At 64.6% G+C, this 54638-nt stretch carries 59 protein-coding genes, 2 tRNA genes and 1 pseudogene (2 of these 62 only partly in view); 30 read left to right on the top strand and 32 right to left on the bottom strand.

Going from position 1 to position 54638, the window contains the following annotated elements; translation table 11 throughout:
* The 3 genes from ACZ9H4_RS09565 to ACZ9H4_RS09575 all read right to left on the bottom strand — a co-directional run.
* Positions 1 to 206, bottom strand: the 5' portion of a protein-coding gene (locus ACZ9H4_RS09565) for an anti-sigma factor family protein (RefSeq protein WP_476118885.1). 799 nt of this gene lie to the left of the window's left edge; the window shows 206 of its 1005 coding nt (coding positions 1–206); its start codon is at positions 204 to 206; the stop codon falls past the left edge of the window.
* Positions 196 to 1098 (bottom strand): RNA polymerase sigma factor, encoded by a 903-nt coding sequence (locus ACZ9H4_RS09570; RefSeq protein WP_408143146.1) that lies wholly within the window; start codon positions 1096 to 1098, stop codon positions 196 to 198. Before ACZ9H4_RS09570 ends, ACZ9H4_RS09565 begins: the two co-directional genes overlap by 11 nt.
* A gap of 175 nt (positions 1099 to 1273) precedes the next feature.
* Positions 1274 to 2188, bottom strand: a complete 915-nt coding sequence (locus ACZ9H4_RS09575) for a LysR family transcriptional regulator (RefSeq protein WP_408143144.1) — start codon at positions 2186 to 2188, stop codon at positions 1274 to 1276.
* Positions 2189 to 2355: 167 nt separating this feature from the next.
* On the opposite strand from ACZ9H4_RS09575, the gene gcl reads away from it, so the two are divergent.
* The 4 genes and pseudogenes from gcl (at position 2356) to lysM (ending at position 7308) form a co-directional block, all read left to right on the top strand.
* On the top strand, positions 2356 to 4131 hold the full coding sequence (gene gcl / locus ACZ9H4_RS09580) for a glyoxylate carboligase (protein WP_408152542.1): 1776 nt from the start codon (positions 2356 to 2358) through the stop codon (positions 4129 to 4131).
* Positions 4132 to 4258: 127 nt separating this feature from the next.
* Positions 4259 to 5068: a hydroxypyruvate isomerase gene (hyi, locus tag ACZ9H4_RS09585; RefSeq protein WP_408143140.1), complete on the top strand. Its 810-nt coding sequence runs from the start codon at positions 4259 to 4261 to the stop codon at positions 5066 to 5068.
* A gap of 39 nt (positions 5069 to 5107) precedes the next feature.
* Positions 5108 to 6064, top strand: a pseudogene (locus tag ACZ9H4_RS09590) (2-hydroxy-3-oxopropionate reductase); the annotation flags it as partial.
* Between the two features lie 755 nt (positions 6065 to 6819).
* Entirely contained in the window at positions 6820 to 7308 is a 489-nt protein-coding gene (lysM, locus tag ACZ9H4_RS09595) for a peptidoglycan-binding protein LysM (protein WP_408143138.1), read from the top strand.
* A 163-nt stretch (positions 7309 to 7471) separates the two neighbouring features.
* Here lysM and ACZ9H4_RS09600 read toward each other — a convergent pair whose 3' ends face one another.
* From ACZ9H4_RS09600 to ACZ9H4_RS09625, 6 genes are all read right to left on the bottom strand, one after another.
* On the bottom strand, positions 7472 to 8485 hold the full coding sequence (locus ACZ9H4_RS09600; protein WP_408143136.1) for an asparaginase: 1014 nt from the start codon (positions 8483 to 8485) through the stop codon (positions 7472 to 7474).
* A gap of 161 nt (positions 8486 to 8646) precedes the next feature.
* Positions 8647 to 9573, bottom strand: a complete 927-nt coding sequence (locus tag ACZ9H4_RS09605; protein ID WP_042323869.1) for a CysB family HTH-type transcriptional regulator — start codon at positions 9571 to 9573, stop codon at positions 8647 to 8649.
* Between the two features lie 132 nt (positions 9574 to 9705).
* Positions 9706 to 10764: a sulfate/molybdate ABC transporter ATP-binding protein gene (locus ACZ9H4_RS09610; RefSeq protein ID WP_168663257.1), complete on the bottom strand. Its 1059-nt coding sequence runs from the start codon at positions 10762 to 10764 to the stop codon at positions 9706 to 9708.
* A complete protein-coding gene (gene cysW, locus ACZ9H4_RS09615) occupies positions 10764 to 11846 on the bottom strand; it encodes a sulfate ABC transporter permease subunit CysW (RefSeq protein ID WP_476118887.1) in 1083 nt (360 codons plus the stop codon). The genes ACZ9H4_RS09610 and cysW overlap by 1 nt, the downstream gene beginning before the upstream one ends.
* A complete protein-coding gene (gene cysT / locus ACZ9H4_RS09620; protein ID WP_476118888.1) occupies positions 11843 to 12742 on the bottom strand; it encodes a sulfate ABC transporter permease subunit CysT in 900 nt (299 codons plus the stop codon). The genes cysW and cysT overlap by 4 nt, the downstream gene beginning before the upstream one ends.
* A gap of 156 nt (positions 12743 to 12898) precedes the next feature.
* The gene (locus tag ACZ9H4_RS09625) at positions 12899 to 13939 is read right to left on the bottom strand and encodes a sulfate ABC transporter substrate-binding protein (RefSeq protein WP_408143129.1); all 1041 of its coding nucleotides are present in this window, start codon (positions 13937 to 13939) and stop codon (positions 12899 to 12901) included.
* A 309-nt stretch (positions 13940 to 14248) separates the two neighbouring features.
* Here ACZ9H4_RS09625 and lexA point away from each other — a divergent pair, with 309 nt between their 5' ends.
* From lexA to ACZ9H4_RS09640, 3 genes are all read left to right on the top strand, one after another.
* Positions 14249 to 14899: a transcriptional repressor LexA gene (gene lexA, locus ACZ9H4_RS09630; RefSeq protein ID WP_408143127.1), complete on the top strand. Its 651-nt coding sequence runs from the start codon at positions 14249 to 14251 to the stop codon at positions 14897 to 14899.
* A 72-nt stretch (positions 14900 to 14971) separates the two neighbouring features.
* Complete coding sequence (locus tag ACZ9H4_RS09635; RefSeq protein WP_476118889.1) at positions 14972 to 15316, top strand: hypothetical protein; 345 nt, start codon at positions 14972 to 14974, stop codon at positions 15314 to 15316.
* Positions 15317 to 15473: 157 nt separating this feature from the next.
* Positions 15474 to 16076: a DUF2939 domain-containing protein gene (locus ACZ9H4_RS09640; protein ID WP_408143123.1), complete on the top strand. Its 603-nt coding sequence runs from the start codon at positions 15474 to 15476 to the stop codon at positions 16074 to 16076.
* Between the two features lie 62 nt (positions 16077 to 16138).
* On the opposite strand, the gene ACZ9H4_RS09645 is transcribed toward ACZ9H4_RS09640, so the two are convergent.
* Positions 16139 to 16603, bottom strand: a complete 465-nt coding sequence (locus ACZ9H4_RS09645) for a universal stress protein (protein WP_408143121.1) — start codon at positions 16601 to 16603, stop codon at positions 16139 to 16141.
* A gap of 276 nt (positions 16604 to 16879) precedes the next feature.
* Between ACZ9H4_RS09645 and nodI the strand changes: the two genes are divergently transcribed.
* Entirely contained in the window at positions 16880 to 17794 is a 915-nt protein-coding gene (gene nodI / locus ACZ9H4_RS09650) for a nodulation factor ABC transporter ATP-binding protein NodI (RefSeq protein WP_476118891.1), read from the top strand.
* 48 nt (positions 17795 to 17842) lie between these two features.
* A complete protein-coding gene (locus ACZ9H4_RS09655; RefSeq protein WP_476118893.1) occupies positions 17843 to 18670 on the top strand; it encodes an ABC transporter permease in 828 nt (275 codons plus the stop codon).
* A gap of 127 nt (positions 18671 to 18797) precedes the next feature.
* Here the strand turns inward: ACZ9H4_RS09655 and ACZ9H4_RS09660 are convergent, their stop codons facing one another.
* Both ACZ9H4_RS09660 and ACZ9H4_RS09665 read right to left on the bottom strand, forming a co-directional pair.
* Entirely contained in the window at positions 18798 to 19220 is a 423-nt protein-coding gene (locus tag ACZ9H4_RS09660; RefSeq protein WP_408143115.1) for a hypothetical protein, read from the bottom strand.
* A 555-nt stretch (positions 19221 to 19775) separates the two neighbouring features.
* The gene (locus ACZ9H4_RS09665; RefSeq protein ID WP_408326033.1) at positions 19776 to 20828 is read right to left on the bottom strand and encodes an NADP(H)-dependent aldo-keto reductase; all 1053 of its coding nucleotides are present in this window, start codon (positions 20826 to 20828) and stop codon (positions 19776 to 19778) included.
* Between the two features lie 141 nt (positions 20829 to 20969).
* Between ACZ9H4_RS09665 and ACZ9H4_RS09670 the strand changes: the two genes are divergently transcribed.
* Together ACZ9H4_RS09670 and ACZ9H4_RS09675 are read left to right on the top strand one after the other, a co-directional pair.
* Positions 20970 to 21182, top strand: a complete 213-nt coding sequence (locus ACZ9H4_RS09670) for a DUF3820 family protein (protein WP_042323893.1) — start codon at positions 20970 to 20972, stop codon at positions 21180 to 21182.
* 217 nt (positions 21183 to 21399) lie between these two features.
* Positions 21400 to 21645 (top strand): hypothetical protein, encoded by a 246-nt coding sequence (locus tag ACZ9H4_RS09675; RefSeq protein WP_476119032.1) that lies wholly within the window; start codon positions 21400 to 21402, stop codon positions 21643 to 21645.
* A 103-nt stretch (positions 21646 to 21748) separates the two neighbouring features.
* Here ACZ9H4_RS09675 and ACZ9H4_RS09680 read toward each other — a convergent pair whose 3' ends face one another.
* A complete protein-coding gene (locus tag ACZ9H4_RS09680; protein ID WP_476118896.1) occupies positions 21749 to 23347 on the bottom strand; it encodes a sulfotransferase family protein in 1599 nt (532 codons plus the stop codon).
* 352 nt (positions 23348 to 23699) lie between these two features.
* Between ACZ9H4_RS09680 and ACZ9H4_RS09685 the strand changes: the two genes are divergently transcribed.
* Positions 23700 to 24053, top strand: a complete 354-nt coding sequence (locus ACZ9H4_RS09685) for a hypothetical protein (RefSeq protein ID WP_476118898.1) — start codon at positions 23700 to 23702, stop codon at positions 24051 to 24053.
* A 120-nt stretch (positions 24054 to 24173) separates the two neighbouring features.
* Here ACZ9H4_RS09685 and ACZ9H4_RS09690 read toward each other — a convergent pair.
* A tRNA-His gene (locus ACZ9H4_RS09690) sits at positions 24174 to 24249 on the bottom strand.
* An 89-nt stretch (positions 24250 to 24338) separates the two neighbouring features.
* Positions 24339 to 25340 (bottom strand): tRNA dihydrouridine(20/20a) synthase DusA, encoded by a 1002-nt coding sequence (gene dusA, locus ACZ9H4_RS09695; RefSeq protein WP_408157746.1) that lies wholly within the window; start codon positions 25338 to 25340, stop codon positions 24339 to 24341.
* 398 nt (positions 25341 to 25738) lie between these two features.
* On the opposite strand from dusA, the gene ACZ9H4_RS09700 reads away from it, so the two are divergent.
* Positions 25739 to 26005, top strand: coding sequence for a hypothetical protein (locus tag ACZ9H4_RS09700; protein WP_408143081.1), 267 nt, complete (start codon positions 25739 to 25741; stop codon positions 26003 to 26005).
* A 283-nt stretch (positions 26006 to 26288) separates the two neighbouring features.
* Here the strand turns inward: ACZ9H4_RS09700 and ACZ9H4_RS09705 are convergent, their stop codons facing one another.
* Complete coding sequence (locus ACZ9H4_RS09705; protein WP_408143079.1) at positions 26289 to 26531, bottom strand: DUF6566 family protein; 243 nt, start codon at positions 26529 to 26531, stop codon at positions 26289 to 26291.
* A gap of 134 nt (positions 26532 to 26665) precedes the next feature.
* Positions 26666 to 26863, bottom strand: a complete 198-nt coding sequence (locus tag ACZ9H4_RS09710) for a hypothetical protein (RefSeq protein WP_408143077.1) — start codon at positions 26861 to 26863, stop codon at positions 26666 to 26668.
* A gap of 409 nt (positions 26864 to 27272) precedes the next feature.
* On the opposite strand from ACZ9H4_RS09710, the gene ACZ9H4_RS09715 reads away from it, so the two are divergent.
* Complete coding sequence (locus tag ACZ9H4_RS09715; protein ID WP_408143075.1) at positions 27273 to 27536, top strand: hypothetical protein; 264 nt, start codon at positions 27273 to 27275, stop codon at positions 27534 to 27536.
* A gap of 26 nt (positions 27537 to 27562) precedes the next feature.
* Here ACZ9H4_RS09715 and ACZ9H4_RS09720 read toward each other — a convergent pair whose 3' ends face one another.
* From ACZ9H4_RS09720 to ssuD, 4 genes are read right to left on the bottom strand one after another with little or no spacing between them, the layout of a single operon-like run.
* Positions 27563 to 27778 (bottom strand): TOBE domain-containing protein, encoded by a 216-nt coding sequence (locus ACZ9H4_RS09720; protein ID WP_008922916.1) that lies wholly within the window; start codon positions 27776 to 27778, stop codon positions 27563 to 27565.
* Between the two features lie 47 nt (positions 27779 to 27825).
* Positions 27826 to 28848 carry an ATP-binding cassette domain-containing protein gene (locus ACZ9H4_RS09725; RefSeq protein ID WP_476118902.1) on the bottom strand — a complete coding sequence of 341 codons (1023 nt, stop codon included), beginning with the start codon at positions 28846 to 28848 and terminating at the stop codon, positions 27826 to 27828.
* Positions 28845 to 29702, bottom strand: a complete 858-nt coding sequence (gene ssuC, locus ACZ9H4_RS09730; protein WP_408157751.1) for an aliphatic sulfonate ABC transporter permease SsuC — start codon at positions 29700 to 29702, stop codon at positions 28845 to 28847. Before ssuC ends, ACZ9H4_RS09725 begins: the two co-directional genes overlap by 4 nt.
* A 55-nt stretch (positions 29703 to 29757) precedes the next feature.
* The gene (ssuD, locus tag ACZ9H4_RS09735) at positions 29758 to 30918 is read right to left on the bottom strand and encodes an FMNH2-dependent alkanesulfonate monooxygenase (protein ID WP_408326051.1); all 1161 of its coding nucleotides are present in this window, start codon (positions 30916 to 30918) and stop codon (positions 29758 to 29760) included.
* A gap of 496 nt (positions 30919 to 31414) precedes the next feature.
* Here ssuD and ACZ9H4_RS09740 point away from each other — a divergent pair, with 496 nt between their 5' ends.
* Positions 31415 to 31840, top strand: coding sequence for a hypothetical protein (locus ACZ9H4_RS09740; RefSeq protein WP_408157753.1), 426 nt, complete (start codon positions 31415 to 31417; stop codon positions 31838 to 31840).
* 207 nt (positions 31841 to 32047) lie between these two features.
* Here ACZ9H4_RS09740 and ACZ9H4_RS09745 read toward each other — a convergent pair whose 3' ends face one another.
* Positions 32048 to 33184 carry an enoyl-CoA hydratase/isomerase family protein gene (locus ACZ9H4_RS09745; protein WP_476118904.1) on the bottom strand — a complete coding sequence of 379 codons (1137 nt, stop codon included), beginning with the start codon at positions 33182 to 33184 and terminating at the stop codon, positions 32048 to 32050.
* A gap of 46 nt (positions 33185 to 33230) precedes the next feature.
* Positions 33231 to 34172 carry a TetR/AcrR family transcriptional regulator gene (locus tag ACZ9H4_RS09750; protein ID WP_476119034.1) on the bottom strand — a complete coding sequence of 314 codons (942 nt, stop codon included), beginning with the start codon at positions 34170 to 34172 and terminating at the stop codon, positions 33231 to 33233.
* Positions 34173 to 34305: 133 nt separating this feature from the next.
* Here ACZ9H4_RS09750 and ACZ9H4_RS09755 point away from each other — a divergent pair, with 133 nt between their 5' ends.
* On the top strand, positions 34306 to 35304 hold the full coding sequence (locus ACZ9H4_RS09755) for an NAD-dependent epimerase/dehydratase family protein (protein ID WP_408157757.1): 999 nt from the start codon (positions 34306 to 34308) through the stop codon (positions 35302 to 35304).
* Between the two features lie 119 nt (positions 35305 to 35423).
* Here the strand turns inward: ACZ9H4_RS09755 and ACZ9H4_RS09760 are convergent, their stop codons facing one another.
* Positions 35424 to 35708 carry a DUF1488 family protein gene (locus tag ACZ9H4_RS09760; protein WP_408143237.1) on the bottom strand — a complete coding sequence of 95 codons (285 nt, stop codon included), beginning with the start codon at positions 35706 to 35708 and terminating at the stop codon, positions 35424 to 35426.
* A gap of 200 nt (positions 35709 to 35908) precedes the next feature.
* Complete coding sequence (locus ACZ9H4_RS09765) at positions 35909 to 36172, bottom strand: hypothetical protein (protein ID WP_408143061.1); 264 nt, start codon at positions 36170 to 36172, stop codon at positions 35909 to 35911.
* Positions 36173 to 36437: 265 nt separating this feature from the next.
* On the opposite strand from ACZ9H4_RS09765, the gene ACZ9H4_RS09770 reads away from it, so the two are divergent.
* Positions 36438 to 36629: a hypothetical protein gene (locus ACZ9H4_RS09770; protein WP_408143059.1), complete on the top strand. Its 192-nt coding sequence runs from the start codon at positions 36438 to 36440 to the stop codon at positions 36627 to 36629.
* A gap of 72 nt (positions 36630 to 36701) precedes the next feature.
* Positions 36702 to 37094, top strand: coding sequence for a hypothetical protein (locus ACZ9H4_RS09775; protein WP_408143057.1), 393 nt, complete (start codon positions 36702 to 36704; stop codon positions 37092 to 37094).
* Between the two features lie 122 nt (positions 37095 to 37216).
* On the opposite strand, the gene ACZ9H4_RS09780 is transcribed toward ACZ9H4_RS09775, so the two are convergent.
* Together ACZ9H4_RS09780 and ACZ9H4_RS09785 are read right to left on the bottom strand one after the other, a co-directional pair.
* On the bottom strand, positions 37217 to 37549 hold the full coding sequence (locus ACZ9H4_RS09780; protein ID WP_476119036.1) for a DMT family transporter: 333 nt from the start codon (positions 37547 to 37549) through the stop codon (positions 37217 to 37219).
* A gap of 10 nt (positions 37550 to 37559) precedes the next feature.
* Complete coding sequence (locus ACZ9H4_RS09785) at positions 37560 to 38057, bottom strand: heme-degrading domain-containing protein (RefSeq protein WP_408143055.1); 498 nt, start codon at positions 38055 to 38057, stop codon at positions 37560 to 37562.
* Positions 38058 to 38330: 273 nt separating this feature from the next.
* On the opposite strand from ACZ9H4_RS09785, the gene ACZ9H4_RS09790 reads away from it, so the two are divergent.
* The 7 genes from ACZ9H4_RS09790 to ACZ9H4_RS09820 all read left to right on the top strand — a co-directional run bounded on the left by ACZ9H4_RS09790 (position 38331) and on the right by ACZ9H4_RS09820 (position 44130).
* Positions 38331 to 38407: transfer RNA gene (locus ACZ9H4_RS09790), tRNA-Met, on the top strand.
* Positions 38408 to 38759: 352 nt separating this feature from the next.
* Positions 38760 to 39305, top strand: a complete 546-nt coding sequence (locus ACZ9H4_RS09795) for an NUDIX hydrolase (protein ID WP_408143053.1) — start codon at positions 38760 to 38762, stop codon at positions 39303 to 39305.
* A 9-nt stretch (positions 39306 to 39314) separates the two neighbouring features.
* Entirely contained in the window at positions 39315 to 40052 is a 738-nt protein-coding gene (gene aat / locus ACZ9H4_RS09800) for a leucyl/phenylalanyl-tRNA--protein transferase (protein ID WP_476118906.1), read from the top strand.
* A 107-nt stretch (positions 40053 to 40159) separates the two neighbouring features.
* Positions 40160 to 40981, top strand: coding sequence for an arginyltransferase (locus ACZ9H4_RS09805; protein WP_408143049.1), 822 nt, complete (start codon positions 40160 to 40162; stop codon positions 40979 to 40981).
* 100 nt (positions 40982 to 41081) lie between these two features.
* Positions 41082 to 42143, top strand: a complete 1062-nt coding sequence (locus tag ACZ9H4_RS09810) for a quinone-dependent dihydroorotate dehydrogenase (protein WP_476118907.1) — start codon at positions 41082 to 41084, stop codon at positions 42141 to 42143.
* A gap of 171 nt (positions 42144 to 42314) precedes the next feature.
* Positions 42315 to 43109: a cystine ABC transporter substrate-binding protein gene (locus ACZ9H4_RS09815; RefSeq protein ID WP_408143045.1), complete on the top strand. Its 795-nt coding sequence runs from the start codon at positions 42315 to 42317 to the stop codon at positions 43107 to 43109.
* Between the two features lie 361 nt (positions 43110 to 43470).
* A complete protein-coding gene (locus ACZ9H4_RS09820) occupies positions 43471 to 44130 on the top strand; it encodes an amino acid ABC transporter permease (RefSeq protein WP_408143043.1) in 660 nt (219 codons plus the stop codon).
* Positions 44131 to 44159: 29 nt separating this feature from the next.
* Here ACZ9H4_RS09820 and lepB read toward each other — a convergent pair whose 3' ends face one another.
* The 5 genes from lepB to ACZ9H4_RS09845 all read right to left on the bottom strand — a co-directional run bounded on the left by lepB (position 44160) and on the right by ACZ9H4_RS09845 (position 49499).
* On the bottom strand, positions 44160 to 44858 hold the full coding sequence (gene lepB, locus ACZ9H4_RS09825; RefSeq protein WP_408326063.1) for a signal peptidase I: 699 nt from the start codon (positions 44856 to 44858) through the stop codon (positions 44160 to 44162).
* Positions 44859 to 44984: 126 nt separating this feature from the next.
* Positions 44985 to 45983, bottom strand: coding sequence for a Gfo/Idh/MocA family protein (locus ACZ9H4_RS09830; protein ID WP_408143040.1), 999 nt, complete (start codon positions 45981 to 45983; stop codon positions 44985 to 44987).
* A gap of 143 nt (positions 45984 to 46126) precedes the next feature.
* A complete protein-coding gene (locus ACZ9H4_RS09835; protein WP_408143038.1) occupies positions 46127 to 46846 on the bottom strand; it encodes a FadR/GntR family transcriptional regulator in 720 nt (239 codons plus the stop codon).
* Positions 46847 to 47319: 473 nt separating this feature from the next.
* Positions 47320 to 48909: a mannose-1-phosphate guanylyltransferase/mannose-6-phosphate isomerase gene (locus tag ACZ9H4_RS09840; protein WP_476118908.1), complete on the bottom strand. Its 1590-nt coding sequence runs from the start codon at positions 48907 to 48909 to the stop codon at positions 47320 to 47322.
* 56 nt (positions 48910 to 48965) lie between these two features.
* Complete coding sequence (locus tag ACZ9H4_RS09845) at positions 48966 to 49499, bottom strand: GNAT family N-acetyltransferase (RefSeq protein ID WP_476119037.1); 534 nt, start codon at positions 49497 to 49499, stop codon at positions 48966 to 48968.
* A 284-nt stretch (positions 49500 to 49783) separates the two neighbouring features.
* Between ACZ9H4_RS09845 and ACZ9H4_RS09850 the strand changes: the two genes are divergently transcribed.
* The 5 genes from ACZ9H4_RS09850 to ACZ9H4_RS09870 form a co-directional block, all read left to right on the top strand.
* Positions 49784 to 50035, top strand: a complete 252-nt coding sequence (locus ACZ9H4_RS09850) for an acyl carrier protein (protein ID WP_408143033.1) — start codon at positions 49784 to 49786, stop codon at positions 50033 to 50035.
* A complete protein-coding gene (locus ACZ9H4_RS09855; RefSeq protein ID WP_476118909.1) occupies positions 50032 to 51303 on the top strand; it encodes an acyl-CoA dehydrogenase family protein in 1272 nt (423 codons plus the stop codon). The genes ACZ9H4_RS09850 and ACZ9H4_RS09855 overlap by 4 nt, the downstream gene beginning before the upstream one ends.
* The gene (locus ACZ9H4_RS09860) at positions 51304 to 52359 is read left to right on the top strand and encodes an amino acid--[acyl-carrier-protein] ligase (RefSeq protein ID WP_476118910.1); all 1056 of its coding nucleotides are present in this window, start codon (positions 51304 to 51306) and stop codon (positions 52357 to 52359) included.
* Positions 52356 to 53423: a DUF1839 family protein gene (locus ACZ9H4_RS09865; protein WP_476118911.1), complete on the top strand. Its 1068-nt coding sequence runs from the start codon at positions 52356 to 52358 to the stop codon at positions 53421 to 53423. Before ACZ9H4_RS09860 ends, ACZ9H4_RS09865 begins: the two co-directional genes overlap by 4 nt.
* 183 nt (positions 53424 to 53606) lie before the next feature.
* On the top strand, positions 53607 to 54638 hold the beginning of the coding sequence (locus ACZ9H4_RS09870; RefSeq protein WP_476119038.1) for a glycosyl hydrolase 2 galactose-binding domain-containing protein. 1512 nt of this gene lie beyond the right edge of the window; only the first 1032 of its 2544 coding nucleotides appear in the window; its start codon is at positions 53607 to 53609; its stop codon lies beyond the right edge, outside the window.

Consider the following 54638-nt stretch of genomic DNA (forward strand, 5'->3'; position numbering starts at 1 on the left):
CCGGCGACGATCCGCGCGTGCAGCGACGGCGGCGCGCGATGATAAGGCGCCGCGCGCAGCGCGCCGCCCAGCGCCCGCAGGTGTTCGCTTTCACGCCGGCAGGCCTCGCAGCTCTCGATATGCTGCTGGACGCGCCGTGCATCCGGCGCGGGCAATTCGTGATCGGCATTCGCATCGAGGAGCGGCCGTGCTTCGTTACAGTCCATCCGGCGTCTCCCTGGCGGGGCCGGCGGCGTTGCCGCCGGGGAGGTTGAGGGGCCGGCCGTTCGCAGACGCCCGGAGTGGCGTAACCGTGGCGCCAGGCGGCTTGCCGGCGACGGGTATCGCGGCGCGAGGGTCGTTGTCGTCGCCCGGCTCGACGGCGCGTGTGCCTGCCGCGCGACCGGTCTCACGCGGATCGGCGCAACCCTCCCGCGAGAGCGCAGATGCGGTGGATCGCAAATGTCCGGAAGACGGCGCGCCGTTATGCGCGCCAGCCGTGCCCCCCGCCGACGCTCCGCCCATCGCCCCGCCACCGCCCGCCACGCCCTGCGTGCCCACCAGCAGCGCGGCCAGCTTGCGACGCCCGCGCGCGAGCCGCGACATGACCGTGCCGATCGGCACATCGGCCACCGCGGCAATCTCCCGATAACCCATCTCTTCGAGTTCCCGCAGAATCAGCACCTCCCGATACTCGACCGGCAGCAGCGCCAGTGCCTCATGCACCCGCCTCGCATCCTCGTCGCGGATCAGGAGCGCCTGCGGATCGGTGCCGCCCGCGCTCCAGCCGTCGAAAGTGGCCTCGTCCATGGTGTCGTCGAATTCGAGCATTTCATGCGGCGACGCGCGGCGGCGCCACTCGGTGTACCAGGTGCGGCGCACGATCGCCAGCAGCCACGGCCGCGCGGAATCGCCCCGGAACGTATCGAAAAAGCGGAACGCACGCATGAAGGCTTCCTGAACCACGTCCTCCGCGTCGCTGGCGTTGCCGCACAGCCAGCGCGCGAGGTTGTACGCGGCGTCGAGGTGCGGCAGCGCGAGCTGCTGGAAACGGCGGCTCCTCGCTGCTTCGGTTTCGCCGCGCCCGGGGGCGTCGGCATCGGTTTCGGTCTGGACCACCTCGGCCCTCCAGGGCATTGCGGCTAGGCTGTGCGGCTCGTCGTCACGTTCCTCTCATCGCATAACCGGCCACACGCCGAGTTTATTCCCGCCACCGCCGCGAATCCGCCAAAAGATCGGTGCGCACGCTCCGCGCCGCCTCCCGCTCATTGCCCGCGCCGCCTGCCATCACCCGCTAATAAGCCGGCCGGTTCCAGTAATCCTCGCTCGCGTACACCTCTTTCAGATAATCGATGAAATAGCGCACCCTGGCCGGCACATAGCGCTGCTGCGGGTAGACCGCGAGAATGTCGTAGTCGGGCAGCGCGAAGTCGTCGAGCACGGTTTCGAGTTCGCCGCGCGCGAGTTGCTGCTGGATTTCCCACGTGGAGCGCCAGCCGAGCCCAAGTCCTTCGGATACCCAACGATGCAGCAGTTCGCCGTCGTTGCAGTCGAGCGTGCCGCCCACGCGCACCGTCGCCAGCTTGCCGTTGCGGCGAAAATACCAGCCGCGGTTCTGCCCGCCTTGCAGGTTGAACGCGAGACAGTTGTGGTGCGGCAGATCTTCGAGCGATTTCGGCTTGCCGTGACGGCGGAAGTAGTCGGGCGTGCCGCACACCACACGCCGGTTCGACGCCAGCTTCACCGCGACGAAGTTCGGATCGACCGTGCCGCCGATGCGGATCGACAGGTCGTAGCCCTCGCGCACCAGATCCACGACCCGGTCGGTCAGATTGAACGACACCTGCAACTCCGGCTTGTCGGCGAGAAACGCCGGCGCGAGCGGCGCGACGTGCTTGCGCCCGAACGCGGCCGGCGCCGACACGATCAGATGGCCGTTCACTGCGCGGCGTCCGGCGCTCAGTTCGTTTTCCGCCTGGTCCCACTCGGTCAAGAGGCCGCGACAGCGTTCCAGAAACGCGGCGCCCTCCTCGCTGACCACCAGCCGCCGCGTCGAGCGGTACATCAGCTTCACGCCGAGGCGCCTTTCGAGCGCGTCGATGCGGCGCCCGAGAATCACCGGCGACACGCCCTCCTCCAGCGCGGCGGCCGCGAGGCTGCCCGCGTCCGCAACCCGCACGAACGTTTCGATCTGTTTGAAGCGGTCCATCGCTGTCTCCTCCTCTGCAGAACCGGTCACCGCCGGGTCCACGCCTATTCAATACTTTTTGTTTCGGAATAAGCGACCCGCACTGATCTTATCAAACCTTTAGGTCAGGCCTACAGTGGCTTTCAACGCTTGAGTTCGCCCCAATCCCAGACATTCAGGAGACATTCATGGCCAAGATGAGAGCCGTCGACGCAGCCGTGCTGGTGCTCGAAAAAGAAGGCATCGACACCGCGTTCGGCGTGCCGGGCGCCGCGATCAACCCGTTCTACTCGGCGATGCGCAAGGCCGGCAACATCAGCCACGTGCTGGCGCGCCACGTCGAAGGCGCGTCGCACATGGCCGAGGGCTATACGCGGGCGCAGCCGGGCAACATCGGCGTGTGTATCGGCACATCGGGCCCCGCCGGCACCGACATGATCACCGGTTTGTACTCCGCGCAGGCCGACTCGATCCCTATTCTCGCTATCACGGGTCAGGCGCCGCGCGCGCGTCTGTACAAGGAAGACTTCCAGGCCGTGGACATCGAATCGATCGCCAAGCCGGTCACCAAGTGGGCCGTGACGGTGCGCGAGCCGGCGCTGGTGCCGCGCGTGTTCCAGCAGGCGTTCCATCTGATGCGCTCGGGCCGTCCGGGTCCGGTGCTGGTCGACCTGCCGATCGACGTGCAGCTCGCGGAAATCGAATTCGATATCGACACGTACGAGCCGCTGCCGGTCTACAAGCCGAAGGCGACGCGCAAGCAGATCGAAGCCGCGCTGACCATGCTCAACGATGCCGAAAAACCGTTGATCGTCTCCGGTGGCGGTGTGCTGAACGCAGCCGCCGAGGATCTGCTGGTGACGTTCGCCGAAACTCTCGGCGTACCGGTGATCCCGACGCTGATGTCATGGGGCGCGATTCCCGACGACCATCCGCTGATGGCCGGCATGGTCGGCCTGCAAACCTCGCACCGCTACGGCAACGCAACGATGCTCGCATCCGACTTCGTGCTCGGCATCGGCAACCGCTGGGCGAACCGTCACACGGGCAGCATCGACGTCTACACGAAGGGCCGCAAATTCGTGCACGTGGACATCGAACCGACGCAGATCGGCCGCGTGTTCGGCCCGGATCTCGGCATCGTGTCGGACGCGAAAGCCGCGCTCGAACTGTTCGTCGAAGTGGCTCGGGAATGGAAGGCCGCGGGCAAGCTCAAAGACCGCAGCGCATGGGTCGCCGATTGCCAGCAGCGCAAGCGCACGATGTTGCGCAAGACGCACTTCGACAACGTGCCGATGAAGCCGCAGCGCGTCTATGAAGAGATGAACCAGGTGTTCGGCCGCGACACGTGCTACGTGAGCACGATCGGTTTGTCGCAGATTGCCGGCGCGCAGTTCCTGCACGTGTACAAGGCGCGCAACTGGATCAACTGCGGCCAGGCGGGCCCGCTCGGCTGGACGATTCCCGCGGCGCTCGGCGTGCGCGCAGCCGATCCGCAACGGCCGATCGTCGCGCTTTCGGGCGACTACGACTTCCAGTTCATGATCGAGGAACTCGCGGCCGGTGCGCAATTCAAGCTGCCGTACGTGCATGTGGTGGTGAACAACTCATACCTCGGCCTGATCCGCCAGGCACAGCGCGCGTTCGAGATGGACTTCTGCGTGCAGCTCGGCTTCGAGAACATCAATTCGCCGGAGACCAACGGTTATGGCGTGGATCACGTCGCGGTGGCCGAAGGCCTGGGCTGCAAGGCGATCCGCGTGTTCAAGCCGGAAGAGCTGAAGCCCGCGTTGCAAAGAGCGCAGTCGATGCTCGCGGAGTTCAACGTGCCGGTGATCGTCGAAGTGATACTCGAGCGCGTGACCAACATCTCGATGGGCACCGAGATCGACGCGATCAACGAGTTCGAGGAGCTCGCAGCGACGCGCGAAGATGCGCCGACCGCGATCAGCTTGCTCGACTGAGCGCCGCCGGTTGCGCATTATTGAGCGATGAAATGCGACGGGCAGCGTCGCCATGCCGAGCTGCCCGTCGCGTTCGCCAGAAGCCTCAAAACCTATTTCACCGACCGACCAGAGAGACCCACGCACCATGCCGAAATTCGCAGCGAATCTCACCATGCTGTTCAACGAAGTCCCGTTCCTCGACCGCTTCGCGGCGGCGGCGGACGCAGGCTTTCACGCCGTCGAATTCCTGTTTCCGTATCCGTATCAGATCGCCGAGTTGAGCGAGCGCTTGCAGCAGAACCGCCTGAAGCTGGTGCTGCATAATTTGCCGGCTGGCAACTGGGAAGCGGGCGAACGCGGCATCGCGTGTCTGCCGGATCGCGTGGCCGAGTTTCAGGAAGGCGTGGGACGCGCGATCGAATACGCGAGTGCGCTGAAGGTGCCGCAACTGAATTGTCTCGTCGGCATTCCGACGGCGGGTGTCGACGCGGACAAGGCGCGCACGACGATCGTCGACAACCTGCGCTTCGCCGCCGGCGAACTGAAGAAGGCCGGCATCAAACTGCTGGTCGAGCCGTGCAACGCATACGACATTCCCGGCTTCGCGCTGAACCGCTCGAGCGAAGGCCTCGAGGTGATTCGCGCGGTCGGCTCGGACAACCTGTTCCTGCAATACGACATCTATCACATGCAACGGATGGAAGGCGAACTCGCGGCGACCATCAGGAAGAACCTGGCGCAGATCGCACACATCCAGCTCGCCGACAACCCGGGCCGCAATGAACCGGGCACCGGCGAAATCAACTACCCCTATCTGTTCTCGCTGCTCGATTCGATTGGCTATGACGGCTACGTCGGCTGCGAGTACAAGCCGCGCACGACCACCGCCGCCGGCCTTTGCTGGGTGCAGAGCGTGGCCGGGCAAACGCGCGGCGCGGCGCACGTGGCGGCTTGAGCGGCAAATCGGGCGCGTCACGCGTCACGCGTCACGCACCGAAAGAAGTGCCGCCAGCACATCAAACAACCCTGGAGATTCAGACACATGGCAAAGATCGGTTTCATCGGCCTCGGCATCATGGGCGCGCACATGGCGCGCAACCTCATCAAGGGCGGTCACTCGCTGTTCGTGAACGGCGCCTATCCCGTGCCGGAGGACCTCGCGAGGACGACCAGCGTGGTCGCGAATTCGACCGCCGTCGCGCAGGCCGCCGACATCGTCATCATCATGGTGCCGGACACGCCTGACGTCGCCAACGTGCTGTTCGCCGACGACGGCGTCGCCGCCGGTCTCACGAAGGGCAAGCTCGTGATCGACATGAGTTCGATCTCCCCGCTCGACACGCAAGCCTTTGCGAAAAAGATCAACGCGCTGGGCGTCGACTATCTCGACGCGCCGGTGTCGGGCGGCGAAGTCGGCGCACGCGAAGCAACGCTGACGATCATGGTGGGCGGCCCGGAAAAAGCCTTCGCGCAGGCAAAGCCGCTGTTCGAACTGATGGGCAAGAACATCTCGCTGATTGGCGAAAACGGCGCGGGTCAGACCTGCAAGGTGGCGAACCAGATCATCGTCGCGCTGAACATCGAGGCGGTGGCCGAAGCGCTGCTGTTCGCGTCGCGTTCGGGCGCCGATCCGGAACGGGTGCGCAAGGCGCTGATGGGCGGCTTCGCGTCGTCGCGGATTCTGGAAGTGCATGGCGAGCGCATGACCAAACGCACGTTCGATCCGGGTTTCCGTATCGAGCTGCATCAGAAGGATCTGAACCTCGCACTCGACGGCGCACGCAAGCTCGGCATCGCGCTGCCGCACACCGCGAGCGCGCAGCAGTTGTTCAGCGTGTGCGCAGCGAACGGCGGCAAGGCCTGGGATCACTCGGCGATGGTGCGCGCGCTGGAAATCATGGCGAACTACGAAGTCGCACAGGCGCCGGGCAGCGAAGCCAAGGCGGCTTGAGGCGGTTCGCTGGGAGGCGCGTGACAGCGCCTTTTGCAGAGGGGCTATGTTGCATGTGCCGCTGCTGCATGAGAGCCGTACCGACGCACAGCAGCGCAGTGCAACCGGTCATGCAATGAAGCGGCAGGCCAATCGGGGAGGCACGCCGCCAGCGTCGTCAGCGTGACAGGCGGCGCATACGCAAAAAAAAACCATCAAACCGTCATACCGATTGCCATGATCCGCGCATCGTCGAGATCACGGCAATCACAGGTGGGGCGCCCGTTCGTCGCTCAGCATGCGCGGCGCGGCGGGCAAATCGTGCCGCTCTGGGCTGAGAGCGGCAAGTGGGGTCCGCAGCGGCGCCCGGCGATGCCGGGGAAGCCTTGGTCGGTCAGACGTCGTCGTCGGGTGTCCGGCTGTCGGATTCATCATCATGCTTTTTCCGCCACGCGCGAGTCGCTGCGCCAATCACGCGCGGCAATGGCAATCACGGCTCGCGCCCGCTTGCACGTCCGTTTGCATTTGCTTGCAACTCCCCGCCTTCCCCCGAACCTTTTTTGACACATCATCGCGCGCTTTTCTCCTACACTCGTTGAGTCCGGCTGCACGCGTGACGGACACCACGCGCCCTGAATTGTTTCTGGTGATGGCGCCTGGGCACGGCGCCCTGCCTGTCGCAGCGCGTGTCGTCCTTAGCGTTTGCCTGATTTCTCAACCAGTGCCTAACCCGTGCGTAAATTGTTTTTTGCGCCACCACGTCAGGAGAGTGATCAATGGGTATTCTCAGTTTCATCAAGGAAGCCGGCGAAAAGCTGTTCGGTGCCGCCTCCACGCCTGCGCAAGCCGCACCCGCCGCGCCCGATCTGGCCGCCCTGAATAAAACCGCGGGCGACGCGATCGCCACGTATATCCGCAGCCAGGGCCTCGACGCCACCAATCTTCAGGTCACGTACGACGGCACGAACCATACCGTCACAGTCGCCGGTGAAGCGGCGGATCAGCCGACCAAGGACAAGATCCTCGTCGCCGCGGGCAACGTGCAGAACGTCGACAAGGTCGACGATCAACTGACCGTCACCACGCCCGCCGCCGCGCCGACGCAGTTCCATACGGTCGTGTCCGGCGACAATCTGTGGAAGATCGCAGAGAAGTACTACGGCAGCGGCGCGAAGAACGATGTGATCTTCCAGGCGAACACACCGATGCTGAAGAGCCCGGACAAGATCTATCCGGGTCAGGTGCTGGTGATTCCGCCGCAGTGATAAGGCCGGCGTGACACGCCCTTCCGTATCGGCGTAAAAAACGCACGCGGAAAACGACAACGCGGCGCTTGGGTCATCGACCCGAGCGCCGCGTTTTTCATTGGGCGTTCACGATATGCAGGACCGGCGCGAGCCGCCGGTCAGCAGAGCTAGCTCCGCATCGTCAGTACGTGTCGAACACCTTCTGCAATGCGACCGGCCCCGTGCCGCCCGCGGCCAGTGCCAGCATCAGCAACACCCGCGCCTTGTACGGATTCAGCGAACCCGCGCTGATGAAACCGAGCGCATCGTCGGCGGCGGCGCCGTTGTGCATCACGTGTCCCGAACCCACGCGCGACGCACGCACGATCGCCACGCCTTGCGACACGGCATCGGCGAGCGCCTGCAGCATCGACTGGTGAATCGAGCCATTGCCCGTGCCCGCGACGACGATCCCGCGCACCCCGGCGGCCACCAGCGCATCGACGGCGATCCGCGACACGCCCGCGTAGCTCGTGACGATCTCCACATGCGGCCACTTCGAACCGATCACGAACCCGGTGGCGAGCGTATGCGCGCGCACCACGGCGCGCTGGAATTCCACGCGGCCGTCCTGCACCCAGCCGAGCGCGCCGATCTCCGGCGACTGGAATGCGTCGACCGCGTACGTGCTCGTCTTGACCACGTCGCGTGCGCTGTGAATGCGGTTGTTGAACGCGACCAGCACGCCCTGCCCGCGCGAGTCTGCATGCGCGGCGACGGTCACTGCGTTCAGCAGATTCAGCGGACCATCGGCGGACAGCGCGGAGGCCGGGCGCATCGCCGCGGTGAGCACCACCGGCTTGTCGGATTTGATGGTCAGATGCAGCAGATACGCAGTTTCTTCGAGCGTGTCGGTGCCGTGCGTGACCACTACACCATCGACGTCGTCGGTGGCGAGCAGCGTATTGATGCGTTGCGCGAGCGTGGTCCAGAGCGACATCGCCATGTCTTTGCTGTCGACGCTGGCAATCTGTTCGGGCGCGATCCGCGCCACCGTCGACAGGGCGGGTACGACGGCCAGCAATTGATCGACGCCGACGACGCCCGCCTGGTAGCCGGACGTATTGGTCGCGTCCGCGGCCGCGCCGGCGATCGTGCCGCCGGTCGCCAGCACGGCGATGCGCGGCAGCGCGCAAGAGGATGTCAAAGTATTCATGGCGGCGATTGTAAGCGATGCGTCGCGCGCCGCCACGCGGGATTAAGCGGATGCCCGTTCGTTTCGGGCCGGGCCCGCAGTTCGCGCCGCGCTACGAGTGACAGGCGCGCATCGCGTCACGCGCCATACCCACGCCGGAGCTCGACGGCCCGGCGCCTTCCTCAAACCGCCTCGCGCAACTGCGCGGCGATGTCCGCTTCGTTCAGCTGCGGCGCGAACATCTCGATCAACCGGTAAGCGTAGGCGCGCAGGAACGCGCCCTTGCGCAGACCGACGCGCGTCGTGCTCGCTTCGAACAGATGCTGCGTATCGAGCGCGACCAGTTCGGTGTCGCGCTTCGGATCGTAGGCCATGGCCGCGACCACGCCGATGCCCATGCCGAGTTCGACGTAGGTCTTGATCACGTCGGCGTCGATCGCGGTCAGCACGACGTCGGGCAACGCCCCCGCTTTCGCGAACGCCTGGTCGATGTGCGAGCGGCCCGTGAAGTCCTGGTCGTACGTGACGATCGGGAATTCGGCGATCTCGTCGAGCGTCAGATTCGGCCGCCCCACCAACGGGTGATCCTTCGGCACCACCACGACGTGATGCCACGAATAGCACGGGAACGTGACGATATCCGGGAAGCGATCGAGCGCTTCGGTCGAAATGCCGATATCCGCTTCGCCGTTGATGATCATCTGCGCGATCTGCTGCGGACTGCCCTGGCGCAGCGCCAGATGCACCTTCGGAAATACTTCGGTGAACTGGCGAATCACCTTGGGCAGAGCGTAACGCGCCTGCGTGTGCGTGGTCGCCACGACGAGATGGCCGCTGTCCTGATCGGCGAACTGGCGCGCGACGCGGCGCAGATTCTCCGCATCGAGCAGCATCCGCTCGATCAGCTGATGCACCGCCTTGCCCGGCTCGGTCAGGCCCGTCAGGCGCTTGCCGCGCCGGATGAAAATATCGACGCCGAGTTCGTCCTCCAGATCCTTGATCTGTTTCGATACGCCCGACTGCGACGTGTAAAGCACGTTCGCCACTTCCGTCAGATTCATGTTCTGACGCACGGCCTCGCGCACGAAGCGCAATTGCTGGAAATTCATCTGTATGTCTCCGGTTCAGCCAGAGTGGAGTTATTCGAGTTCTATCGAAACACCGGTCGACGCAGCGCTATCCGCTTTCGTCTCCCGGTGTGTTGCCGTGTGATGCGCGCGGTCTGTCGCTGCGCGCCTGCCTCACTGCGCCGGAAAAACGCGCAGTGCGCGCGGCACCGCCGTCACCCCGTCGCCGACCGCCAGTTGCAGATCACGCCACGATTCGCGATCGAGTTCGGCTTCGAGCAGATTGCCTTCACGGCCCGCGAGTTCGACGCGCACCGAGCCGCCCAGCGTCACCACGCGCCGCACGTCGACGACGATGCCTTCACGATGACCCGCTGCCTGCGGATACAACTGCAGATCGTGCGGCCGCACGTAGGCGAAAGCCGGACCGCTGAAACCAGCGGTGATCGCGACCGGCAGCGCGGCGCCGTCGACCACGAAGCCGCTCGCGTCGACCTTGCCGTGCAGACGGTTCGCCGCGCCGAGAAACTCGTAGACGAACGAGGTCTGCGGATGGTCGTACACGTCCTGCGGACTGCCGACCTGCTCCACATGACCGCGGTTGAGCACGACGATGCGGTCGGCCACTTCGAGTGCTTCTTCCTGATCGTGCGTCACGAAGATCGTCGAGATATGCAGATCGTCGTGCAGGCGCCGCAGCCAGCTACGCAGCTCCTTGCGCACCTTCGCGTCGAGCGCGCCGAACGGCTCGTCGAGCAGCAGCACTTTCGGTTCGACCGCCAGCGCGCGCGCCAATGCGATCCGTTGCCGCTGACCGCCCGACAGTTCCGACGGATAGCGTTGCGCAAGCCAGTCGAGCTGCACGAGCTTCAGCAGTTCATGCACTTTCTCGCGGATCACCGCTTCCGACGGCCGCTCCTTGCGCGGCTTCACGCGCAGGCCGAACGCCACGTTCTCGAATACCGTCATATGGCGAAACAGCGCGTAATGCTGGAACACGAAACCCACTTCACGCTCGCGCGCGCCGACCGTCGCGACGTCCTGCCCTTGCAGCACGACCTGGCCGCCGTCCGCGTATTCGAGTCCGGCGATCACGCGCAGCAACGTGGTCTTGCCACAACCCGACGGCCCGAGCAGCGCAACCAGTTCGCCCGGCGGAAAATCGAGCGAGACGTTGTCGAGCGCGACGAAATCGCCGAAGCGCTTTTGCAGGTTACGAACAGTGATACCCATTACAGCTCTCCTTGCTTGAGCGGGTGTTGCTGCGATGCATGCGTCGTATTGACGGACTGCTGGAAAGAAGACGAAACGGAACGCGGCGCGGCATGCGATCCCGATGCCGCGGCGGTGGACTGCGTGGGCGGCCCCGCATAGGCGGGCACATCGCGCGCGGCCGACAGTTCCGCCGACATATGGCGCTCGGCGAGCAGCTTGAGCCCCAGCGTCACGAGTGCGAGCAGGGCCAGCACCGACGCCACGGCGAACGCCGCCGAGAAGTTGTATTCGTTGTAGAGAATCTCGACGTGCAGCGGCATTGTGTCGGTCTGGCCGCGAATGTGGCCCGACACCACCGAGACCGCGCCGAACTCGCCCATCGCCCGCGCATTGCACAGAATCACGCCATACAGCAGACCCCACTTGATGTTCGGCAGCGTGACGCGGCGGAAGATCTGCCAGCCCGAGGCGCCCAGCACGTGCGCGGCTTCCTCTTCGTCATTGCCTTGCGCCTGCATCAGCGGGATCAGCTCGCGCGCGACGAACGGGAACGTGACGAAGATCGTCGCCATCACGATGCCGGGCACCGCGAAGATGATCTGCACGTCATGCGCCTGTAGCCACGGACCGAACCAGCCCTGCGCGCCGAACATCAGCACGTAGATCAAACCCGAAATCACCGGCGACACCGAGAACGGCAGATCGATCAGCGTGGTCAGCAGCGCCTTGCCGCGGAACTCGAACTTCGCGATACACCACGAGGCCACCAGACCGAACACGAGATTCAACGGCACCGCGATCGCGGCGGTAATCACGGTCAGCTTGATGGCCGCGAGCGCATCCGGATCGGCGAGGGCTTCGAAATAGAACGCGAGGCCCTTGTTCAACGCCTGATAGAACACGGCCACCAGCGGCACGACCAGGAACAGCGCAAGAAACAGCAGCGCGATGCCGGTCAGCAGCCAGCGCACCACCGGCCGCTCGGTCACCGGATCGGGCCGGCGCGCGACGTTCAGCGGCGCACGCGGGGCCACGGCCGCGGCGGCCGCCGTCGCGGTCTGCTCCGCGCGGTTCACGTCATGCCCGGGACGGCGGCTCATTGCACACCCCCACCGATCGCCGCCACACTCGTTGCTGTGCCAGGCGCCGGGCCCGCGCTGCCGCGGCTCGTGCGGCGCTGCAAGTACCACTGCACGGTATTGATGAACAACAGCATGAGGAACGACACCACCAGCATCACCACCGCCAGCGCGGTCGCGCCGGCGTAGTCGTATTGCTCGAGCTTGGTGATGATCAGGAGCGAGGTGATTTCCGATTTCATCGGCACGTTGCCGGCGATGAAGATCACCGAGCCGTACTCGCCGAGCGCACGTGCGAACGCGAGCGCGAAGCCCGTCAGCAGCGCCGGGAACACCGCCGGCAGCACGACCCGGCGAAACGTCAGCCAGCGCGTCGCGCCGAGGCACGCGGCAGCCTCTTCCTGTTCGCGCTCGAACTCTTCGAGCACCGGCTGCACCGTGCGCACGACGAACGGCAAGCCGATGAAGGTCAGCGCGACCAGCACGCCCGCCGGCGTGAACGCGATCTTGATGCCGAGCGGTTCGAGAAACTGCCCGATCCAGCCGTTGCCCGAGTACACCGCCGCGAGCGAAATGCCCGCGACCGACGTGGGCAGCGCGAACGGCAGATCGACCACCGCATCGACGATGCGCTTGAACGGGAACGTGTAGCGCACCAGCACCCACGCGACCAGGAAGCCGAACACCGCGTTGATCAGCGCGCCGCCGAGCGCCGAGAAGAACGTCAGCCGGTACGACGCGAGCACCCGCGGCGACGTGACGGCGCGCACGAACTGCTCCCAGTCGAGCGTCGCGGTCTTGAGAAAGGTCGCCGCAAGCGGAATCAGCACCACGAGGCTCAGATAAGCCACCGTGATGCCGAGTGTCAGGCCAAAGCCGGGCAATGCGCTCGGCTTTCGGAAGGTCAACGTCGTCATGCTGGATACTCGTTCAGGTTGATGCTGGCGGTTTGATCACCGATCTTCGGCCGCCGGATCCGGATTCCGGTTGGCCAAAAGCGCGCCCACTGGGCGCGCTCGGAAGTGGCGCGTTGCCGCGCCGGTGTGTCGATGCCGGTTAGGGCATCGACAGCGTTATTGAGGCTGGTAGATCGAATCGAACACGCCGCCGTCGGCAAAGTGCGTCTTCTGCGCGTTCGCCCAACCGCCGAACGAATCGTCCACCGTGTACAGCTTCAGCTTCGGAAACTTCGCGGTCAGGTCGGCCGGCACCTTGTTCGAACGCGGACGGTAGAAGTTGCGCGCGGCGATCTCCTGGCCTTCCTCGCTGTACAGGAAGTTCAGATACGCCTCGGCCAGCTTGCGCGTGCCGCGCTTGTCGACGACCTTGTCCACCACCGCGACCGGCGGCTCGGCCAGAATGCTCACCGACGGCACGACGATTTCAAACTTGTCCGGACCGAACTCCTTGAGCGACAGGAACGCTTCGTTTTCCCACGCGATCAGCACGTCGCCAATGCCGCGCTGCACGAAGCTGGTGGTCGCGCCACGCGCGCCCGAGTCCAGCACGCCGGCGTTCTTATACAGCTTGCCGACGAATTCCTTCGCTTTCTGCGCATTGCCGCCCGGCTGATGTTCCGCGTACGCCCACGCCGCGAGGTAGTTCCAGCGCGCGCCGCCCGAGGTCTTCGGATTCGGCGTGACGATCGACACACCCGGCTTGATCAGATCGTCCCAGTCCTTGATGTGCTTCGGGTTGCCCTTGCGCACGAGAAACACGATCGTCGACGTGTACGGCGACGCGTTGTCCGGCAGGCGCTTTTGCCAGCCCTTGTCGAGCAGACCCTTGCCGGCGAGCGCGTCGATGTCGTAGGCGAGCGCGAGCGTGACGACGTCCGCCTGCAGGCCGTCGAGCACCGAGCGCGCCTGTGCGCCGGAGCCGCCGTGCGACTGCTTGAAGGTGATCGTCTCGCCGGTCTTCGCTTTCCATTCCTTGCCGAACGCCTGGTTGACGTCCTGATACAGCTCGCGCGTCGGGTCGTAGGAGACGTTCAGCAGCGTGGTGTCGGCCGCGTGCGCCGAGGCAATCGCGCCGAGCGCGCCGGCCGCGCCGAACGCGAGCGCCGCGATGAGTTGCTTCGTTTTGCGAGCCAGCCCCGTGTGTCGATGATTCATGTCAACTTTCTCCGCGTGTAGTGCGCTGAAACCAGCGTGATTTGTTCTGTGTCGCGGTCACGTGCACATGAGCGCCAACTGGAAGGCAGTCTATCGAAGCGCTTTCATCATTAAAAATAATGTTTCTTCATTCTTTAATACGCAAAAGTGGTAATGACAGCTGGATAAGGCGTTGCGGCACGAAAACGGATGTTTTGACGCCGATGAGCGACGCCGTAACGGCCCCCAGGGTCACGAACTTAAAGTAAAGCTTGAATTGCGCCGAATACTGTATAAAAATACAGTCACCTGTTCATACATACAGTGGCCATGACAAAACTCACCGCACGACAGCAGCAGGTTTTCGATCTGATTCGCCGGGCGATCGAACGCACCGGTTTTCCGCCCACCCGCGCGGAAATTGCCGCCGAGCTGGGCTTCAGCTCGGCCAATTCGGCAGAAGAACATCTGCGCGCGCTCGCTCGCAAGGGTGTGATCGAACTCGCCGCCGGCGCGTCACGCGGTATTCGCCTGCTGGCGGGTCCGGAAGATTCACCGCATCAGTTCACGCTGCCGCACGCGAGCATCATGCAGCTGTCGCTGCCGCTGATCGGCCGGGTGGCCGCGGGCAGTCCGATCCTCGCGCAGGAACATATCTCGCAGCACTTCGCGTGCGACCCGGCGCTGTTCTCGAGCAAGCCCGACTACTTGTTGAAGGTGCGCGGGTTGTCCATGCGCGACGCGGGCATCTTCGACGGCGACCTGCTCGCGGTGCAAAAGAAGAGCGAGGCGAAAGACGGTCAGATCATCATCGCCCGGCTTGGCGACGACGTCACGGTCAAGCGTCTGAAGCGCCGGCCTAACGGCCTCGAGCTGATCGCGGAGAACCCCGATTACGAGAACATTTTCGTTGAAACCGGCAGTGCGGAATTCGCGCTGGAGGGTATCGCCGTGGGGCTGATCCGCCCTGGCGAGTTCTAAACCACCGCGCCTGTTCGCTTAATCCCACGCTGCCTCAACGCTGCCTCAACGCTGCATCGCCTGGAGAGACTCATGGAACGCCTTGCCCGCCTGTTGCCCTTTCGCCAGTTCGGTCGTTTGCGCCATTTGCGCAATCTGGTGCCTTGCTCATTGATCGAAGCACCGGCTCAGGACTGCGCCTCGCTGTTCGACGCGCCCGCTGATGGAGCGAGCCTGCCGTCGTCATTGCCGGCGTTTGCCCGTGTGTCGTTGAACTCGGGGTTGAATACGGCGGAACCCGCACGGCGCGCGCCGGTGCGCGTCTATCACGGGCCGTCGCGGCTGATCATGGTGGGCACGGTCGAGGCGGTGTGCGGCATGATCGACCGTTGCATTGCCGATGAAGCCAATGTGCACGGTGCAGTCTTCGAGTCGTGAGCGTGTCCTGTGCAGGCAAGAGGCTGCACCATGCCTCGCGCATCGCTGTTGTCGTGCTCGCTTTTCAGACCTGCTGTTCGGATATTTGCATAGAATGGGATTGTTTTTGCGGGGCCGTAGTCCACGTTAAATCCAATCTGATCGGGAGTTCCATTCGATGACAGGTCCGACACGAACCAAGGGCGCCGCCACCCGGCCGCTGCTCATCACGCTGGTTGTAGTCGTAGTGATTGCGGCACTCGGGTTTGCTTACGCGTCACCCTATATCGCGCTGAATAATCTCAAACGCGCGGCAGATGCACGCGACGCGCAAACCGTGAATCAATACGTCGATTTTCCCGCGTTGCGCGAGAGCCTGAAGGAGCAGATCGCAGGCATGCTGACGCGCCGACTGGACGCGGATAACGACAGCAAAATGGCCACCATCGGCGCGATGATCGGCGTGACGCTGATCGGTCCGCTGGTGGATTCCTATGCGACACCGGACGGCGTCGCGGCCTTGTTGAACGGCATGCCGCCGCACGGCGATCCTGGTGAACATCCGCCTGCCGCAGCCACAGAAACGCCTGCCTCACCCGCCGCCGACACCCCCACCACTGCAACGACCCCACCATCGCGGCAAACCACGGCAGGCTATCGCGGCCTCAACGAGTTCGTCGTCACCTACCGGCGCGGCGAAGCCAACGCGCACTACTCGGCGGTCTTTCGGCGCGAAGGTCTGTTCACGTGGAAGCTCGCCGCGATCAATCTGAACGAATGACCGGCCGGCCGTCACGGCCAGCCACTCGCCCCATGCGCGGCGTCCCTACGCAGCAAGCCGCATCAAGCCGCAGCTTGCTGCTGCTCCTGCGCGGAAGAACACGCCACCAGAATGCTGCACGACACGCGATCGAGCAGCGGCGTGTTGCCCGCCCCCATCCACCATCGCGACAAGCCGGTGCGGCAGCGATGCCCGACCACCACGAGATCGACATGCAGGTCGTTGGCGAGGTTCGCAATCTCGTCGATCGGATGACCGAACGCGAAGTGCCCTTGTGCGCTCACACCACGCTCGGTGAGCCAGTCCACCCCTTCCTGCAGGATGTCGCGCGCGGTTTTTTCGAAGCTGCCGCACGCCACATCGGTCAGCAGGCCCGCGCTTTGCGCAATGCTTGAGCGCATGTCCACCACGGACAGCAGATGCGTTTCGGCCTTCAGGTCCAACGCGAGGTCAGCGCCGCAACGCAGCGCCTTGCGCCCTTCGCGCGAGCCGTCATAACACAGCAGAATTTTTTGGTAGCTCGCCATGGTTTTCTCCCTTCGCGCGGGAAGCGCGGTCTGAATGAATCATGGTGCGCCGCAATTCAGGTTGCAAGGGATGGAAAACGCTAAGTGTGCGGACCATGCGCCCTAAACCGGTGCGCGCGGGCTTGCGCCGGCTTCACAGCGGTTTGGCAAATGGATGCGGCAGTGCAAAACCCGGTCTTCGAATCGCCATCTGCCTGCCAACGTCTACCTGCCGATGCCCTAGAATAGGCGGCCTTCCCGGCCATTCGCGTCGTTTCCCGGAGCCTCGATCGAGTTATGCCTGAAGCCGCCATTGAATTCCACCAGGTCAAAAAAAGCTACGGCGAAAAAATCGTCGTCGATGGACTGTCGTTTCATGTCAACGCCGGCGAATGCTTCGGCCTGCTCGGCCCGAACGGCGCGGGCAAGACGACCACCTTGCGCATGCTGCTCGGCATCGCGGCACCCGACGCCGGCGCGATCCGTCTGTGCGGCGAGCCGATCCCGGGCCGCGCGCGCGTCGCACGGGCGCGCGTCGGCGTCGTGCCGCAATTCGACAATCTCGACCCGGACTTCACCGTGCGCGAGAACCTGCTGGTGTTCGGCCACTACTTCGGCCTGAGCGCCGCGCAATGCCGCGCGATGGTGCCGTCGCTGCTCGAATTCGCGCGGCTCGAAAGCAAGGCCGATGCGCGCGTGAGCGAGCTGTCGGGCGGCATGAAACGGCGTCTGACGCTAGCACGCGCGCTCGTCAACGATCCCGACGTGCTGATCATGGACGAGCCGACCACCGGCCTCGATCCGCAGGCGCGCCATCTGATCTGGGAACGGCTGCGCTCGCTGCTCACGCGCGGCAAAACGATCCTGCTGACCACCCACTTCATGGAAGAAGCCGAGCGGCTCTGTCACCGGCTATGTGTGATCGAAGAAGGCCGCAAGATCGCCGAAGGCGCGCCGAGCGAGCTGATCGCATCCGAGATCGGCTGCGACGTGATCGAGATCTTCGGTCCCGATCCGATTGCATTGCGCGATGAACTGGCGCCGCTCGTCGAACGAACCGAGATCAGCGGCGAGACGCTGTTCTGCTACGTGAACGACGCGCAACCGGTGCATGCGCGGCTCAAGCAGCGCGCCGATCTGCGCTATCTGCATCGGCCGGCGAATCTGGAGGACGTGTTTTTGCGGCTCACGGGCCGCGAGATGCAGGATTGAAGAGACCGCCGCACGCCGAAGCCATCACGACACCGCACGAGACACGCAATGGACGCACGCACTTACGAACCCCCTGGCGACACACCGTCGAAGCAGGAGCCCTTCGCCGCCTTCCCTGCCAACGCCGTCAACTGGATTTCGGTATGGCGCCGCAACTATCTGGTCTGGAAGAAGCTCGCGCTCGCGTCGATGTTCGGCAATCTCGCCGATCCGATGATCTACCTGTTCGGCCTCGGCTTCGGGCTGGGGCTGATGGTCGGACACGTCGACGGCGTGTCGTACATCGCGTTTCTGGCAGCGGGCACCGTGGCGTCGAGCGTGATGATGTCGGCGAGTTTCGAGTCGATGTATTCGGGCTTCTCGCGCATGCACGTGCAGCGCACGTGGGAGGCGATCATGCATACGCCGCTGACGCTCGGTGACATCGTGCTCGGCGAGGTGATCTGGGCGGCCAGCAAGTCGGTGCTGTCGGGTGCGGCGATCATGCTGGTGGCGGGCGCGCTCGGCTACGCGAATTTCCCGTCGATGCTGCTGGCGTTGCCGGTGATCGTGCTGACCGGCCTCGCGTTCGCGAGCATCGCAATGGTGGTGACAGCGCTCGCGCCGTCGTACGACTTCTTCATGTTTTACCAGACGCTGGTATTGACGCCGATGCTGCTGCTCTCCGGCGTGTTCTTTCCCGCGTCGCAACTGCCCGCGGCCGCGCGAGCGGTGACCAGCGTGCTGCCGCTCGCGCATGCGGTCGATCTGATGCGCCCGGCGATGCTCGGACGGCCCCTCGACAACGCGCTCCTGCATCTGGCCGTGCTGGCGGCTTATGCGGTGGGCGGATTTATTGTGTCGGCGATTCTGTTTCGACGGCGGATGATGAAATAGCCCACGCTTGTCGAATACGTTGAATACGCCGAACGTCGTGGATAGCCGCAGGTGACCGGCGCGCGGCAGTCCTGCGGCAACTTGAGCTGCGTCGGTGCGGGCCTGTGCGTCCGAAGCGCGATTCGCCTCAGTCCTCTTCGTCCGTCCACGGAATGTCGACGTCGGAGATGAACGCCACCGTCGCGAACGGGCCGCCATCCTGGCGTCCGATCTTGCCATCGGCGCGCTGCCATTCGACCCGGAACACCGTGGCCGGATCGTCGGCAATCAGGCGCACGGTCCGAACCTCATCGGGATCGGCTTCCTCGACGGGACCATCGAGCGAAACCTGCAGTTCCTGCGGCCACAGTCCATCGGCGGGATCGTAAATCTTGTCGCCGTCGGGAATCAGCGTGAACGCTTCCACTCCGATGGTCGCCGAAGCGTCGACGATCATCTTGCCCAGCGCGCGCAGCAAGGCAGTCGCCCGTGCCGAATTGGCCTGACGGATTGCCAGATCCCCGCGCGTGAGCGCCTGCTCGAGTTTTGGGTTTGTTTTTTGTTGCGCCATTCGATGTCCTGAGTCCTATCGCTCTGTTGTACGCGGCGCGCACGTCGATAGCGTGCCGCGCTCGATTTTTCGGGCTGAATCCTACCACTGGTGCCCCTCAAGGGGACTGCCTTCGGGCGTGCGCTGCAGTATTGCAGCGCCACAGCCGGTTCTTCCCGGTCGCCTCCGTCCCCCTCAGTTTAGGTCGTGAATCGGTTTCCGGGAGGGACATTTGCCTGCCAGCTGACGAACGCGGTCTTTTCAGATGTGAGCGCGCGCGACCGCTCCGCCGGTCAGCGACCTCTACCGGCGTGGCGATGATTAGCGCAGGAGTTGGCGTCGTTCGTGACGAGCCGGCTGATCGATGCAAACGCGCATCGCGTTCGCGACCGGCTTGTGCGGGATGTTTTATGCGGTGGAAAGTTGGCACGCGCCTTAAGCAGCGGTGTGGGCGAAGCCAACCAAACGAGATCGCGGCCGCTCCGGCGACCACGCCGGAGCGATCCGCAACGCGGGTTCATGCCTGGCTCGAAACCACTTCGAACCAGGCTTGTCGACCCACGCCCGGCGACCCCATCAAGGCGCCGGGTTCGGCTGCAACTCATGCAGCGCGTCGATCTCCGCGAGCACTTCCGGCGAAAGCTTCACCTCGGCGCTGGCGATGTTTTCCTTCAACTGATCGAGCGAGGTCGCGCCGATCAGATTGCTGGTCACGAACGGCCGGCTATTGACGAACGCGAGCGCGAACTGCGCGGGCGACAGGCCATGACGTTTCGCGAGTTCCACGTAACGCGTGGTCGCCTGAACCGCTTGCGGCTTGCTGTAACGCGCGAAGCGCTCGAACAGCGAGATGCGCGCGCCGGCCGGACGCGCGCCGCCTTCATACTTGCCCGACAGCCAGCCGAACGCGAGCGGCGAATAGGCGAGCAAGCCGATGCTGTCGCGATGCGCGTACTCGGACAGACCCGCTTCATACGTGCGGTTCAGCAGGCTATACGGATTCTGGATGCTGACGATGCGCGGCAAGCCGAGCTTTTCGGCCGCGCGCAGGAACTGCGCGACACCCCACGGCGTTTCGTTCGACACGCCGATGTGGCGTACCTTGCCCGCCTTGACGAACTCGGCGAGCACCGACAGCGTTTCTTCGATCGGCACCGTGTACGCGTCGTCGACCCACGGATAAGCGGGACGACCGAACGTCATCGTGCTGCGATCCGGCCAGTGCAGTTGATACAGATCGACGTAGTCGGTTTGCAGACGCTTCAGGCTGCCGTCGAGCGCTTCGGTCAGGTTCTTGCGATCGAACTGATTGCCCTCGCCGCGAATATGGCGCGGATTGTGCGGCTGACGCGCCGGTCCGGCGATCTTGGTGGCGAGCACGATTTTCTCGCGCGCGCTGCGATGCCCGGCGAGCCACGTGCCGATGTAGCGTTCCGTCGAGCCCTGCGTTTCGGCGCGCGGCGGCACCGGGTACATTTCGGCGGTGTCGATCAGGTTGACGCCATGATCGAGCGCGTAATCGATCTGCGCATGCGCTTCCTGCTCGGTGTTCTGCTCGCCCCACGTCATGGTGCCGAGACCGATCAGGCTAACCTGCACATCGGAGTCGCCGAGTCTGCGGTGTTCCATCTATCTTGTCCTGTTGAATAGGTGAACGGAAAGCGCTGACGTTACCACGCCGGCGCAATGCCTGCATCGAGGCTAGAATGCCAACCGGGCGGGCATCGCCTGCTTTTTCGTACTCAACAGCCAGGCGTCGATCCTTCTGCGATGAATCCCGAACACCTCGAACTGCTGGTCACGCGCGTGATGCCCTACGGAAAATATAAAGGCCGCGTGATTGCGGACCTGCCGGGCCATTATCTAAACTGGTTCGCGAGCCAGGGCTTTCCGCCGGGTGAAATCGGCCGCCTGCTCGCCTTGATGCAGGAGATCGATCACAACGGTTTGAAGCCGCTGCTGGAGCCCTTGCGTAAGCGCTGATACCCGCGCGATGCAAGCCGGTTCGATTAACGCGAAGCCGAATGAAAGTATCGGCGCAGGCAACGTGCAAGCCATATAGGCCGGTACAAATTTATACAGTCTTTTTCTTGCGCCGCGCACTCGCGTGGACTTAAATCGGCATAAGTCATCGCGTCGTCGCGGATGGTCCGATGGCGCGCTCGACGCTTCGCATCCGATGCTGTTTACCCGTCTGTCCATGCCCGAATTCAGTCTGCCCGCCCTGCTGGAATTTATCGGTCACGACCTGTCGCCCGTGCGTGCCGTCGTCGTCTTTTATCTGATCGGCTATCTGGTCGTCGGACTGCCCTTGCATTTTCGCCGGGGCGCTGCGTCGCGCGACATATGGGGCACGGCCGCCGGCGTGACGATGGCCGCGATCTACGCGGCGTTCATCATCGGCGTGTACCCTGCGCTGCATCATTCGGGGCTCGCGCTGCGGTAGTGCGCCTGACGTTGCGGGCTTCGCACTTTCAATAGCGTACGCACCAGCACGTCGGCACGACTGTCACGACAAATGTCGTGCGCCGAAACTCCGATACTCATACTCAGGCCAACTCATCCGAAGCATCAGCCGCCGTCAATGCCGGCCCCAGCCCCTCGAACAGCGGTTCGAGTAACGCCCGCCGCGGCTGCCAGCGACGCAGCGAAGTCCGGTAAAGCGGACGCCGCACCTGGGCCGAGCTCGCCGTGGTGACCTGACGCGTCGTCTGATGAAACGCGAGACAGCGGTCGTCCCAGTCGAGCCCGCAATGCACGAGCATCCGTCGCACGGTCGCTTCGAAATCGTCGACCAGCCGCTCATACTGGACCTCGATCATCACGCCTTCGGGCAGCGCGCTTCGCCAATGCGCCATCAACGCATCGTAGGCACGATAGTAGCGGCCGAGTTCGGCGAGATCGTAACCGAATGGCACGTCGTGAAAAAGCCGGGAAAAAATCGACAGACAGGTTTGCAACGGCGAACGGCTGCTATGGATGAAGCGCGCGTTCGGCAACGCCAGATGGATCAGCCCGACGTTGATGAAATTGAACGGATATTTGTCAGTGAAACGGAGGGGATGCGGCGCTGTACGTTGCGCGTCGTTGTCCACCGAATCATGCATGCGATCTCGCGCCGCATTCTGCCTATCGCTCTGGCATTCAGGCAGCGCTCGGCGCATGAGTTCCAGATAGTCGGCGCCGAGCGTGCGCAACTGCCGTGCGCCCACGCCATGCAGTGCTGCAATGTCGATTCTCAGCGGATCGTCGGCGTTTCTGCGTAGGCACTGCATCAGCGCTGCGCCGAATTCCGTGCGCTCGCCCGCGCCGACCACCTGTGGATGGCTCGCCAGGATCTGCTCAATCAAGGTCGAGCCGGAGCGTGGCATGCCGACGATAAAAATCGGCGCGGCGGACGGATCGCCGAGACCTCGCGCCGCCGCGAACACGTCCGCGCTTTGCATCTGCGGCAACTGAGCGAACAGCCCAAGCGTTTCGGCTTCGTTGAAACGCACGCTGGCGCGATGCAACGCGTTGGCCTTCAGGATGTGATCGAACGACGCGTCGTGACGGCCCACGCCGGACAATGCCTCGCCGTACGCGAAGTGAAGCTCCGCCTGATCGGGCGGGCTCAGCGAAGCGGCGTCGCCGGCGAGCTGTTCGAGCGATGCGAACACGGGATCGTCTGCGGCGAGACGGCTCGTCTGCACGAAGTTGCGGTAGTAGAGCGGCACGCGCGGCGCGCCGTCGATCGCGCGACGGTACGCATCATGCGCTTCGTCGAACCTGCCGAGCGCCTGCAGACAGTTGCCCATGTTGTTGTTCGAGCCGTCAGCGCCCGGGTTCAGCCGCACCGCTTCGCGGTACGCGTCCACCGCCTGTTCGAGCCGATGCATCTGCTCGAGCGTCCAGCCGAGTCCGTGATGTAAATCCGCGTTGGACGGATTGCGCGTGAGCGCGTCGCGATAACGGTCGACGGCTTCGGGAAAGCGCTGCAACGCGGCCAGCGTTGCAGCAAGGCGTTCGTAGTTGACGGCGTCGGATGGATCGAGCGCGCACGCGGCTTCGAAACAGGCCAGCGCGGCGTCGAGTTCGCCACGCGCGATGCACGCCGCGCCTTCGGCGCGTTTTGCCGACGCGGTAGTCGGCGATGGATCGTGATTCATCGGCGGCCGGGTGTTTGCCGGTCTCGCGTCGGGCGATCCTGGCGATGGGCGTGTCGTTCTTTTTTGTTCGGCTTCAACGCGAGCATGGGATGCGGATTCGAAGGCAATTGTCTGAGCGGAAAGTTAGCAGGCGTCCCCTACAGTTACTTTGCGAATAGTTAACCAACTGTTACCGAAGCGCGTATTGGTAAGGTGATGGAAGATTGTCGCGATAGCTGATCGTCATGGATTCGATCGCCGTATGTCCGTCGCGAACGCGAGCTCGCTCGCGACGCGTCGTAATGTGCGGACACAAATGCCGCTGAACTCCATCGCAGGCGATTTTTCTCATGCTTATACAAAGGAGAAAATCGTGAGCAGGCTCGTTGCATCGATCGCGCTGTTAGCGCTGGCGACAGGTCTCACCGGATGCGCGGTTGCGCCCGGATATGACTATGGTTACGCGCAGCCCTATTACCCCGGCTATGGATATGCGTACGGGCCGCCGTATGTACCGGCTTATGGCACGGTAGGTATTTGGGGAGGCTGGGGGGGCGGCTCGTGCTGTTATCACGGTGACCATTGGCATGGGGGCGGTGGTTGGCACGGCGGTGGGGGCTGGCATGGCGGGGGCGGGGGCTGGCACGGCGGCGGGTATGGCGGACCGCATGGTGGTGGCACATGGAGCCGCGGCGGCGGCGGCGGGCATGGGGGACACGGCCATTGACGCGCGACGCAACGGTTGACCGCGCGACTAAAGCCAAATCGCCGAACGACCGCCAAAAACAAAAACGGCGTTGTGATTTCTCACAACGCCGTTTGCAAAAACTTTACCGCTTGAATTCTTTGGGGTGGCTGATGGGGCTCGAACCCACGACAACAGGAATCACAATCCTGGACTCTACCAACTGAGCTACAGCCACCACTGACATCTGCTTGACTTGCCGGAAAAATCTGGCTCGTCGATGAAGAAACGAGATTATACGAACAAGATTTCCGTTTGCCTAGTCCTTTATTCAAAAATTTCGTTCGGCTCACGCAGATGCTGTCTTGCCTCGTCGAAGATGCTCAGATCGCGCGCGGCCAGCCGTTTGCTATCGGACAGAACGCGACGCCAGCCACGCGCGCCCGCCTCACCGCGATAAAGACCGAGCGCATGGCGCGTGATCGCGCCGAGATAGGTGCCGCGCGCCATTTCGGCGGCGCAATAGTCGATCAGCTTCGCTTCGACCTGCTCGCGCGTCAGCGGCGTTTGCGTCGAACCATAGAAGCGTGCGTCGACCTCGGCGAGCAGATACGGGTTGTGATAGGCCTCGCGCCCGAGCATCACGCCATCGACGTGTTGAAGATGCAGTTCGACTTCATCAAGCGTCTTGATGCCGCCGTTGATGATGATCTCCAACTCCGGGAAGTCGCGCTTCAACTGATACGCGTAGTCGTACTTGAGCGGCGGAATCTCACGATTTTCCTTCGGGCTCAGGCCCTTCAGGATCGCATTGCGCGCATGCACGACGAAGACGTTGCAACCGGCATCCGCAATCGTGCCGACGAAATCGCGCACGAAGCCGTATTCCTCGACCGCGTCGACGCCGATACGGTGCTTGACCGTCACCGGCACCGAGACCACGTCGCGCATCGCCTTCACGCAGTCGGCCACGAGTTGCGGCTCGTTCATCAGGCACGCGCCGAACGCGCCGCGTTGCACGCGCTCCGACGGGCATCCGCAGTTCAGATTGATTTCGTCGTAACCCCATTGCTCGCCGAGTTTGGCCGAACGGGCGAGGTCGTCGGGTTCGCTGCCGCCGAGTTGCAGCGCAACCGGCGCTTCGTTGGGGGTGAACGCGAGATGACGCGGTACATCGCCGTGCAGCAGCGCACCGGTCGTCACCATCTCCGTGTAAAGCCATGTATGGCGCGAGATGACGCGATGCAGCGAGCGACAGTGGCGATCGGTCCAGTCCATCATCGGCGCCACTGACACGCGGCGCGGGCTGGGAGTTTGAGGTGAAGACATGGGGCAGCCGAACGGCGTGAATCAAAACGCTAATTTTACCGCAACGCGGGAGAGCGCCTGGTCGAGGCTGATATCCGGCCGTCGCGACGCCAATGTTCCCTGCATTCCCCGAGCTCACCTGGCGCGCTAAGGCGGCCGTCTCGTTTATTCCCAATAACCTGACCGCCACCAGGCCTTTGACTGTCAAAACCTCCCTGTCATCAGGGCCGGATCACCGCCAAGGCTTATGCCGCGTGCCTCAACCGAATTATTCCGAAATCAGGAATAGTAATTTCGGTTTATCGGCACAAATTTTCAATAGTAGGGGTATACACTGCTTTCCATCGACGTTGCAGCTACACCTCACCGGCCTGCGACGCCTTCCTGAAATGAAGTCGAAACGTTATCGGAGTCACACCATGAAGACCAAGTTCATCGCCGCCCTGCTGGTTGCCGCTTCTGCCTCGATCGCTGCTCCCGCCTTTGCCAGCGGCTACGGCCCGGCACCGTTCTATCGTCCGTCGGTCGGCGCACCGGCTTCGCAGCAAGGTCAGAACGCGCAAACCGTTGCGGCTGAACACGCTAACACCGAAGCGAATGCATACGGCGGCGTGAAGAACGTGTCGTCGCAATCGGGCACGCGTGAGCCGGTTTCGGGCCCGCAATCGGTGTTCTTCGGCCACTAAGCAGTCGCCGTCGAATTCGCTGCCCGCGAGGGCAGCAGCCTGGCTGGGCGCCGAGCATGCAGGACTGATGCCGGCGCCCAGTGGCGTTTACGCAGCGCGCGAGGCGCGACACCTGTGGGCGTGAACCATGCGCCCGCAATCCCGAGCCGATGATTCGTCGAATCGATGGTCCTCTGGCGACAGGAATGACCTGAGCGTCCACCAGGTCCACTGCGCTCCGTGCGCTTCACGAAGCGTGGCTCGGCAGCAAGCCGAACATCCGAGCTTGCGGTATCTCCCTGCGCTACTTTGCCAGGCCCGCATCGATCAATTCACGCGCCGCGTGAAAGCCGGCCTCCGCGGCGGCACGTTCGGTCGACCACAAGCTGTCGATATGCACGAGCCGCCAATCGACCACGACGGCGGCATCCCGCAGCACCCGAAAATGCGCCTTGACGCCCGTCAGCACCTGCTCGACCGCGACCTCGATGTCGTAGTCCTGATAACGCTCCTCGTAGTCCCCCATGTCGAGGCCCTTCGGCTCCATATCCGCCTCCGTCAGTGCTGTATGAGTGCTGCGTGCCGCTGGTGAAAGGTCGACGGCGGACCGGTGTCCGCCGACGAGCGCGCACACCACTCCGCGGCACCCTGCGGTGCCGCCCGGACTGCCTTGTCCGGCGATCAATCGCAATCGCCGGACAGATACTGCCGTCCGCTACAGGTGATCTGGACTTCCCCGCTGCCTGCTTCGGCAGCGAGGCCGCCCGCCAGCAATTCCGCGGTGACAGACTGCGCCAGCTGCGGCGCCGGTTGACCGACGCCGACGTCGTTCAGACGCCGCAACGCTTCAACCGCTTCGGGACTCAATGACTTCGACATGGCCGTCTCCGTCGGGATGTTCAATTCATCCTAGCAACTTTCGGGGGCCAATGCAGGTGCTCGTCGGCGCATAGACGTTGCGCGGCAGGCGTTGGGCAGAGGTATGGAGCTTGCTCGCGTGCTGCATGCCTACTCACCTTCATGACCGAAGCCCGGCAAGCGGTCTCGGCGATACAGGTACCGGCAAGCCCTCATTACGCGAGCCGCCGACGCCTGGCGAACTTGTCGGGGAAACGCTTCCCCCGCAAGCATTGCTGGCCGCGCGGGCGCAAACGTCGGCATATCAGAGGGATGGCCGCCGAAGGGCGAAACGGAAGGCATGCGCCGCCACCGTCCCCCGCCCAGTCCACGGCCACAATCGGCGCCAGGGTACAACCGGCGGCCAACCCGCATCGCAACGGAGGATCGAATGAAACGAAACAGATGGATAACGCTGGCCGCCGGCCTCACGCTCGTAGCGGGCACCGCAAGCAGCATCGCCACCGTAGCACTCGCACAAGCCGCGAAAACAGCGCCACCGGACAGTAGCGCGTCGATGGCAAAACCGCCCGAAGCCGCTTCCGGCTCGGGCGGTTCGAGCAATCCGGACAACATGCCGATCAAACGTCCGCGCCAGCCGACCAACGACCGTATGATGCACGAGCCGCCCGCCAGCGGCGCGAACGCGAAATAGCGGCGGCTTTACAGGCTCAGGCCAGGCTACAGGCGCGCGATCGACACCTCCGTCGACTTCACCAGCGCGACCACTTCCGAACCGACCTTCAGTTCGAGTTCGTCGACCGAGCGCGTCGTGATCACCGAGGTGACGATACCGAACGGCGTCTCCACATCGACCTCGGACACCACCGAACCGCGGATGATTTCCTTGACCTTGCCTTTGAACTGATTGCGTACGTTGATTGCGGAAATGCTCATAACGAGTGACTCCAGAGATGCGGTTAAAAAGCAGTGGCCAGCCAAACTCAGACGGCCCAACGGACGTCTGTCGGCCGCGTGAGGCGGCCTGCGTCACGCGCCTCGTAAGGGCGATCGGAGAGCGCGTCGTCGTTCGGCGCGTTCTTTAATACGCGTTGCAACACGTGGTCTTCGAGCGCGGCGAAGCCGGCCGACGCGCGTGCCCGCGGACGATCGAGCGCGACCGGCTGATCGAGCGCGATGCGCCCTTCTTCGATCAGCAGAATCCGGTCGCCGAGCGCCACGGCTTCATGCACGTCGTGCGTGACGAGCAGCGCAGTGAACCGATGCTCGCGCCACAGACGTTCGATCAACGCGTGCATTTCGATCCGCGTCAGCGCATCGAGCGCGCCGAGCGGCTCATCGAGCAACAGCAATTGCGGACGATGCACGAGTGCCCGCGCCAGCGCCACGCGCTGCCGCTGGCCGCCGGAGAGCTGCGCCGGCCAATCGTTGGCGCGTTCGAGCAGGCCGACTTCGGCGAGCACGGCGCGCGCATCTTCACGCGCGCTGCGGCCGAGACCGAGCATCACGTTTTGCAACACGCTCTTCCACGGCAGCAGGCGCGCGTCCTGAAACATGATGCGGGTGTCGAGCGGCCCGCCGTCTTCGGCGCGCTTTTCGAGCACGCCCGCGCTGGTCTTTTCGAGGCCCGCGACGAGCCGCAGCAAGGTTGACTTACCGCAACCGCTGCGGCCGACAATGGCGACGAAACTGCCGCGCTCGATCGACAGATCGAAATCGGACAGCACCTTGCGTGCGCCGTACTGCTTGCCCACGCCGCGCAACTGCACCGAGTAATCTGACGACGAACGGGACACACCGGGTGCGCCGTGGCGCGCGAGCGCGCCGTCGACTTTGAGCGTGTCGCCCCGTGTCGTCACTCGCGGCTTGCCGTGGGTCGAGTCGGCATGCTCGAAGCCCGCGGCTTGATCCGCGTCGTGGTCGGCGATCCGCGGCTGCGCGACTTCGGCTTCGAGATCGCTGCCCGCTATTGCGCCGAACGACGCCGACAATGTCGTTGCGTTCATGCTTTCGCTCCTCGTTGATAGGCCGGATGCCAGCGCAGCGACACGCGCTCCAGGCTCTTCGCGAGCACGTCGGCGAGTTTGCCGAGCGCCGCGTACAGCAGAATGCCGACCACCACCACGTCCGTTTGCAGGAATTCGCGCGCATTCATCGTCATGTAGCCGATGCCCGATTGCGCGGAAATGGTCTCGGCGACGATCAGCGTGACCCACATCAGCCCCAACGCGAAACGCACGCCGACGAGAATCGACGGCAACGCGCCCGGCAAAATCACATGACGGTATAGCGCGAAGCCCTTCACGCCGTAACTGCGCGCCATTTCGATCAGGTTGGCGTCGACCGAACGGATGCCGTGAAACGTGTTCACGTAGACCGGGAAAAACACGCCGAGCGCGACAAGAAACACCTTCGCCTGCTCCTCGATGCCGAACCACAGAATCACGAGCGGGATCATCGCGAGCGATGGGATGTTACGGATCATCTGTACGGTCGAATCGAGCGCGACTTCGGCGGGCTTGAACAGGCCCGTCGCGAGTCCGAGCACGAGACCGATGCCCCCGCCGATCGCGAATCCCGACACCGCGCGCCACGTGCTGACCTTCACGTCCGCCCACATTTCGCCGGACTGGATCAGCGACCACGCCGCCTTCACGACCGCGAGCGGTTCGGGCAGCACGCGCGTCGACAGCACGCCGCTGCGCGCGGCGAATTCCCACGCGAGCAGAATCACGAGCGGCGCGATCCATGGCGCCAGATGTGCGCCGATGCGGCGCAGCGCGCCCGTGTGTCTGTTGGCGTCCGCCCCCGCGTCCGCGTTTGTATCGCCGCGGGGCGCACCCAGAGTGGCTTGAGTCATGATTGCTTTCCTCATTGCTTGTCGAAGCTCGTCCGTGCCGGAGGCACCCGTGCGCTCAGCTCGCGCTCGCCGCCTTCGGCAGATAGTTGTTGCCGACGATTTCGCCGAACGGCCCCGACAACGGGCCATTCGAAACCTTGTTGCGCCGGTTCGGCAGCAGCGGGAATACCAGCTCGGCGAAGCGATACGACTCTTCGAGATGCGGGTAGCCGGACAGGATGAAAGTGTCGATGCCGAGCTCGGCGTACTCCTTCATGCGCGCGGCCACCTGCTCCGGATTGCCGACCAGCGCTGTGCCCGCGCCGCCCCGCACGAGGCCCACGCCCGCCCACAGATTCGGATAAACCTCGAGTTCGGCGCGCCCGCCGCGCTTGCCGCCATGCAGCGCGGCCATGCGGCGCTGCCCCTCGGAGTCCATCTTCGAGAACGAGGCCTGCGCGCGTGCGATGGTGTCGTCGTCGAGCTTGCTGATCAGCTTGTCGGCAGCGGCCCAGGCTTCTTCTTCGGTCTCGCGCACGATCACGTGCAGGCGAATGCCGAACTTGATCTCACGACCATGCGCCGCGGCGCGCGCGCGAATGTCGGCGATCTTCTTCGCCACCGCCTCGGGCGGCTCGCCCCACGTCAGATAGGTGTCGATGTGCTGGGCCGCCATGTCGTGCGCAGCCGGCGACGAACCGCCGAACCACAGCGGCGGATGCGGGTTCTGCACCGGCGGATATAACACCTTGCCGCGTTTCGAACTCAGATGCTTGCCCTCGAAGTCGATCGCGTCTTTGGTGTGCGACGCGCTGAGCAGCTTGCGCCAGATGTGCAGGAACTCATCGGTGATCTCATAGCGCGTGTCGTGATCGACGAACACGCCGTCGCCTTCCAGTTCGGCAGCATCGCCACCGGTCACGACGTTGATCAGCAGACGCCCGTTCGACAGACGGTCGAAGGTCGCCGCCATCCGCGCGGCCAGACCTGGCGACGAGAGGCCCGGACGGATCGCCACCAGGAACTTCAAGCGTTTGGTCGCGGCGATCAGACTCGACGCGACGACCCAGGCGTCTTCGCACGAACGGCCCGTGGGCAGCAGCACGCCTTCGTAGCCGAGCGTATCGGCGGCGACGGCGACCTGCTGGAAGTAGTCGTAGTCCGCTGCGCGTGCGCCTTGGGACGTACCGAGATAGCGGCTGTCGCCGTGAGTCGGAATGAACCAGAACACATTCATTTTGCTGCTCCTGCTTGTTCCAAATCAGGTTGAACGGGGCGGTGCGGGAAGTGTCCGCGCACACGCCGGCCGCGCGCATCCGTGCGGCACGCGGCCGGGCGATGCGACGAAAAAGAGTGAGAAATGGGCGTGGTGATGCGGGCTACGGGCGACAGCGCCGACGCGCTTGCACCATGCAGCGGGTGAAGATCGGCATCAGGCAGGACATCGCGACGGCTTCCCTCGACCAGACGTGCGCATGACGCGCTCGATTAACGGACGACGGCGCTAAACGCCGTCTGCATGAAGAAGCAGTCTATGGATCGAGGGGCGGCTTTTGAACGATTTTTTTTAGCTTAGGTTTTCCACTTTCGTGATTAGCCCGACGTTAAAGCATACGGGTGTTGCGCTATATGCACGCGGAAAACAGGGTGCCCCTATATATAATGGCGCACGTTTCCAATAATCCGGTACCGGCCGCGCGAATGACGCCACCCGTACCCTGGCGGTGCAATGCATGCAAAAACTCATCCTGCCGTTCGTCGCCGGTTTTCTGGCATCCCTGTTCTTTCACGAATCGACGCTGGCGCTGATGCACGCAGCGGGCATGATCGACCCGACCGGTTTTTCGACAGCGCCGTTCTTACCGCTCGGGCTGCCTGAGTTCATCGCGAATGCAATCTGGAGCGCGTTCTGGGCCGTACTGATGGCGTGGCTGCTGCGCGTCGCGCCGCACCGGCGTGCGCCGTGGGTGCCGGCCTTCGTGTTCGGCGGTGTCGTGTTGACCGCGGCGAGCGTGTTCGTGATCGATCCGCTGCGCGGCATCTGGCCGAGCGGCAACATGCTGCCGCGCCTCGCGGTGGGGTTCGCGGCGAACGCGATGTGGGGCTGGGGCGCGCTGGTGTTCATGCGCGCGTTTATGGCGAGTGAAGACGAAGATTGAGGGGTCTGGCGGTGAGTCGGCTGCGGTGCACGCGCTGACACGCTGAAGGCTCGCCTTGTTGCTTTACAGGCTTTACAGGCTTTACAGGCTTTACAGGCTTTACAGGCTTTACAGGCTTTACAGGCTTTACAGGCTTTACACCAGCGTAGCTGCAGGTCTATGCCGGCGACCATGCCCACATCAACCCGTTCACTTCACGCCCCCTGCTCAACCGCGCAAATCACGCAACGGATGTTCGTCCGCCGGCCACGGGCTCTCGAACATTTTCTCCACGTCGGCGGCACTCACGTCTTCAATGCGCGCAAAGCGCCAGCGCGGCGCGTTGTCCTTATCGATGATGCGCGCCCGAATCCCTTCGAGCGCGTCGCCCGCGAGAAAGCTCGAACGCGTCAGATCGAGATCGCGGCGCAGCACATCGGCCATCGAACCCTCCGCACGCGTCACCACTTCCAGCGACACGGCCATCGACAGCGGCGAGCGCTCGCGCAACACGCCGATCGTCTGTTCGGCCCACTCCGCTGCATCGCCCTCATGTGCGCGCTCCTGTTCGAGCGACGCGAGAATCCGCGCGACATCGGGCAACGCGAAATGCCGGTCGATCAACGCACGCACGCGCGCCAGCGACGAAGCCTCCGGCGCCGGCTCGACCTGCAGGGCGAGCGCCGCTCGCTCGATGCATGCAACCACGTCCGCGCCGCGCTCGAACAGTTCGCTGCGCAGCGTGTCGAGCAGCGCAGGCAAAGCCGCATCGTCGAAATAGACATCGGCGAGGCCTGCGTAGAGCGCATCGGCCGCGCCGATCGTTTCGCCGGTCACCGCCAGATAGCGGCCGATCGCGCCCGGTGTGCGCGTCAGAAACCAGCTCGCGCCGACATCGGGAAAGAGCCCGATGCGCGTTTCGGGCATGGCCATCTTCGTCGAGCCGGTGACCACGCGCAGACCGCCGGTGCGGTGCGCGCCTTGCGAGATGCCCATGCCGCCGCCCATCACGACGCCATTCATCAACGCGATGTACGGCTTCGGATAAGTGAAGATCGCGTGATTGAGACGGTATTCCTCGGTGAAGAACACGTCGCGCGCGTCATGCTCGCCGCGTTGCGCCGACTCATACAGAAACCGGACATCGCCGCCCGCGCAGAACGCGCGGGGGTGCTGGCTGCGCACGACGACGGCGAGCACGTCGGGATTGTCGCCCCACTGATCGAGCGCCGCGTGGATCGCGCGAATCATGCCGGTGGACAGTGCGTTGAGCGCCTTCGGCCTTTCCAGTTCGATGAAGCCGATGCGGTTGGCTACGTAAGTCGCGACTTCGTCGCTGACGGCGGGCGAGGCGGAGATGGACATGGAGAACGAGGCGCAACGGCGTTGAGTGAAGTGGAACTGAACGTTATCACGTGCCCGTGGTTTTGCGTTTCGTGCCCGGACTGCGGGTCTTGCCCGGCGGCGCTTTGGCCGGCTTGCCGCCCGAGGCCGGCGACGACGGCGCACTGCCGCGATCGGCGGACGATGTGGTCTGCATGCCCGCGCCGGCGGTACTCGCGACGCGGCGCGCTGGCGCGGCGCGTCGTGTGGCGGGTGGCGCGGTGTGTGGTGCCGCTTGTGATGCGCCGAGCCAGGCGTCGAGTGCGACGTCCACCACCGTATCGAGCGGTGCGGTTGGAAACACCGGGCACGTGAGGTTCAGCGCGACGATTCCGTGCAGGGTCGCCCAGAACGCCTCGGCCCACACGGCGGTATCCGTCGAAGCCGGCAGGCGCCCCGCCGCTTTGAGTGCCTCGAGCGCCGCCATCGTCAGGTGCAATGCGGCCGCGCCGGGGTCGTCGCCGGCTGCGGCGGCGGCTGCGTCGTTCACCTCGGTAGCCGGTGTCGTCGCCGTTGCCGATGCCATCGGGTCGGTCGCGGTGAGCGCGGCTTTGTCGTCAGCGAGCGCCTTGGCCTTTCCTGCAACCGAAGTCCCGGCGCCGGCCAGCGCCGCTCCCATATAACTCTGATCCTCCATGAAGATCAGCCGATACGTCTCCCGATGGGTGACGCCGAACGCAACGTAAGCGCGCCCGAGCGCCTTCAACCGCTCAGCCGGATCGACGATCCCCGCGAGCGGCACGAAGGTCTCCAGCAATTGCGCATAGCCCTCCGCGCACAACGCATGCGCGATCTCGTCGCGGCTCGCGAAATGCAGATACAGCGTGGCGGGTGAATATTCGATGGCGTCGGCGATCTTGCGCATCGAGAGCGCAGCGAAACCTTCACGCATGACGATGCGCCGCGCGGCATCGAGGATGCGTTCGCGCAGCGCCTGTTTCTGGCGGTTTTTCCGTTCGGCGATTCCCATGACGACCATTTTCAGATTGACAAACTGAAAAGTCAATTTAAACTGAACACCGTTTACTGAACAGTGTTCAGTAAATTTTCAATCGTCATCTGAATGTGCGAGCGCAATACGGCGCCGCCTGCGAGGAGTCGTCATGGAAGAGGCTGGAAAAGTGGGTTTGTTCGGCGCCGCGGGTGCGGCCGGTCGGATCATCGCGGCGGCGCTGAGCGCGGCGGGTCGTGACTACCGCGTGGTCGGCCGCTCGCGCGAGCCGCTCGAGGCGGCGTTCGGCCACGACCCGCACGCCGAAATCGTCACGTGGAATCCCGACGACGTCGCGTCGATTCGCGCGGCGGCCGCCGGTTTGCAGGCCGTGATCTACCTGGTCGGCGTGCCGTACGACCAGTTCGCCGCCCATCCGCCGTTGATGGAGAAAACGCTTGCCGGCGTCGTGGCGGCGGGCGTCGAGCGCTTCATTCTGATCGGCACGGTGTATCCGTACGGGCGCGCGCGCGGCAATCCGATCAGCGAGGATCATCCGCGCGAGCCTCACACGTTCAAAGGCCGGATGCGGCTCGCGCAGGAAAATCTCGTGCTGGCGGCGCACGGGCAGCACGGCCTCTCGACGCTGGTGCTGCGCCTGCCCGACTTCTACGGTCCCTGCATCGAGCGCAGCCTGCTGAACGGTGTGTTCGAGGGCGCCGCCGCCGGCAAGCGCGCGCAGATGATCGGCCCGCTGGACGTGCCGCACGAATTCATCTACCTGCCGGACATCGGGCCCGTGGTCGAGACGCTCACCCGCACGCCCGAAGCCTATGGACGCTGGTGGCACCTCGCGGGCACCGGCACGCTCACGCAGCGCGAAGTGGCGCGGCAGGCTTACGCGCTGGCGGGCCGCGCACCGAAGCTGATGGTGGCCGGCAAGACCCTGCTGCGCGTGCTGGGCCTCGTCAATCCGCTGATGCGCGAGTTGGTGGAGATGAACTACCTGATGACCGAGCCGGTCGTGCTCGACGATTCCGCGCTGAGGAGGCTGGTCGGCCCGATCGTCAAAACCCCGTACGAGGAAGGGATCCGGCGCTGCGTCGAAGCCGCCCGCGACGCCGCATCGGCTCAGGGCCCGACGCAGCGAAGCGCCGCGAAAACGCCCTGAATGACGAAGCCCTCGCTGGTGCGGCGGATGCCGCACAACTGGCGCGGAGTCGATGGGATCTTATCGTTGCCGCACGCTCGCACGAATGTGTCGAACGTATGCGGCAAGCAGGAGCCGGACTAGCCCGCCACCTTACCGGGCGGGAAATGGCCGCTCTTGAGCAGAACGGGCGTGCCGTTGCTGATCTGCAAGTGCTCGCGCGCCACGGCCTCGATGCGCGGGCGGCCGGCATCGAACGCGCGCAGCCAGCCTTCGCGGTCCTCGGTGTAGGCGCCGAAGTGGTCTTCGAGCGCTTCGACCGAAATCGCGCACGGCACCGGCTCGCCGTCCACCAGTGCGGGAAAGACTACGGTCAGATTGGAGCCGCGGTAGGCAGGCGCGTCCGCGGGAAACCGAATTTCCATGGTCGCCTCATCAGAAGGTTCCGGCAGGAAGGCGGCGCCGGCCAGAACTAGCCGCACGCCGCCAACCCCGCTATGGTACTCGCGCGGCCGCAGCGCGGTCCAGCGGGCCGCGGGGCTTTGTTCTGAGTTTTCGGGCGCGTTTTCAAGTGCACTTTTGGGCGCGCCCGAGGTGGCGAGTTTTCCCGTATCCCGTGCCGCCATCAGTGCCCACCCAACAGACGGTCGACATAATCGCGCGCCGCCTGCTCGACGAAAACCAGCGCGTCCGCCTCGCTGCCGAAGCGTTGCTCGCCGCCGAGATCCAGCAGCGTTTCCATCCGGTGCGGATCGTCCGGACCGTGTTCGGCGAGACTCACCGAGCCGACATAGGTGCCGCCCGCCTCCGGCGTATCGGTGGCCGGCACGAAGCGCGCGGCGGCGCTGATGTAATAGCCGCGATAAGGTCCGCTGACCCGTTCAGCCATAGTCTTCCTCCTCGTTGCGATTGATGGAGAACGCCGCGCGCGGCGCGTCGGCCTGCGTTTCGCCGCAGGTCCGCGCAGATCCCGTCGCACGCATGCGCTTCTGGCAAACAGCCAGTAAGTAAGGCGCCTCGCGCACCGATAAGTTCTACCGGATGCGTATCGGCCCGGCTGCGCATTGCACTTGTTCGACCCGGGCGGGTCGAACTTCGACATCGGCACGATCCGTGCTGTTGCAGGACGCGATTTCGAGGGCGACGAGCGCAATATGGGAAAATATTTTCTAAAGAACCAGGAACTGCCCGAACCGGATGCGGCGAACAAGTGGTTTGCGTATGCCGAAAGCCATGACATCGACATTCCGAAAGCCATCAGCATCTGGGAAGACGCGGCCACCGAAAGCGGCACTGAAAGCCGCCGGCTGGTCGGCGCGGCGGGCATCACGATCGAGACGCCCTAGCCGTCGGCGCGCACGTCGCGTGGCGACAGCAAGCCCACGAACCACCCGAACACCAGAAAGGAAATCATCACGATGCATTTTTTGACGCAACTGCGGACTCAATCGTGCCGCGCCGGCCGCTTCCGATCCACTACCGCGCTCGCGCTGGTCCGCCGGGCTGCGCTGTCGGCCGCCCTGCCCGCCGCCGTGCTGCTGGGCGCGGGCCTCGCCGGTTGCGCATCGTCGAACACGACCTCGTTGATCAACCTGCCGAACGGCCAGACCGGTTTCGCGGTGAATTGCAGCGGCGCCGACGCCGCTTCCAGCTGGGCCTCCTGCTACGTGCAGGCCGGCAACGCATGCGGCGCCACCGGCTACGAGATCGTGTCGAAAGATAACGACGAAGGCGGCACCGCGGGCGGCAGCGTCACCAACGTCGTATCGGCCAACGTGAAAAACCGCTCGATGATAGTGCGCTGCAAGTAAGCGCCATCCACAACGTCGGGCGCCATTGAACGCCCGGGCGCCGACGTCACGCTCGACTTCGACCATTGCAATGCGGCGAACGAGATCCCCATCACCCGCGAACGCGGCGCCGCTTGGCCGTATCAATGCGCCTGCATCTTCGAGAAGATGTTCAACACCGCGACGCCGGCAACGATCAGCCCGAGCCCGATGATCGCCGGCACGTCGGGCACCTGGCGATACAGCACCAGCGCGACCAGCGTAATCAGCACGATACCCGCGCCCGACCACACCGCGTAGACGATGCCGACGGGAATGGTGCGGAGCGTCAGCGACAGGCAATAGAACGCCACGCCATAGCCGAGCACGACAATCGACGACGGCAACAGCCGCGAGAAGCCTTCCGAGGCTCGCATCGCGGAAGTCGCCACCACTTCGGCGACGATCGCGATGCCCAGCAATGCGTAGGGAGGCACCCGCATTGCATCAGACCTTGGCAAGCGCCAGCTTGCTGTAATCGTGGCTGAGATGCGCGCAGAGCGCCTCCACCACCAGTTCGTGGTCGGCACGCTGCGGCAGGCCGGACACGGTGATCGAACCGATCACGCCCGCGCCCGCCACGGTCAACGGAAACGCGCCGCCGTGCGAGGCGTATTCCGTGTTCGGCAAGCCGTGCTTGTCGGCGAGCGTGCTGCCCGCCAGTTGCATCTTCAGACCGATCGCATACGAGCTGCGGCGAAAATGCGCGACCGTATTGCCCTTGCGGCGCGCCCAATCCACGTTGTCCGGCGTCGCGCCGCCGAGCAGGCTAAAGAACAGCGGCTGACCGAAGGTGCGCACGTCGATCGCGGCGGCGATGCCGCGCGCCTTCGCAACCTCGTGCAGATAGGCGCCGATTTGCCAGGCGCGGTCGGCATCGAATTGAGGGAACACAAGGGCGTGTTCCTGAGCGGCAATCACCTGCAGATCGTGAGCGATATCCATGGGGTTCAGAGCAAGGTAGGAGTTGAGGCGCTCGCCGTCGTTCGTGGTCCGGCGCGAACGCCTGGCAAGCCGCGCAAAGAGAACCTGATTCTAGCGCAGCGTTCGTGACGGGCTTTGCGGCATGCGACGTGACCGATGCGTGCCGCGACTTCGGATCCGCGCAAGCGGCATATCGTGCGGTACCCGGCGGCACGCCATGCGCGAAGCGAAGGCGATTCTTAAATAGCTGTTGCACTAGCGTAAGCTTTGCCTTATAATCTTTTCTTCGACGGACGCGGGGTGGAGCAGTCTGGCAGCTCGTCGGGCTCATAACCCGAAGGTCGTAGGTTCAAATCCTACCCCCGCAACCAAGAGCATCAATCGGTTGGAAACGTCGAAAAAACATTGAAGGCTTGCCCAACCGGCAGGCCTTTTTTGTTTTGTGCTGTCGCCGGGTTCTGCGCTGCGCGTCCCGCACCTTCCCCTCGCCTGTCTCTTTGCGCGATCTGCTTCAGATCCTCCACGCGCTACACATCAAATTTCCACACGGCACTCGTCCCAGCGACCATGGCCATCTCGTCACGCGCCTGTCCATCCGGACTCCGAAGCGAAAAGGTGCAGGCTGCACCGGCCATTCCGACGCCCGCATCGCCACAAGCCTTCGTCCCAATTAAACCGCCGCCCCAGTGATAAACTCCCATCACTCCTTCTCGTCCCCTTCCTATGAAATTCTGTTCTGTCTGCGGCCACGGCGTCAGTCTGAGCATCCCGCCGGGCGATAACCGCGAGCGCTTCGTCTGTGTCAGTTGCGGCACGGTGCATTACCAGAATCCGCGCAACGTGGTCGGCACCGTCCCGGTCTGGGACGACAAGGTGCTGCTGTGCCGCCGCGCGATCGAACCGCGCTACGGCTACTGGACGCTGCCCGCAGGCTTCATGGAGATGGGTGAAACGACTGCCGAGGCGGCGTCGCGCGAAACACAGGAAGAAGCCGGCGCGCGTGTCGAAGTGCAAAGCCTGTTCTCCCTGCTGAACGTGCCGCACGTGCATCAGGTGCATCTGTTCTACATGGCGCGCCTGCTCGATCTCGATATCGCCGCCGGCGAGGAAAGTCTCGAAGTCAGGCTCTTCGAGGAACACGAGATCCCGTGGGACGAGATCGCCTTCCCCACCGTCGGCCAGACGCTGCGGTTCTTTTTCGCCGACCGCGCCACCGGCAGCTTTGGCCTGCACACGGGCGACATCTTCCGCTCGCTGCGCGAAGGTTGAGCGGCGCGCATGGTTCCCTGGCTCGGAGCTGACGATCCGTTCCCGTCCGTCGAGCGCGCACTGGGCGCGACGAGCGGTGCGCCCGGCCTGCTCGCGGCGAGCGGCGATCTGTTGCCGTCGCGGTTGATCGACGCTTATCGGCGCGGCATCTTCCCGTGGTATTCGGATGGCCAGCCGGTGTTGTGGTGGAGCCCCGACCCGCGCATGATCCTGCGTCCCGCCGAATTCAAACTGTCGCCCTCGCTGCGCAAGACGCTCAGGCGCGTGCTGCGCGACGACGCGTGGGAAATCCGCGTCGACGATGATTTCGCCGCCGTGATGCGCGCCTGCGCGCACGCGCCGCGACGCGGACAGCGCGGCACATGGATCACCGCCGACGTGGTCGAAGCGTATTCGTCGCTGCATCGGGTGGGCGATGCGCACAGCATCGAAAGCTGGTTCGAAGGCAAGCGCGTGGGCGGTCTGTATGGCGTGTCGTTCGGCAAGATGTTCTTCGGCGAATCGATGTTCGCGGAGGTCACCGACGCGTCGAAAATCGCGCTGGCCGCGCTGGTCGGCCACTTGCGCCGTCACGAAATAGAAATGATAGACTGCCAGCAGAACACGTCGCATCTGGCATCGCTGGGCGGTCGCGAGATAGCGCGCAAGGCGTTCGTCGCGCACGTTCGCGCGTCTGTCGACGCAGCGCCCATTCCCTGGCGCTTCGACAAGACCGCGTTGCTCGAGATCGTCACGCGGGTGGCGTAGGAAGGAAGAATCAGGCCGAATCCGGACCCGCCGTCCACCGAGCTGCGGGTGACAAAACTGCAGGGCGCCGGGTTCGCATTACCAGAGACGCTTCGCGAGCTGCCAACGTGACTCATCCCAACGAGCTGCCTCTTTCTCCGCTTTCAGCGCTGCAGTTTTATGCAACGGCGCCCTATCCCTGCAGTTATCTGGATGGCCGCATCGCGCGCTCGCAAGTCGCCACACCCAGTCACCTGATCAACTCCGACGTCTATACCGACCTCGTCAAGGCGGGCTTCCGGCGCTCGGGCGTCTTCACGTACCGGCCGTATTGCGACGGCTGCCGCGCCTGCGTGCCGGTGCGCGTGCCGGTCGAGCAGTTCGAGCCGAACCGCACGCAGCGGCGCGTGTGGAAGAAGCACGGCGAGATGGTCGCCACTGTCGCGCCGCTCCATTACGACGAAGAACACTACGCGCTCTACATGCGCTACCAGTCGGCACGGCATGCGGGCGGCGGCATGGACCGCGACAGCCGCGACCAGTACGAGCAGTTCCTGTTGCAGAGCCGGATCAATTCGCGCCTCGTCGAATTCCGCGAGCCGCTGCCGGATCGGCCGGACGCGCCCGGCATCCTGCGCATGATCAGCATGATCGACATTCTCGGCGACGGGCTCTCGTCCGTGTACACCTTCTTCGAGCCGGGGCTCACGCAAACCAGCTTCGGCACCTACAACATCTACTGGCAGATCGAACAGGCGCGCAGCCTGAAGCTGCCGTATGTGTACCTCGGCTACTGGATCCGCGAGAGTCCGAAGATGGCCTACAAGGCGAATTTCCGCCCGCTCGAAGGGTTGATCGACGGCGCGTGGCGCGTGCTCGATCCCGCGAGCATCGATCTGCCGCCGGTCGATCCGGCGATTCACGGCAAGCGCGGACCGCTCAGGCCATAACGTAACGCACCGCTCGCCTCGTTGCTGATTCCACGCTGGAGTCGTGCACCGGCGGCGCCGATTTCGTCAATCGGTCTCATTAAAACGCAAACCCGGTAAAATGGCGGGTTCTCATTTTCCGGCCGCCCGGCTTCGTCCCGTGTTCAGTTCCCTCTACCCGCTTGTTCGCGCCCAACTCTTTCGCATGGACGCGGAAGACGCTCACCACCTGACTTTGCGCATGCTCGGCGCCGCCGGCCGCACCGGCCTTGCCCGCGTGCTCGCGCCGCATGTGCCGGACGCGCCGCGTACCGTGATGGGGCTCACGTTCCGCAATCCGGTCGGGCTCGCGGCGGGTCTCGACAAGGACGGCGCGTGCATCGACGGACTGGCCGCGCTCGGCTTCGGCTTCATCGAAGTGGGCACCGTGACGCCGCGCGCGCAGCCGGGCAACCCGCGCCCGCGCATGTTCCGTCTGCCAGAGGCAAACGCGGTCATCAACCGGATGGGCTTTAACAACGCGGGTGTCGACCAGTTCGTGAAGAACGTGCAGGCCGCGCGCTATCGCGGCATTCTCGGGCTGAACATCGGCAAGAACGCCGACACGCCGATCGAGCGCGCCGCCGACGACTACCTGTACTGCCTCGAGCGCGTGTACCCGTTCGCGAGTTACGTGACGGTCAACATCTCGTCGCCGAATACGAAAAATCTGCGCCAGTTGCAAGGCGCGGGCGAACTCGACGCCCTGCTCGCGGCGCTCAAGGACAAACAGCAGCGCCTCGCCGACATGCACGGCAAACTGGTGCCGCTCGCGCTGAAGATCGCGCCGGACCTCGACGACGAACAGGTCAAATCGATTGCCGACACCCTCCTGCGCCACCGCTTCGAAGGCGTGATCGCGACCAACACGACGCTCTCGCGCACCGCCGTCGCCGGCATGCAATACGGCGACGAAGCCGGCGGCCTGTCGGGCAAGCCGGTGTTCGACGCGTCGAACGAAGTGATCCGCAAGCTGCGCGCCGAAGTCGGCGAGACGGTGCCGATCATCGGCGTCGGCGGGATTTTCTCGGGCGAGGATGCACGCGCGAAGCTGGCGGCCGGCGCGTCGCTGGTGCAGCTCTATACCGGCTTCGTCTATCGCGGACCCGCGCTGGTGGCAGAATGCGCGCAGGCCCTGCGCTGAGCCACCTGCGGTTACCCGCCCGCCGCGAACGCGCGGCGGCCGTTGCCCCGAGCCGGCCTCAGCCTTCGGCCGCCCCAGTAATATAGACATAAACAAACGATATTTTGGTTTCGATAGCCTTTTAGTTAAGCTCTCGTCCGTTAAAACGCCAGACGTACAAAAAGGAACACAATGAAATTTGGCCTGCTGAAAAAGCTGCTGGTCGCCGGTCTGATCGGCGCGTCGTTCACCGCCGTCGCCGCGCACGCGGAAGACCTGCTCGATCAGGTCAAGCAGCGCGGCACGCTGCGCATCGGCCTGGAAGGCACCTTCCCCCCGTTCAACTCGAAAGCGCCGTCGGGAGAACTGGTCGGCTACGACGTCGACATCGCCAAGGCGGTCGCCGCGAAACTCGGCGTGAAGCCGGAATTCGTCACGACCGAATGGAGCGGCATCATCGCCGGCCTGCAGGCGGGCAAGTTCGACGTGATCGTCAACCAGGTCGGCATCACCGACGCGCGCAAGCAGGCTCTCGACTTCTCGCCGGCTTACACGTACTCGGCCGCGCAGCTGATCCAGCGTAAAGACGACACGCGCGAGTTCAAAACGCTCGAAGACCTGAAGGGCAAAAAGCTCGGCGTCGGATTGGGCACGAACTACATGGACATGGCGAAGGCGGTGCCGGGTATCGACGTGAAGACGTATCCGGGCGCGCCCGAGTATCTGCGCGATCTGGCCGCCGGCCGGCTGGATGCGGCGCTCAACGACCGTCTGATGCTGGCGTACCTGCTGAAGAACTCGCAGTTGCCGCTGCGTACCGGCGCGAACGTCGGCGCGGGCAATCCGTCGGGCATTCCGTTCAGGAAGGGCAACCCGAAGTTCGCCAAGGCGATCGCCGACGCGATGACCCAACTCGAAGCGGACGGCACGTTCGCGAAGATCTCGGACAAGTGGTTCGGTATCGACGTCAGCAAGCCGATCAAGTAAGACACGCGGTGTAAAACGAAGGGCGGCATCGTCGGCGATGCCGCCCTTCGCGTTTTTGCGGCATGGCGCCCGTGCGTGAGTGCTGCGCGAGGCAGCATCGCCGCTGAGTTGCCGCCGCTGGACCGATGCATTGCCCGCACACTGCTGCGTGGTGTGACGCCTCGAAGCGCATGAAGCAGCACATGAAGCGAGCCGCGCAGCGCAACAGTGAAGACGTATGAAGGACCGCGTCCCCGGTCGCGCCGCCGCGTCTGTCTCGCTACGCGCGGCCCCACGCATTCAAATCCCCCACGGCAGCCGCGCCTGATCGCCCGCCAAAAGTTTATGATGTGCGCTTTGTGCGCCAACCAGACCACCGCTCATGTCCACCACCTCCCTGCTCGTCCAATCGCTTCCTGTGCTCGCACAGGGCGCCGTCCTGACGGTCAAGTTCGCGGTTCTGTCGATGATCTTCGGCCTGATTGCCGGCGCCATGCTCGCGTTGATGGGCATCAGCCACAACCGGCTGCTGAACTGGATCGCGCGCATCTACGTGAGCGTGATGCGCGGCACGCCGCTGCTCGTGCAGATCTTCGTGATCTACTACGGCCTGCCGAGCTTCGGCATTTCGCTCGATCCGACGCCGGCCGGCGTGATCGCGCTGTCGGCGAACGTGGCGGCGTATCTGTCGGAGAGCATGCGCGGCGCGATTCTCGGCATTCCCAGCGGCCAATGGCTGGCCGCGTATAGCCTCGGACTCTCGCGCCGCCAGACGCTGCGCTACGTGATCGCACCGCAAGCGTTGCGCATTGCGGTGCCGAGCCTGTCGAACAGTCTGATCAGCCTGATCAAGGACACCTCGCTGGTGTCGGTGATCACCGTGACCGAACTGCTGCGCAGCGCGCAGGAAATGATCGCGTCGACCTATCAACCGCTGCCGCTCTATCTCGCCGCCGCCGCGGTGTACTGGGTGCTGTGCCAGGTGCTCGAATGGGCGCAGCGCTGGTACGAACGGCGCCTTGCGCTGCCGTCGCGCCACTGAGCGCCCGGCTCTCGCTCGCCCGGCGCGGTCTACCGGCCGGCGAGCGGTGACGCCGCGTCCAGCGGTGCGCCGAAGCGCTCGAAGCGCGGCTCGTAGTAGTGCTCCGGATCGAGCGAGAACGCGACGCGCCGCGTGCGGCCCATCAGTTCCGTGCGCGGGAAAAAGCCGAAGTAACGCGAGTCGGCGCTGTCGTCGCGATTGTCGCCGAGCATCAGATACTTGCCAGGCGGCACGATGACCGGACCGAACGAATCGCGCGGGCTCGGCGCGTCGGGCGCGAGCCGCACCGTATGCGCGACGCCGTCGAAACGCTCGGTCAGATAATCGCCGTGAGACACGGCGTCGCCCGACAGCGGTGCGAGTTTCAGCGGCTGGTAATCGGCGCGCACACCGTTCACATACAGCACGTTCTCACGCATCGCGACGCTGTCGCCGGGCAAGCCGATCAGGCGCTTGACCATCAACTCGTGCGCGGCCGACGAATCGATCGTGACGATGTCGCCGCGCTGCGGATCGTGCAGATGCATGAGCGCGATATGCGTGAGCGGCACGCGCAGATCGTAGGCCATCTTGTCGACGAAGATCCGGTCACCCACGCGGATCGTCGGCAGCATCGAGCCGCTCGGCACGACGTTCCAGTCAGCCACGGCGCTGCGAAAGAGCACCATCAGGAAGAGAAACGCGACGAGGCTCCTGCTGTCGCGCCACAGTTTGCCGAGCATGCGCATGGCGAGGCTCCAGTGGAAGGAATTCGAAAGCGGCGTCCGCGCGCGCAGCGTGGCGCAGCGGCGGGTCCGCGGGCATCGTACCACCGGAGCGCTCGGCGGCGCGTCTTCGGCGCCGCCCCGCTACGCTCACTCCCCCGCGAACTTCAGCCCCAGCGTCGCACGTGCCGCATCGGCCATCGCGATCATCTGCAACGATCTGGCATGCGGCATCACCGGGCTCTCAAGCAACCCTGCGCGGATCAGCTCGCAGAAGTGCGCGGTCTCGTAGTTCAGACCGCCGCCTTCGAACGGCGCCTCCAGTTCGACCACGCGCCCGTCGGCGTAACGGATCGTCGCGCGCGACGGATTCCACCACGGCTCGTGAATCGTCACGTGGCCGCTGGGTGCCATCAGGAGCGCATCGCCCTTGCCATGCAGATCGAGCCCGCAGAAAAGCTGCGCGATGCCGCGCTCGTGCCGGCTGTTCAGACTCGCGAACGTATCGACGCCAGTCGAGCCGAGCCGCCCGAGCGTTTGCACTTCGTGCGGCGCGCCGAGCCAGTCCACCGCGAGAAACATTTCGTAGATGCCGATGTCGAGCAGCGCGCCGCCCGCATGCTCGAACGACAGCGACGGATGATCATCCGGCACACCCGGCACCGAACAGCCCGCACGCACGAGCCCGACGTCGCCGATCGGTTCGGCCGCGAGATGCTCGCGCAGTTGTCTATAGAGCGGGTAGAACGGCGGCTTCATCGCTTCCATGAAGAGCCGTTGCGCGGCGCGCGCGGCATCGAGCACGCGCTCGAGTTGCGGCCGGTTGATGGCGGCGGGTTTTTCGCACAACACGTGCAGGCCGGCTTGCAGCGCGGCGATCGCATAGTCGGCGTGACTGTCCTGGACGGTGGCGATATAGAGCGCGTCGATACCGCTCGCGAGCAGCGCGTCGAAACTCACGCACGCCTTGCCGCCGAATTCTTCGGCAAAGGCCTGCGCCGGTTCCGCGCGACGCGACCACAGCGCGCCGATCTGCGCATGCGGCACATGCGCGAGACTCTGGGCGAAGCGCCGGGCAATCCGGCCCGCGCCGACAATCCCCCAGCGAATCACGCGGTTCGAGGGCGTTTCCTGCGTTGCAATCGTCATCGTTTCTTCGAGTCCATGCGGTTCAGAAAGGCGCTATTGTCGCGCATGCCGAACGTGGACGCGTAGAGATCGGATCGCGTCTGCCGTGATCCGCTGTATTCCGCAGGAGAGTTCGAAGTAAAACCAGGCCGCTGTATCCGCGCTCAGACGCGCGTGGGCGGCTCCGCTGAAAATCTGCCGCCGACTTCGCCGGCCGTAAAGTCGATCAAGGCCAGTGAGGCAATTTCGGCTTCGTTCGGATCGCGCCGCTCGATCGCTTCGAGCACGCGCTGATGCGAACTCACCGCGCCTTCCCACAGGCCGTCCTTGTCGGTGAGGATCGGGTTCACCGTCGATAGCGCGCCGCGCACGATCGCCGCCATCTGCTTGAAGAACTGATTGCCGCTCGCCACCACGATGCGGGTATGGAACAGCTCGTCGGCTTCCTGATAGCCGGGCTCGCCCGGGCGGATCACGCGAAACGCCTCGAACGCCTCGCGAATCCCCGCGATGTCCGCGGCGCTGCCACGCGCGGCCGCCTGCGCCGACGCCCGCGGTTCGATCAGGATGCGAAACTCGATCACGTCACGCAGAAACAGCGGATCGGGCTTCGCGCGAAAACGCCAGTTCACGACGTCCTCGTCGATCATGCGCCAGTCGCTCATCGGCCGGATGCGCGTGCCGATTTTCGGCCGCACGTCCAGCATGTCGCGCGCGAGCAGCATCGACAGCGCCTCGCGCATGACGGTGCGGCTGACGTCGAACTCTTTGGACAGCACATCCTGCGGTGGCAGGATCGCGCCGTACTTCTCCTCGACGATGCCGGTGACGAGTCCGTCCATCACCTTGCTGACCAGCGATCGATCTTTATTTGCCTGTTCCATGGCACTCTCCCCGAAGCGGTGTTCTCCCCGCGTAGCCTGTTGAATTGGGCGGCCCTGGCGTATCGTTTTTTGTGTGTGCAGCAGTTCTTGACGATACGTTGCTAGCTTCAAAACATCTGCGCCAGTTGGGACACTTCCTGACAGGGTTATCCCTCTGAAGAATTGTTTCGTTCGTGTAACGCAAAACGTTTCGATGGGCCATAAGCTTGCGCCTCAAGCGTGCCTGTGTTGAGAAATGTTCATAGTGCGAATACGCACGTAGCGGCGCGAATTGTCTGATTTGGGAGAACTCACGGTTAGCTCACGGCGGGTTGAAGAGATGAGATGCGCGCGGGTCCGGGGATGCCGGCTGACGTGACCGCAGGCGCTCACGCAAGTCGCAAACGAAGGCCACGTCCGGGTGACAAGTGGCAGCGGCACACGCTCGGCGAATTCGACCACGCCGCCGCGCCTGCCCACGCCCGCCGTGCACGTCAAAGCGAAGCGCCCTTGCCCGACTCCGTGCCGGCCTGATCGTCGCCGTATGGATCGTCGATGCGCACGATGTCGTCCTCGCCGAGATAGCCGCCCGATTGCACCTCGATCATTTCGAGCGATGTCTTGCCCGGATTCTCGAGCCGGTGCGTGACGCCGAGCGGAATGTACGTCGACTGGTTCTCAGTCAGCAGGAAGCGTTCCTCGCCGCGTGTGATGAACGCCGTGCCGCGCACGACGATCCAGTGTTCGGCGCGATGATGATGCATCTGCAACGACAGGCGCCCCCCCGGTTTGACGACGATGCGCTTCACCTGGAAGCGTTCGCCGCGGTCGAGCGAATCATAAAAGCCCCACGGCCGCCCGACCTTGCGATGCTCCTGCGCTTCAGCGCTGCGCTGCGCCTTCAGGCGGCCGACGATCGCCTTGACGTCCTGCACGCGATCCTTCGCGGCGACCAGCACCGCATCGGCGGTTTCGACCACCACCACGCCGCTCACACCGACACACGCGACGAGCCGCCCCTCCGAATGCGCGAAGCTGTCGGTCGAGCCGTCGAACATCACACGGCCGCGCGCGACATTGCCCGCGCCATCCTTGGCCGACGCGTCCCACACCGAGTCCCACGCACCCACGTCCGACCATCCCGCCACTAGCGGCACCGCGACGCCGACAAGCCGCGCATCGGTGGCGACGCGCTCCATCACCGCGTAGTCGATCGAATCGCACGGACACGCGGCGAACGCGTCGCGCCCGAGATGCAGCGCGCCGTCGCCGTCGGCGGTGGCCTGCCGGAATGCGTGCGCGCACGCCGCCGCGATCACGGGGGCACACAGCTCGATGGCCGCCAGCCACACCGATGCGCGCACCACGAACATGCCGCTGTTCCACCAGTACTCGCCGGACGCCACATAACGTTCGGCGAGTTCTTCGGCATCGGGCTTCTCGACGAAGCGTTCGATCGCGCGCGCGCCGTGCGTGCCGAGCGCCATACCCGTGCGGATATAGCCGTACCCGGTTGCCGCGTAACGCGGCGGCACGCCGAGCGTGACGATCGCACCGCGCGCCGCGTGCGTGAGCGCTTCGGCGAGCGCCACGCCGAACGCCGCGTGATCGGCGATCAGATGGTCCGCAGGCAGCGCGACGATGATCGGATCGTCGCCAGCGGCGGCTGCCGCACGCGCGGCAAGCGCCGCGACGGTCAGTGCGGGCGCGGTATCGCGTGGCACCGGCTCGAGCACCATGCGCACCGGCCGGCCACAGTGTTCGAGGCGCTCGCGCGTTTGCACGTGCAGCTCCTCGCAGCAGACCACCAGCGGTGTGGTCATCGCGAGCGCTTCGAAAAGCGGCGTGCTGGTGTGCGCGGCCACCACGAAGGCCTCGTCGAGGCGGCGCAGCGTAGCTTCGAGCAGCGATTCGTCGCCGATCAGATCGATCAGCTGCTTAGGATTGCGTTCGCGCGACAACGGCCAAAGCCGTGTGCCTGACCCACCGGCGAGAATCGCCGCTTGCACGGGAAAACGCGTTTGTGTTTCGGAGACGCCCACACCCGGAGCGGATGAATTGCCTGGTTCTACGATACGATTCATGAACGATTCCCGTCGATGTCAGGTCAGGTCCGATTCGTGATCAAGCAATGCCCCCGTTACAGCAGCTCGAATGTGTCGACGAGCGATTCACCGTCACGTGCACGGCGCCGCGCGCCAAAGCGCGGCTGATTGCTGCGAACCTGGCGCGTGAGGCCGATGAACGGCACGCCATGTTCGAGATACGGCCCCTCCGTCTTGCGAAAACCGAATTGCTCATAGAAGCCGCGCAGGTTGAGCGGCGCGCTCACGCGCGCGGCGTGTCCGGGCCAACGCTCGGCGATCGCTTCCAGCACACGGTCGAGCAGCAGCTCCGCGGTGCCGTCGCCACGCCGCAGCGGACTCGTCAGCACCTTGTCGATGGTGATTTCCGGATCTTCCGCGTCGCCGGGTTGCACACGTGCGTAAGCAAGAATCGGCATCGGCCTTCCCATATCCTCCACCGCGAACACGTGCAGCGCACTTTCATCCCGACCGTCCGCATCGAGGCAGACATGCGATTGCTCGACCACGAACACCGCGCTGCGCGCCCGCAGGATCAGATACAACTCGCGGGCCGAAAGCTGATCGAATTCCAGCGTCTTCCAGTTCATCACGTTCCCCACCGGTCAGAAAGTTCAACGAGGGTGACGGTGCTCACCACCCTCGACGGCCTGGCTCGACATGCCGGCTCGTTGTCATGGTCACACGGTACGTCCGCGAAACTCGTGCTTCCGTGCGCCATCGCACTGACGCTCCGCTTTCTCAATCCTTAAATACGTTTCGGAGCCTGGCGACGATGTCGACCGGGCAGATAAACGCGGAAAGCGCACACGTCTCACGCGCTTTTCGTCGACACCTTTTCAGGGCCGTTGGACCACCAAGGGGGCACCGCATCATGAAGACTACATTGCGACGCATCATTTCCGAATCCGCCCGTCTCGACGTGCCGGTCGACAGTCTCGCGGACGACGCCGATCTCTATGCCGCAGGCTTGTCGTCGCTGGCGACCGTGCATCTGATGCTGGCCATCGAAGATGAATTCGACATCGAAATCCCGGACCGCCTGCTGACACGCCGGCTCTTCTCCAGCATCGATTCGATGGCCGCCGCGATCACCGAGTTGCAGCAGGGCAAGGCCGCAGCATGAGCGCCCCACAGCCGGATGCGGCCAGTGCCGCAACGCCAGCGCACGACAGCGCTGAAGCGGCCGTCACGTTGACGACGGTCGAAGCCGAGCCCGGCTGGCGCGCGGCCGCGCACCGCTGCGCCGCAGTGGCTGCGCAATTCGCCGACGCCGTCGACCGCGACGCCCGCTTTCCCAGCGAAGCATTCGACGCGCTCAAACGCGAACGCCTGCTGTCCGCGATGGTGCCGACCGCGTGCGGCGGCGCGGGATTGTCGCTCGCGGACATCGGCGCGATCTGCGAGACGCTCGCGCAAGGCTGCGCGTCGACCGCGATGGTCTATGCAATGCATCAGATCCAGGTCGCGTGCATCGAGGCGCATGGCGGCGAGTCGGCGTGGCATCGGCGCCTGCTCGCGCAACTGGTCGAGCATCAATGGCTGCTGGCGTCGGCGACGTCCGAGGAAACCATCGGCGGCAACATGCGCACGAGCGCCTGCTCGGTCGAGCTCGACGGCCCGCGTTTCCGGATCGAAAAGCTCGCGCCGACGATCTCGTACGGCGCGCACGCCGACGGCATTCTCGTTACCGCGCGCCGCACCGCGGAATCGGCCGCGGCCGACCAGGTGCTGATCGTCGCGTTGCGCGATGACACGCAACTCGAAAAGCGTGGCGGCTGGGACGCGCTGGGCATGCGCGGCACCTGCAGCGAGGGCTTCCGGCTGGTCGCAATGGGACTCGCCGAACAGATCCTCGCCGCGCCCTTCGCCGAGATCGCCGACCAGACCATGCTGCCGGTCTCGCACACGCTGTGGGCCTCCGTCTGGACCGGCATCTCGATCGACGCGGTGAATCGCGCGAAGGCATTCTTCCGCGCCCAGGCACGCGCGACCCCGGGCTCGATTCCGCCGGCGGGCGTGCGCCTGGCTGAAGCGGTCGGCCTGCTGCAGATGATGCAGGCGCGCCTGTCGGTCGCGCTGGAAGCGGCACGCGCCGCGCATCAGGCGCGGCACGACGGCCCGCAGGCCGATGCGCCACTCGCGGCGCTGCTCGGCTTCGCGTCCGACATGAACACGCTGAAGACCAGCATCTCGACCACCGCGCTGCAAGTCGTCCAGCAAGTGCTGATGATCTGCGGCATGGCGGGCTACAAGAACGGCACGCCGTACAGCGTGGGACGCCACTTGCGCGACCTGCACTCCGCGCCGCTGATGATCAACAACGACCGCATTGCGCAAAACACCGCGAGTCTGTTGCTCGCGCAGCGTCCTGCCGCACCGGGGAAAGCCTGAATGAACACGATGACCGATACCGCCGCGGCCGCGGCTGCCGACGCGAGCACCGCACCGGACTTTCGCGACGAACTGCTGGCCGCGGGCCTGCTGATCGATACCGGCGAAAACGGCCTGTACGGCCGCAGCCAGATTTTCGAAGACGTGCTGGATCGCCTGAACGTGGCGATCACGCACCTGGGCGCGGACCAGCAGCCGGAAGTGCTGCGCTTTCCACCGGCAATGCGCCGCACCGACTTCGAAGACAGCGAATATCTGAAGAGCTTCCCGAATCTCGCGGGCACGATCCATTCGTTCTGCGGCGACGACCTCGGTCACCGCCGCCTGCTGCGCGCGCTCGACGACGCACTGACCGATAGCGACAGCGACGACGAGCGCAGCGACGCCTGGATGGCGCAGCAAAAGCCCACGCGCGTGGTGCTGACGCCCGCCGCCTGCTATCCGATCTATCCGGTGATGGCGCGGCGCGGCGCACTGCCTGCCGAAGGCCGCACGGTCGACGTGCTGTCGTACTGCTTCCGCCATGAACCATCGCTCGATCCGGGCCGCATGCAGATGTTCCGGCAGCGCGAATACGTGCGCCTCGGCAGTGCCGACCAGGTGATGGCATTCCGGCAGATATGGATCGATCGCGGCTCGCTGCTGGTGACGATGCTGCAACTGCCGGTCGAAGTGGATCTCGCCAACGACCCGTTCTTCGGCCGCGGCGGCAAGATCGTCGCCGACAGTCAGCGCGCCCAGGCACTGAAGTTCGAACTGCTGATTCCCATCGCCGATCCGCGCGGCAAGACTGCCTGCCTGTCGTTCAACTATCACATGGAACATTTCGGCGCGATCTGGAAGATCGCCTGCGCAGACGGCGCGGTGGCGCATACGGGCTGCGTCGGCTTCGGCATGGAACGCATCACACTCGCACTGTTCCGTCATCATGGCCTCGACGTGAACGGCTGGCCTGACGAGGTGCGCGCGCTGCTGTGGGGCGACACCGAAGGGCGCGTCGCGCAAGGCATGCGGACCTTGCAGGCGAGCGCGGCACACACCGGAGGCGGCGCATGAACCCATCTCTGACATCCACGCCAATGAGCACGTCCAGCGCTTTGCCGATGCCCCGGCGCGTCGACCTGTCCGCGCGTGACAGCGCCGCCGCGCCGGGATCCGGCATGCGCCTGCGCGAACACGTGCCGCACGCGCTGCATCAGGGCGAGCGCGTGTGGCAGGAGACCAACTGCTACGTCGATCTGTGGATCGAGTTGCTGCATGGCTTCGGGCTCGACCCGCGCGCGGCGTTCGCGTTTACCGTCACACAGGACTTCGAAGGCGACCAGTTCACGTTCTTCAAATTCCCGCTCGACGACATCGAGCGGCTGTACGGCACCCAGGTGCAGGAACTGGCCATCTACGATTCGCTCGAAGCCCGCGTGCTCGCGCAGACCACGCGAGGCCATACGGTGCTGGTCGAAGTGGACGGCTATTACCTGCCGAACACGCGCGCCACGTCGTATCGCCGCGAGCATCCGAAGACCACGGTGGGCATCGACTTCATCGATCCCGCGGCGCGCCGCCTCGGCTATTTCCACAACACGGGCTATCACCTGCTCGACGGCGAGGACTACGACGGCGTGTTCCGCAAGCTCCCGCAATTCGCGCAGCAACCCGATCTGCTGTTTCCGTATGTGGAATTCGCCAAGCAGGCGCGGCCCGCGCTCGAAGGCGCCGCGCTCGCGGAGACGTCGGCGGAATTGCTGTGCGCGCATCTGCAGCGAAGGCCGCTCGTCAATCCGATTTCGTCGTGGCGTGCCGCGTTTCCCGCGCATCTCGACATGCTGCTCGAACGCGGCGAGGCGTTCTTCCATCCGTACTCGTTCAACCTGATGCGGCAACTGGGTGCGAACTTCGAGTTTCTGTCGAAGTATCTGCTCTGGCTGTCCGGACAAGGCTTCGAGATGCCTGCGTCGATCCCGGCCGCGGCGCAGCGCATAGCGTCGGAGTCGATGGTGATGCAGTTCCGGCTCGTGCGAGCCATCGCGCGCGGACGGCGCGATGCGTGCGAAGACTGCTTCGACATGCTCGAAAGCGCCTATGAAGCGACGTTGCCGCCGCTCGCCGCGCTGGTGCGATGACACGCGCGTCTCGCGCCGAATAGCGTTTTTTGGGGGTTCGCTTTGGATGTACTGACGCACGATCCGGCGGCCGATGACGCACGCGGCGATGGTTCGATTGCGCATGTAGTCGCAACCACCACCGTCGCCGCCTCCGCCGATGAAGCCGCGCAGGTTAACCGAACCGAGCATGCGGGCACATGCATGGCCGCACCGGACCCGATGGCGACGCCATCACTCTGGCCGCAACGGCTCGACACCGGCTGGCAGTGCGTCAGCACGCCGGCGGGCGCGTGCGGGTCGCCTGCGCAGTTGCCGGCGCATGGCTGGCTCGCAGCGCCGGTGCCTGGCACCGTCGCAAGCGCACGCCGGGCCGCGGGTCTGCTCGACCTCGCGCACCCGCCGCCGCTCGCGTTCGACGACCACTGGTATCGCATCACGCTCAACGGCATGGGCAAACGCCGCTTGCGGCTGCACGGCCTCGCCACGCTCGCGGAAATCTGGCTCGACGGCGTGAAGCGTCTCGACTCCGACTCGATGTTCGTCGCACATGATCTGGACATCGAACTGAATGGCAGCACGACACTGGCGCTGTGCTTTCGCGCCCTGACACCCGCGCTGGCCGCAAAACGCCCGCGCGCGCGCTGGCGGCCGCGACTCGTCTCGCCGCCGACGCTGCGTAACGTGCGCACCACACTGCTCGGCCATATGCCGGGCTGGTGCCCGTCGATTCACGCGGTCGGTCCCTGGCGTCCGGTCGACCTGCTGGGCGATGCGCCGCACGCATTCGACTCGATCGACCTGACGAGCCGCGTCGATGGCGAAGACGGGCTCGTTTCACTCACGCTACGTTTCGCGTATCCACACGATGCCGCGACTTGCGACGCGACGCTCAAATGCGGCACTGCCATTTCGTCTTTGCAATGGCGCGACGCCTATACGTTGACCGGCGTCGTGCGCGTGCCGCACGCCGAGCGCTGGTGGCCGCACACGCACGGCGAGCCGACTTTATATCCTCTGACGTTGCAACTCGATGACGGTCGGCCAAATTCTTACTCTCTAGGCTCGATCGGTTTTCGCAGCCTCGACGTGGAACGCGGCGCCGACGGCACGGGCTTCGCACTCCGCGTGAATGGCGTGCCCGTGTTCTGCCGCGGCGCGTGCTGGACCAGCGCGGACCTCGTGACGCTCGCCGGCACTGAAGCGCAACTGCGTCACACGTTCGAACTGGCCCGC

Source organism: Paraburkholderia sp. TE9906, assembly GCF_056279605.1.

Bases quoted from the DNA above. Each gene is read 5' to 3' on its own strand.
- ACZ9H4_RS09700 (WP_408143081.1), top strand. From the start codon at position 25,739: ATGAAGACCAAGTTCATCGCCGCCCTGCTGGTTGCCGCTTCTGCCTCG.
- ACZ9H4_RS09600 (WP_408143136.1), bottom strand. From the start codon at position 8,485: ATGAATACTTTGACATCCTCTTGCGCGCTGCCGCGCATCGCCGTGCTG.
- hyi (WP_408143140.1), top strand. From the start codon at position 4,259: ATGCCGAAATTCGCAGCGAATCTCACCATGCTGTTCAACGAAGTCCCG.
- ACZ9H4_RS09680 (WP_476118896.1), bottom strand. From the start codon at position 23,347: ATGAATCACGATCCATCGCCGACTACCGCGTCGGCAAAACGCGCCGAA.
- ACZ9H4_RS09810 (WP_476118907.1), top strand. From the start codon at position 41,082: ATGGCGGGTTCTCATTTTCCGGCCGCCCGGCTTCGTCCCGTGTTCAGT.
- ACZ9H4_RS09710 (WP_408143077.1), bottom strand. From the start codon at position 26,863: ATGTCGAAGTCATTGAGTCCCGAAGCGGTTGAAGCGTTGCGGCGTCTG.
- ACZ9H4_RS09665 (WP_408326033.1), bottom strand. From the start codon at position 20,828: ATGGAACACCGCAGACTCGGCGACTCCGATGTGCAGGTTAGCCTGATC.
- ssuC (WP_408157751.1), bottom strand. From the start codon at position 29,702: ATGACTCAAGCCACTCTGGGTGCGCCCCGCGGCGATACAAACGCGGAC.
- ACZ9H4_RS09715 (WP_408143075.1), top strand. From the start codon at position 27,273: ATGAAACGAAACAGATGGATAACGCTGGCCGCCGGCCTCACGCTCGTA.
- ACZ9H4_RS09765 (WP_408143061.1), bottom strand. From the start codon at position 36,172: ATGGCTGAACGGGTCAGCGGACCTTATCGCGGCTATTACATCAGCGCC.
- ACZ9H4_RS09845 (WP_476119037.1), bottom strand. From the start codon at position 49,499: ATGAACTGGAAGACGCTGGAATTCGATCAGCTTTCGGCCCGCGAGTTG.
- lexA (WP_408143127.1), top strand. From the start codon at position 14,249: ATGACAAAACTCACCGCACGACAGCAGCAGGTTTTCGATCTGATTCGC.
- ACZ9H4_RS09745 (WP_476118904.1), bottom strand. From the start codon at position 33,184: ATGTCCATCTCCGCCTCGCCCGCCGTCAGCGACGAAGTCGCGACTTAC.
- ACZ9H4_RS09645 (WP_408143121.1), bottom strand. From the start codon at position 16,603: ATGGCGAGCTACCAAAAAATTCTGCTGTGTTATGACGGCTCGCGCGAA.
- ACZ9H4_RS09855 (WP_476118909.1), top strand. From the start codon at position 50,032: ATGAGCGCCCCACAGCCGGATGCGGCCAGTGCCGCAACGCCAGCGCAC.
- ACZ9H4_RS09675 (WP_476119032.1), top strand. From the start codon at position 21,400: ATGCCCGAATTCAGTCTGCCCGCCCTGCTGGAATTTATCGGTCACGAC.
- ACZ9H4_RS09635 (WP_476118889.1), top strand. From the start codon at position 14,972: ATGGAACGCCTTGCCCGCCTGTTGCCCTTTCGCCAGTTCGGTCGTTTG.
- cysT (WP_476118888.1), bottom strand. From the start codon at position 12,742: ATGACGACGTTGACCTTCCGAAAGCCGAGCGCATTGCCCGGCTTTGGC.
- ACZ9H4_RS09655 (WP_476118893.1), top strand. From the start codon at position 17,843: ATGGACGCACGCACTTACGAACCCCCTGGCGACACACCGTCGAAGCAG.
- ACZ9H4_RS09660 (WP_408143115.1), bottom strand. From the start codon at position 19,220: ATGGCGCAACAAAAAACAAACCCAAAACTCGAGCAGGCGCTCACGCGC.
- dusA (WP_408157746.1), bottom strand. From the start codon at position 25,340: ATGTCTTCACCTCAAACTCCCAGCCCGCGCCGCGTGTCAGTGGCGCCG.
- ACZ9H4_RS09840 (WP_476118908.1), bottom strand. From the start codon at position 48,909: ATGAATCGTATCGTAGAACCAGGCAATTCATCCGCTCCGGGTGTGGGC.
- ACZ9H4_RS09670 (WP_042323893.1), top strand. From the start codon at position 20,970: ATGAATCCCGAACACCTCGAACTGCTGGTCACGCGCGTGATGCCCTAC.
- ACZ9H4_RS09640 (WP_408143123.1), top strand. From the start codon at position 15,474: ATGACAGGTCCGACACGAACCAAGGGCGCCGCCACCCGGCCGCTGCTC.
- gcl (WP_408152542.1), top strand. From the start codon at position 2,356: ATGGCCAAGATGAGAGCCGTCGACGCAGCCGTGCTGGTGCTCGAAAAA.
- ACZ9H4_RS09610 (WP_168663257.1), bottom strand. From the start codon at position 10,764: ATGGGTATCACTGTTCGTAACCTGCAAAAGCGCTTCGGCGATTTCGTC.
- ACZ9H4_RS09865 (WP_476118911.1), top strand. From the start codon at position 52,356: ATGAACCCATCTCTGACATCCACGCCAATGAGCACGTCCAGCGCTTTG.
- ACZ9H4_RS09755 (WP_408157757.1), top strand. From the start codon at position 34,306: ATGGAAGAGGCTGGAAAAGTGGGTTTGTTCGGCGCCGCGGGTGCGGCC.
- lepB (WP_408326063.1), bottom strand. From the start codon at position 44,858: ATGCGCATGCTCGGCAAACTGTGGCGCGACAGCAGGAGCCTCGTCGCG.
- ACZ9H4_RS09720 (WP_008922916.1), bottom strand. From the start codon at position 27,778: ATGAGCATTTCCGCAATCAACGTACGCAATCAGTTCAAAGGCAAGGTC.
- ACZ9H4_RS09835 (WP_408143038.1), bottom strand. From the start codon at position 46,846: ATGGAACAGGCAAATAAAGATCGATCGCTGGTCAGCAAGGTGATGGAC.
- ACZ9H4_RS09830 (WP_408143040.1), bottom strand. From the start codon at position 45,983: ATGACGATTGCAACGCAGGAAACGCCCTCGAACCGCGTGATTCGCTGG.
- cysW (WP_476118887.1), bottom strand. From the start codon at position 11,846: ATGAGCCGCCGTCCCGGGCATGACGTGAACCGCGCGGAGCAGACCGCG.
- nodI (WP_476118891.1), top strand. From the start codon at position 16,880: ATGCCTGAAGCCGCCATTGAATTCCACCAGGTCAAAAAAAGCTACGGC.
- ACZ9H4_RS09815 (WP_408143045.1), top strand. From the start codon at position 42,315: ATGAAATTTGGCCTGCTGAAAAAGCTGCTGGTCGCCGGTCTGATCGGC.
- aat (WP_476118906.1), top strand. From the start codon at position 39,315: ATGGTTCCCTGGCTCGGAGCTGACGATCCGTTCCCGTCCGTCGAGCGC.
- ACZ9H4_RS09860 (WP_476118910.1), top strand. From the start codon at position 51,304: ATGAACACGATGACCGATACCGCCGCGGCCGCGGCTGCCGACGCGAGC.
- ACZ9H4_RS09775 (WP_408143057.1), top strand. From the start codon at position 36,702: ATGCATTTTTTGACGCAACTGCGGACTCAATCGTGCCGCGCCGGCCGC.
- ACZ9H4_RS09770 (WP_408143059.1), top strand. From the start codon at position 36,438: ATGGGAAAATATTTTCTAAAGAACCAGGAACTGCCCGAACCGGATGCG.
- ACZ9H4_RS09795 (WP_408143053.1), top strand. From the start codon at position 38,760: ATGAAATTCTGTTCTGTCTGCGGCCACGGCGTCAGTCTGAGCATCCCG.
- ssuD (WP_408326051.1), bottom strand. From the start codon at position 30,918: ATGAATGTGTTCTGGTTCATTCCGACTCACGGCGACAGCCGCTATCTC.
- ACZ9H4_RS09705 (WP_408143079.1), bottom strand. From the start codon at position 26,531: ATGGAGCCGAAGGGCCTCGACATGGGGGACTACGAGGAGCGTTATCAG.
- ACZ9H4_RS09820 (WP_408143043.1), top strand. From the start codon at position 43,471: ATGTCCACCACCTCCCTGCTCGTCCAATCGCTTCCTGTGCTCGCACAG.
- ACZ9H4_RS09625 (WP_408143129.1), bottom strand. From the start codon at position 13,939: ATGAATCATCGACACACGGGGCTGGCTCGCAAAACGAAGCAACTCATC.
- ACZ9H4_RS09785 (WP_408143055.1), bottom strand. From the start codon at position 38,057: ATGGATATCGCTCACGATCTGCAGGTGATTGCCGCTCAGGAACACGCC.
- ACZ9H4_RS09740 (WP_408157753.1), top strand. From the start codon at position 31,415: ATGCAAAAACTCATCCTGCCGTTCGTCGCCGGTTTTCTGGCATCCCTG.
- lysM (WP_408143138.1), top strand. From the start codon at position 6,820: ATGGGTATTCTCAGTTTCATCAAGGAAGCCGGCGAAAAGCTGTTCGGT.
- ACZ9H4_RS09605 (WP_042323869.1), bottom strand. From the start codon at position 9,573: ATGAATTTCCAGCAATTGCGCTTCGTGCGCGAGGCCGTGCGTCAGAAC.
- ACZ9H4_RS09760 (WP_408143237.1), bottom strand. From the start codon at position 35,708: ATGGAAATTCGGTTTCCCGCGGACGCGCCTGCCTACCGCGGCTCCAAT.
- ACZ9H4_RS09575 (WP_408143144.1), bottom strand. From the start codon at position 2,188: ATGGACCGCTTCAAACAGATCGAAACGTTCGTGCGGGTTGCGGACGCG.
- ACZ9H4_RS09750 (WP_476119034.1), bottom strand. From the start codon at position 34,172: ATGGGAATCGCCGAACGGAAAAACCGCCAGAAACAGGCGCTGCGCGAA.
- ACZ9H4_RS09850 (WP_408143033.1), top strand. From the start codon at position 49,784: ATGAAGACTACATTGCGACGCATCATTTCCGAATCCGCCCGTCTCGAC.
- ACZ9H4_RS09725 (WP_476118902.1), bottom strand. From the start codon at position 28,848: ATGAACGCAACGACATTGTCGGCGTCGTTCGGCGCAATAGCGGGCAGC.